Consider the following 55500-nt stretch of genomic DNA (forward strand, 5'->3'; position numbering starts at 1 on the left):
AGCATATCCATCAGCCACGGGTCCTGGGTGTTAATCACCAAACGGTGCCAGCCGTCTTTGCCATAGGTATGGCGGGCAGACTCCACGCGGGTCTTCGGCTTGGCAAGCCTCGCGCCAACCTCATCAAGCTTGGTCTCCGCCGTGCCACACAAAGTCACGCGGGCGGCGTTGGGATCGGCGCAGCGCGCAGCAAGCACCTCAATCCGGGCAAGCACACGCAGGGAATGGCCGGCAGCGCGGGCGGCCTTGCGGGCCTCGGCAATGCCTTTAGGCTTAGTGCGCCAATAAACAGCGGCCAAAGGGGAGATGAACTTCGCGTCAGCGAGTGTTAGGCCGCGGTCGCGGAGCTCAGCCACGGTAAGGCCAGCAGCTTCCTTGAGAGAATCGACGCCGAGAGCAAGAGCATCGAAGATCGAGACGGTCATGCCACGGAGATTAAGGAGGCATCGGAAAGCCTGCAACCGATTGCCCAATGCATTTGTCGAACAGGGGTATTCGAACAGGGGTAGACCTAGAGTTGGGCGATGGAGGTGCAGAGCGCATCGACGTCCTCGTCGCGCGTGGACCAGGACGTGCAGAAACGCACGGCGCGTAGGCCGTCGTGTTCCTCGAAGAACTGGCAGACGTAGTCCTCGGACAGCGCGGCCTCCTGATCGGGCGTGAGGAGTGCGAATTGTTGGTTGGTGGGCGAGTCGAAGAGCATCCGAATGCCGGCGGAGGCGAAGGCGGCGGCGATGCGGGCGGCCTGCTCGTTGGCGTGAGCCGTGATCGACTCGTAGAGACCGTCGGTGAAGAGCGCCTCGAACTGCGCGCCGAGCAGCCAGCCCTTGGCGAGCAGCCCGGAGTTCTGCTTCATCGCGTTGCGGAAGTACGGGTGCGGGGTGGCGAAGACGATGGCCTCGCCGAAGGCGGCGCCGCACTTGGTGCCGCCGATGGTAAACACGTGAGCGAGACGCGCGAGGTCCGGCAGCGTGACGTCCGAGGCGGCGAGCCCGTAGCCCAGGCGCGCCCCGTCGACGAAGAGCGTGAGCCCGAACTCATCGCACACGGAGCGCACCGCGGCGAGCTCAGAACGTGAGTACACGGTGCCGTATTCGGTGGGTTGCGAGATATAGACCATCGCGGGCTCGACGGCGTGCTCGAGGACGCCGGAGCCGCGGTACTCCTCGACGAGCGCAGCGACCTGTGCGGCCGTGATCTTGCCCAGCGCGGAGGGCAGCGCCAGGATCTTGTGGCCCGCGTGCTCGACGGAACCGGTCTCGTGGGTATTGATGTGGCCGGTATCGGCGGAGATAACGCCCTGCCAGGGGCGCAGGAGCGAGGCGATGGCCGTGGTGTTGACCTGCGTGCCGCCCACCATGAAGTGCACGTCTGCGGCGGGCGCGGCACACGCGTTACGGATGAGCGACGCGGCGCGGGAGGAGTGCGCGTCGAGGCCGTAGCCCACATGTGATCCGGGCACCGCGAGCGCAGAGAGGACGGCGGGATGGGCAGTTTCGTTGTAGTCGTTGCCGAAATGAATCATGCAGCCAGGCTACTCGTAGCGCAGCGCCTCAATCGGGTCGAGTTTTGCCGCCTTGCCGGCGGGATAGTAGCCGAAGAAGAGCCCGATGGCGAGCGCGAAGAGCAGCGAGAGCACAATCGCGCCGAGCGGCGGGAACACGAAGTAGCCCATGAGTGACGAGCCGATCATGCCCGCCACAGAGCCGAGCACCACGCCGATGAGCCCGCCGATGAGACACACGATAATGGCCTCCGTCACGAACTGCAGGCGGATGTCACGCCGCCGCGCGCCGAGCGCCTTGCGCACGCCAATCTCGCGCGTGCGCTCCGTGACGGTAATCAGCATGATGTTCATAACGCCGATGCCGCCGACGAGCAGCGAGATCCCGCCGATAGCCGCAATCGCCGCGGACAACGCCGTGAGCAGCTGGTTGAGGCTCGCCAGGTCCTTGCTAAAGTCGGTGACCTCGACGCGGTAGTCCTCGTTGTCGGCGTACATCGAGTCGAAGGCCGCTTGGAGCCGTGCGCCGAGCGCGGCCTTGTCTGTGCCGGCCGCCGCGCGGATGGACACGGAGGAAAAGGCCTCGCCGGCTAAGGGGGCATCGGAAAGCTGGGCAGCGAGGGGATAGGGCACGAGCGCGTGTTCGGGCCCGCCGCCACCGATGAGCGCGCCGGTGGCGGGGCTGTCGTAGACGCCGATGACCGTGAGTTCCAGATCCGTGCCGTCGAGCGGGGCAAAACTCAGCGTCTGGCCCACCGGGTCGGCGTCGCCGAAGAGCTCGGTGGCGGTTGCGGCGGAGAGCATGGTCACGGCGCGGTCGGCCGCGATGTCGTCGTCTGTGAGTGCGCGGCCGGTGCGGACGGTGAACTGCGAGGCCGTCACGTAGTCCGGGTTGGTGGGTTGCACCATCACCGCTGAGCTTTCCGATGCCCCCTCCACCGCCAGGTCGCCCGGATACGTGTCGTATTCGCCGATGATGACGCCCTCGACGTCGGGCGCGAGTGCCGTGCGCACCTGCTCGAGCTGTTCGGGGGTGAGCAGGGAGTCGGGGTCGTCGACGGAGGACTCGACGTAATAGTCGGTCTCGCCTTCGTCGGTGCGTTCCTTGACCTGGACCTGGAAGTTATTGGCGCCGACCTTGTCGAGGTCAGAGGTGAACTGGCCCTTGAGCGCGGAGCCGAGGGTGAGGATCGCGATGACGGCGGCGATGCCGATGATGACGCCCAGCAGCGTGAGCAGCGAGCGCATCTTGTTGGTGCGCAGCGAGGTGAGCGCCATGCGCAGGGATTCGGTGAGATTCATGCGAGCACCCCGTCCGTCATGGTTACGGGGCGCGAGCACTCGGCGGCAAGCTCCTGGTTGTGGGTGATAAAGACGATGGAGGTGGAGCGCTCGCGGTTGAGCTCGTGGAAGAGATCCATGACGAGGCGGCCGGTCTGGGAGTCAAGGGCACCGGTGGGCTCGTCGGCGAGGATGACCTCCGGGTTGTTGGCGAGCGCGCGGGCAATCGCGACGCGTTGCTTCTGGCCGCCGGAGAGTTCGTTGGGCAGGTGACTGGCGCGCTCGGACATGCCGACGAGGTCGAGGAGCTCGGCAGCGCGGCGGGCGCGCTCGCGGCGGGGCACGCCGGCGTAGACCATGGGCATCTCCACGTTCGCGAGCGCGGTGATGCGGCCGATGAGGTTGAAGTTCTGGAAGACGAAGCCGAGCTTGTCGGCGCGCAGGCGGGCGAGCGCATCATCGTTGTAGGCGGAAACGTCCTCGCCGTCGAGGAAGTACTCGCCTGCGGTGGGGCGGTCGAGCAGCCCAATGATATTCATGAGCGTGGATTTGCCGGAGCCGGACTGGCCGATGACGGCGACGAACTCGCCGGGCTCCATCTGAAAATCGCAGCCGGGCAGGACGGTGATTTCGGCATCGGTGCCTTCGTTAAAGCGCTTGACGATGCCCCGCATGTCGATGAGGCTCATTTCGTTTCGCTCGCTGCCTCGGGCAGGTATGCCTGTTGGCCCACGTGTCCTTCGTGGGCCGCGCCCTGGGTAAGCACGCGGTCGCCGCGGCGCAGGCCTTCGGTCACGGCGACCTCGAAATCGGTGCGGGTGCCCAATTTCACGTCGCGGCGCTCGATGGTGCCGGAGTCGGAAACGACGAGCACGGCTTTGTCGCCGTCGATGAGCGCGCTGAGCGGCACCGTGAGCGCGCCTTTGTCCTCGTGCGTGACGACCTTGACCTTCGCGGTGGAGCCCAAGCGTAGGCCCTCGCGGTTGCCGTCCACGCGGACCTCGATGGGGAACTCGGCTTTCGCAGAGCCGGAGCCGGAGCCGGCGGCTGCGGCGCCGGAGGAGGCGGCATCGGCAGGTGCTGCGGGGGCGGCGGCGACGGGCGAGATGAAGGTGACTGTGCCCGCAAAGTCCTTGTGCGGCTGGCTGGGGGAGGTAAACGTCACGTGGTCGCCGACCTTGATGTCTGCGATGTCGGCCTCCTTGACCGTGGCCTTGACGAGCAACATCGAGTCGTCCGCGACGGTGAGCAGCGGCCCCTCGGCGGGGCGGCCCTGCTGCGCGCTGACCGTGGTGACGACGCCGTTCATTGGCGAGAGGAGCTGGGCACCGGAGATGTCGAACTCGAGCTTCGCGTTGGCTTCCTCGGCGGCGACGCGGGCGCCCGCGGCGGACTTCAGGGCGTGGTCGACGGCCTGGGACTGCGCGTCGACTTGCTGTTGGGCGCCGAGCTCGGCGGCGCGCTGGGCGAGCTGGGCATCGGAAAGCTGGGCGTAGGCGGCGTTGGCGGCGCGCTGTTTGGCACCGACCTCGCGGTCGACGGCCTCGAGCGCGCGGGCGTAGGACTCCTCGGCGTGGTCGAGCTGGGTCTGCGCGTCGCTCACCGCGTGGTCGGCCTCGGTCCACTGGACGAGTGCGGTGGCCATGGTCGTGCCGGGGACCTCGCCCTCGTTCGTCGCGCCGAGCGAGGCGAGCGCGGCCTGGAGCGATGCGTTATTCGCGGTGCGCAGCCCGGCGCGGGCCGTGTCTACCGCGGCGGCGGCTTCGGCGACGGAAGGATCTGCGGCGGCGCGGGACTCGGCGACGGCCTGCTGCGCGTCGTCGAAGCTGTGCTGCGCGGTGTCCACGGACGCACGGGCGGCGTTGACCTCGCCGTTGAGGCCTTGCCCCAGCGCGTCCTGGAGCTGGGTGAGCTGGAGCTGCGCGGCCTCGACCTGATTGAACGCGCCGATTTCTTCCGCGGCCTGAGCGGCACGCTGACTGTGGAGCTCGCGTTCGGCGGCGGACGTGTCGAAGGAGGCGAGGAGCTGGTTGGCCGTGACGCGCTGGCCGACCTTCGCGTCGAGCGTGACGATGGGCCCGGACTGCGTCGTGGCGAGCGAGACCTCGCGGGCGGGTGCGATCGAGCCCGTGGCGGGCACGGACTGCGTGATGTCCTTCGCCGCGACGGTCGTGACATCGGCGGCGGTGAGCACCACGCCGTCGGGGCTGGAGGTGAGGTAGTAGGCACCGCCACCGCCCGCAGCGAGGACGGCGAGGGCGGTGGCGGTGAGTGCGATAGTCTTCTTTTTCATTACTCGTGGATAGTTGTAGTGCCAATTCCGTTGTCGATAATCACAGTCAACATAGCACCCGCGTCTTCGCGCGGCGTGCAATTGCTCGTGCCAAGTCCGGTATCACACTCAAGGGCGATGGGCGTATTCTCCGGAAGGTAGACATCGATACTGCCCACGCCGTTATCGATGGTGAGCGTGCGGGGCTTATCGAGCGTGAGCTCGCGCAGGTCGACGGTCATGGATCCCACGCCGTTGGAGTAGGTGTCCGGCAGGTCCGCGGCGTCGCGCACGGTATAGGCGACCGAGCCCGCGTGGTTCTTCGTGTTGTCTTCGGACGCGGCCATTGTCAATATAAATGAGATGCCCACGACGAAAGCGGCGCTCACGGCGACCGTCGCGATGAGACCCTCGTGGGATTTCTTCTTGGGTGCGGGCGCGGGCGCGGGGTCCGGCAGGTCCCAGGCCTCGGGCACGGTGCCGAGCGGGTCCCACGCCGGCGGGGTCTGGCGGTCAGGCGGGAAGGGGTAGCCCTCGACCGGCGTAAAGACCGACATGTCAGGGCCCGGCGCGGTCTCCCGCGCGGTGGCGAGCAGACCCGCTGGCGGGACGGGCTGATGGCGGTGCAGGCCGTACCACGCGGCGGCCGCGAGGGCGACAATGACCAGGGTGGACACCGCCTGCCGGTCGCCAAAGAAGGGGCCGATGCCAGCAGTGATGAAGAACAGGATGAGCAGTGAAATTCCCAGGCCGGACTCGGACTTGGGGCCATCCTGTTTACCAAAGAGGTCCTGGATAGGCGCGGTGGACTTGCCGTAGAGCGGCATGCACGCCCACGCCAGCGCGTAGAGGGCGAGACCGCCGCCGAGGATGAGCGCGGTGACGACGAAGGCCACGCGCACGAGGGTGGGGTCTACTTGGTAGCGCACGCCGATGCCTTCGCAGACGCCGGCGATCTTGGCATTGCCGCCCTGAGAGCTCGGGATGCGGGGCGGGCGCGTTGCCCACATCTCGTTGAGAGTCGCGGTGTTCATGCCTTTAGCGTCGCCCACGGTCTGTGAAAGAGCTATCGGGGAACGCCCTGATTTTTCAAGTTCAGGGTGTACCCCGATCCGCGCCAGGGAGGTGCGTGCGAAGATAAAACGCATGACTTCTCCCTATGCGCCGCGCGAGGTCCAGCCCGCCTACCCGCGCCTGTTCCGCCCGCAGGACGGCCGCGTCGTGGCGGGCGTGGCTGCGGGGCTCGCGGGGCACCTCGGCGTCGATGTGCTCTTTGTGCGCCTGGTGTTTACTGCGCTGTGCGCCCTGGGTGGACTGGGCGCGTTCCTCTACGCCGGCGTCTGGGTAGCCACCAAGCCTGCCGATGCCCCCGTTCCCACCTCGCGCTTTGACTTCCGCGCCAATTGGCTGCTGGTCCTTGCCGCCGTCGTGGCCGCCGGGCTCGGCATGAGCGCGGGAGGCCTGCTCATTCCGCTGGTCATCGTCGGTGCCGGCGCGCTGATTACCTGGCAGGCCTACGACCGCGGCCTAGGCTCCGTGACGAATAAGGTCAGCGTGGGGGCGGGCGGCGTGCTCGTGCTGGCCGGCGTGGTCATTACCGTCGTGCGGTGGAACGGCGGGACGGACTTTGGGCTAGCGTTGGCCGCGGTGCTGCTCACGGTGGTGGGCTTCGGTGCGCTCGTCGTGCCGCTCGTGCTTAAGCTGTGGCGGCAGGTGGCGGACGAGGGCGCGGAGAAGGCGGCATCGGAAGCACGGGCGGACATGGCGGCGCAGCTGCATGACTCGGTGTTGCAGACCTTGGCGCTCATTCAAAAACGGGCGGAGGATCCGGAGGAGGTCGCGCGCTTGGCGCGCGGGCAGGAGCGCGAGCTGCGCGCGTGGCTCTTTGACTCGCCGTCGGCGGAGCCGGCGACCGTCTTCGGCGCGCTCGCCGTGGCGTGCGGCGAGGTCGAGGACCTCTTCCCGGTGCGGATTGCGCCGGTGACGGTCGGCGAGGACGTGGAGCTCACCGAGGCGACGAAGCTTGCGGTACAGGCCGCGCGCGAGGCGATGGTCAACGCGGGCAAGCACGCGGGGGTGGACACTGTGGACGTGTATGCAGAAAATCTGGCTGGTGAGCTCGCGATTTTTGTGCGCGACCGCGGCGTGGGCTTCGACATGGACGCGGTAGCGGAGGACCGGCATGGGATTCGGGATTCCGTCTGCGCGCGCATGGAGGCCGCTGGTGGCACCGCGCGGGTGCACTCGCGTCCGGGAGAGGGCACAGAGGTGGAGCTCACGGTAGCTTTGTAGTTATGGTTGCTGTTTTCCTCGTCGATGATCATTCTGTCTTCCGCGCCGGTGTGCGTGCGGAGTTGGCCGCCGTGGGGGATATCGAGGTTGTGGGCGAGGCGGGCACGGTCGCCGAGGCGGTCGCGGGGATTGAGTCGGCGCACCCGGACGTGGTGCTGCTCGACGTGCATATGCCGGATGGCGGCGGGTTGGCCGTGCTGCGTGGTGCTTCGGGCCCGGTGTACCTGGCGCTGAGTGTCTCGGACGCGGCGGAGGACGTCATCGCGCTCATCCGTGCTGGCGCTCGGGGCTACGTGACGAAGAATATTTCAGGCCCGGAGCTGGCCGCGGCCGTGCGCCGGGTGCATGAGGGGGATGCGTATTTCTCGCCGCGGCTGGCGGGGTTCGTGCTCGATGCGTTCGCCTCGGGTGCGCCTGCCGAGTCGAAGCCCGGCGCGCCGGACGAATCCGTGGACCCGGCGGTCGATGCACTAACGCGGCGCGAGCTCGAGGTGCTACGGCTGCTCGCGCGCGGCTACACGTATCGCGAAATCGGCGAGCGTCTCTTTATCTCGGTAAAGACGGTGGAGACGCACGCGTCGAATATTTTGCGCAAGACGCAGCAGTCGAACCGCTATCAGCTCACGCGCTGGGCCGCGGACCGCGACTTGGCCTAGCGGATGTGCACGGTGCGCAGGTCGAGCGTGATGCCGCCGACGTCCATGACCCACGAGCAGGAGGATCGTGAGCGAGGCGTCCTCAAAGATGCTTGCGAGGGGGCCGGGCTCACCACGAGGATGAACGCGATGCCCAGGCCGTGCTAGAAGCCGGTGCCGCGGCCGCCGCCATGAAGCACACGCGCGCCACGGTGGGATCGAGATCGTAGCGCAGCGCGATGCCTGCGATTTTTGCGTTACGCCTGGGGAGCCCTCAGCGTTCGGTATGCGCGACGGGCGGGTGGCTCACATCCGGCTGAGCGTGGAGGTGTTCATATACCTCCTGCTCAGGCGGGATAAAAGGGAATGAGATGTGAGGTGTGCGCTTAACGGAAGCGCGCGGGCAGCTCCGCCGTGCCAAGGGTGAGCATGAGGCGGTTGGCCCAGTTGAAGAAGGACGCGGCGTTGACGACGTCGAGGATGGCGATATCGTTGAGGCCGGCGGCGCGCAGGGCGTCGACGTGTGACTGTCCGAAGGCAAGAGGCGTCGCGGTGAGCGCGAGGGCGGCGCGGCGGATGGCGTCCCAGAGCTCGGAGCCGAGGTCGGCCTCGATGCCCTCGAAGAGGAGGCGGTCGACGGCGGCGCGGTCGCCGCCTTCCTCGACGGTGCGGCCCTGGTGGACCGAGGCGCAGTACTCGCAGCCGTTGAAGCGCGAGACGACGGTGGCGGCGAGCTCGCGCTCGGCCCGGGGGAGGCCGCCTTCGACGTTGTAGAAGATGTCGAAGTCGGTGAGTGTGCGGGCCTTGAGCGCGGCGGCGTCGCGGGCGAGCAGGCGGAAGTAGGCGGACTTGGCGCGCTCGGGCTTGATGAGCGCGTCGCGCTGCTCTGCGGTGAGCTCGTCCTCGTCGAGCGCGGCGATCCAGGGGACCCAGCCGAGGGCGTGGTTGACGAAGCTGTGTGGGCGCACGACGTCCTCGGCCGTGTTGATGCCCGCGACGGGCTGCCAGTCCGGGGCGGACGTGGGGCGCGGGTTCGGTGCGGCGGGTGCGGCCGGCGCTAGGCCGGCGAGGACCGCGGCGCCGTGGGCGACGCGCAGCTGGAAGGCTTCGAAGGCGACGAGCTGGGACAGCGAGACGACGGTGTCGGCGTCCCAGCCCGCGGCGTAGAGATGGCCGAGCGCGGCGGGTGAGGCGTCCTTGGGATGGAAGGTGAGCAGGTGCGCGTAGTCGAACGCGGCGGTAAGGCGCGTGCCGAGCGCAGCGGCGTTGTGAAGTGCGAAAGCGGGCGCGGCGGGGCCGGCGATATAGGGGCCTTGCGTGCGGCCGGCGGCGATGGCGGCCTCGACGGGGGCGACGAGCTCTTCGGACTCGTCGGCCAGCAGATCGAGGTAGAAGCTGCCGCCGGCTTGCGTGAGGCCCGCGACGAAGGCGGCGACGGCGTAGCGCTCGGCATAGGTGAACGCGCCGGGCTCGGCGGGCTCGAGGAGGGCCTCGAAGCTGGCCTGGGCGTTGGCGACGGCGTCGGGGCGCGCGGCGCGGGCGGTCGTGATAGCGGCGGCAGCGCCGGTCGCGGTGTCGGACTCGGATTCGAGACCGGCGAGGAGGTTGATGATATCTGACATGTCTGGTCCTTTCTTAGAGCCCCAAATTGAGGTCGCCGGCGCGGTAGCGCTGGCCCGGGATGGCGTCGATGAGCTCGCGGGTAAACGGGCTGGTCGGGTGGGCGAAGACGTCGCGGGTGGTGCCGGACTCGAGTTGCTCGCCGTGGCGCAGGACGGAGACGGTGTCCGAAATCTGCGAGACGACGGCAAGGTCGTGCGAGATGAAAATATACGTGAGGTCGAGCTCGCGTTGCAGGCGGTCGAGCAGGCGCAGGATCTGGGCCTGGACTGTGACGTCGAGGGCGGAGACGGCCTCGTCGAGGATGACGAGTTCCGGCTCGACGATCATGGCGCGGGCGATGGCGACGCGCTGGCGCTGGCCGCCGGAGAGCTCACGGGGACGGCGCTCGGCGAACTGCGGGTCGAGGGCGACGAGGTCGAGGAACTCGCGGGCCTTCGCGCGGGCGGCGGATTTCGAGGCTCCTGTGAAGTTACGCAGCGGCTCGGCAATGATATCGCCGATGGACATGCGCGGGTTCAGTGAGGAGTACGGATTCTGGTAGACGAGCTGGATACCACGGCGCAGCTCCTTGAGCTCGGCCTTCGAGTGCTTCGCCGTGACCTCGTGGCCGCCGACGGTCACGGTGCCGGAGCTGGCGTGCTCGAACATGGAGATGATGCGGCCGGTGGTTGTCTTGCCGGAGCCGGATTCGCCCACGATGGCGTGGGTCGTGCCGCGGGCGACGTCGAAGCTCACGTGGTCGACGGCCGTGAAGTCGCCGAAGGCGCGGGTGAGGTCGCGGACCTGCACCAAGCTTTCCGATGCCGCCATCTTGCGCGGCGACGTAAAGGACTCGGGGTGGCGGTCGACGTCGGCGACGGTGAGGGAGGGGGCATCGGCAAGCAGGCGGCGCGAGTAGGGGTGCTGCGGGTCGGCGAAGACGCGCGCGGCTAGGCCTTCTTCGCGGACCTCGCCCTTTTCCATGACGACGATGCGGTTGGCGCGGTCGCCGGCCACGGACAGGTCGTGCGTGATGAAGAGGATGCCCAGGCCGAGCTCGCGGCGCATGTCGTCGAGGAGATCGAGGATGGTCTTTTGGACCGTGACGTCAAGGGCAGAGGTGGGCTCGTCAGCGACGATGAGGTCGGGCTCAAGGGCGAGCGCGGCGGCGATGAGCACGCGCTGCTTCATGCCGCCGGAGAGCTCGTGCGGGTAGTGGCCGTAGCGGCGCTCGGGATCGTCGATGCCGACGCGGGCGAGCCAGTCGAGGGCGGTGGCGCGCAGGTTCTGCGTGCGGCCGTGAATGCGCAGGCCTTCCTCGATGGAGTGGCCGATGGTCTTGAGCGGATTGAGTGAGTTGTTGGGATCCTGGGGGATGAGCCCGACGCGGGCGCCGCGCAGGGCGCGCCACTGCTTGTGCGTGAAGTGCGTGACGTCCTGGCCGTCGAAGGTGATGCGGCCGGAGTCGATGCGTGCGTTGGCCGAGTTGAGGCCGAGCGCGGACATGGCGGTGGTGGTCTTGCCGGAGCCGGACTCGCCGACGATGGCGGTCATCTCGCCGGGTTCGACGTGCAGGCTAATGCCCTGGACGGCGGGTTTATCGCCGTAGGAGACCGAGAGGTCTTCGATATTGAGCAGCGTCATGCGCGGGCTCCTTCGCGGTTCTGGAGGCGTTGGGACAGGTAGTTGGCGCTCATCACGACGGCAACGATGGCCAGGCCGGGGAGGATGATGAGCCACCAGGAGGTGGCCATGAAGTCGCGTCCCTCGGCGATGATGAGGCCCCACTCCGGCGTGGGCGGCGGGGCGCCGTAGCCGAGGAAGCCCAAGATGGACAGCTGGAGGATGGCGGTGCCGAACTGCAGGGTGGCCAGGGCCAGGACGGGCGTGAGCGAGTTGGGCAGCACGTGGCGGGCGAGCACCTGCGCGGTGGTGGCGCCGGAGCCGTAGGCGGCCTCGACGAACTCGGAGTTGGCGACCGTCATGACCTGCGAACGCGCGAGGCGGGCGAAGGCGGCGACGGTGGTCATACCGACGGCGAAGGCGGCCTGCAGTGAGCCGAAGCCGAGCAGGATGATGATTGACAGCGACAGCAGGATGCCGGGGATGGACAGCAGGACGTCGACGACGCGCATGAGCACGGTGTCGACCCAGCCGCGCAGCGTGCCGGCGAGAAGGCCGAGCAGCGTGCCGAGGACGAGGCCCACGGCGACGGCGATGAGCGCGCCGAGGAGCGACTGGCGGGCGCCGAAGATAACACGGGCGAGCACGTCGCGGCCCACGGCGTCCGTGCCGAACCAGTGCGCGGAGTTCGGGGCCTGGAGGGCGACATCTGTGCCGGAGTACGGATCCGCGGAGGTGAACACGCCGGGGAAGAGCGCCCAGGCGAAGGCGACCACGAGGATGATCGCGGAGAGGACCACGGGGACAGTGGTGGTAAAGCGACGCATTAGGCGGTCCTTTCAAGCTGGGCGGAGGTGGAGGGGGCATCGGAAAGCGGGCGCTCGCGCAGGCGGACGTCGAGGACGGGGTAAAGCAAGTCGACGACGAGGTTGATGAGCACGTAGGCCGTGGCGGCGATGATGACGATGGCGAGCAGGACCGGAGTGTCGCGGTTGGAGACCGCCTGGACGGTGAGGTAGCCCAGACCGGGGCGGCCGAAGACGGTCTCGGTGACGACGGCACCGCCCACGAGCTCACCGAAGAGGAGGCCCACCATGGTGAGCGCGGGGAGGAGCGAGTTGCGCAGGATATTGCGCCAGAAGACCCAGGACTCGGAGGCGCCGCGGGCGCGGACGACCTGGACGAAGGGCATGGCGCGGGTGTCGTCGATGGACCGGATGAGCACCTGGGTAAGGGGTGCGGCCATGGGCACGGCGAGGGTGAGCGTGGGCAGGATGAGGCCCTCGAAGGGGCTCGGGTCGATGACGCGGACCCAGCCGAGCTTGAAGGAGAAGAATTGCAGCAGGAGGATGGCGATCCAGAAGCCCGGCAGGGAGACCATAAACGACGGCAGGGCGCGGAAGAAGCCGCCCACGGCGGGGACCGTCGTGGCGAGGAACGCGAAGGCGAGTGCGACGACGATGGCCAGGGCGATAGAGCTCGCGGCGAGCGCGAGCGTGTGCGGCAGCGCGGTGGCGACCATGGAGCTCACGGCGGTGCCGGTCTGCGTGGAGATGCCGAAGTTGCCCGTGACGAAGCCGGCGAGCGAGGTGAGGTACTGCGTGAGCAGGGGCTTGTCGATGCCCATTTCCTCGCGGATGCCGTCAATCTCGGCCTGGGAGAGGCCCAGGGCCGGATCGCCGAAGCGGGCCATGACGCCGTCAGAGGGCAGGGCCGAGAGCAGGAGGAAAGCGACGGTGAAGGTGATGAACAGGACGAGGACGGCCTGTCCGATGCGGCGTGCGATGTGGGCCATTACTGGGCCTCCTTGGCGGCGTGGTCGATGTAGGCCTCGTAGAACCAGGGACGCGCGACGGCCTCGGGGCTAAAGCCCTTGAGGTAGGGCGCGACGGCGTAGACGACGGGTTCTTCGAAGAGCGGCAGGGAGTAGGACTGCTCGGTGATGTAGTCCTGGACGTCCTCGGTGGCCTGTTGACGCTCGGCGTCGGAGGGCGAGGAGATGACCGTGGTGAGCAAGTCCTCGAGGTGCTGGTCGATGGGGTTGCCGTCGGCGTCCTGGTTGAGGAAGGCGTCGCGGTTGGTGACCGAGTACAGCGAGTGGATGGCGTCGTAATCCGCCCGGCCGACCATGGAGTGATAGACCTGGATTTTGTCGATGTCCTTGGCGTCCGCGTTCTGCGTGGCTTGGTCGCCGGCGTTGATGAGCCATTCGATGCCGAGCTCGCGCATGTCTTCCTGGACCATGGTCTGGACCTCCTTGGAGCGCGGTTGCGGCAGGGCGGTGTTGACGCGCAGGGTGAGGCGTTGGCCGTCCTTGACGCGGATGCCGTCTTCGCCGGGGACCCAACCGGCCTCGTCGAGGAGCGCCTTGGCGCGTTCGGGGTCGTAGGAGTAGGCGGCGGACTGGTCCTTGTAGCCCAGGCCGGTCGCGGCGACGGTGGACGTGGCCAGCGGGTAGGTGGGCGAGAAGAGGATGCGCATGATCTCTTCGCGGTTGATGCCATTCATGATCGCGTCGCGCACCCGCTTGTCCTTGAGGATGGGGTGGTTGAAGCGGAAGGCGAGCTGGTTATTCATCGAGTTCGTGCCGCGGGCGATGATGTTGATGCCCTGGGCCTCGAGCTGCTTTTCCACGGGTGCGGAGACCTGGCGGGCGATCTGTGCCTGGTCGGAGACGAGCGCGCCGGCGCGGGTGGATTCCTCTGCGGCGAGGCGGTAGTGGATGCCATCGAGACGAGCGGGGCCCTGGTGGCGGGCGGCGGGCGGGGCCCAGTTGTAATCGTCGCGCGCGGTGAGGTCGAGGGCGGTGTTGAGCGTCTCGCCCGTGATGACGAAGGGACCGGAGCCGATGACGGCCTCGGCGTTGCCGGGGGCAAAACCCTCGTTGTCGAGCTGCAGCGTGGAGTCGGCGACGAGGCCCGCGTTGTAACCGGCGGTGGCCTGGGCGAAGCCGGGCGAGGGCGCCGAGAAGTAGAACTTCACGGTGTCGTCATCGACGACCTCGCCGTGGTCGTAGTTCGTAATCTGCTCCGAGGAGCTGAGCGTGCGCGACTTATCGCCCTTGCCATAGAGGTCGAAGTTCGCGACGACGTTCTCGGCCGTGAGCGGCGTGCCGTCAGAGTACGTAACATCGGTGCGGATGTCGAAGGTGTACTCCGTGGCGTCCGCGTTGACCTTAGGCAGGTCGGTGGCGATCCATGGGGAGAGCTGGAGCGTTTCCGGATCTTGGTAGAGCAGGCGGTCGGTGATCTGGTTGACCACGCCGCCGTTGGGGTAAAAGCCTGCGGCCGGCGGATAAAGCGTCCTAAACATTTGGGGCTCGAGGTAGGTAATCCAATCGTCGTCTGGCGACGACGAGGATGCAGACGAGGAGGATGGAGACGCGCAGCTCGTCACCGCCCCGGCGAGGGCGAGAGCCAGCGCGGCGGCGAGCGTCGCACGGAAGGGAGATTTCACAGTTTTCCTTTAGCGTTGAAGTTTAACGAGAGTGAACAGTACACCACAGTGGACGAATTTGTCTCATCTTTACATACTGATCTGTCTAGTAGTACTGTCAACGAGGTGATTGATAATAAAATTCCTTCCGCCGCTCCGGCGATTGCGATCGTGGGCGCGGGTCCCCGCGGCGTCTCGCTCGTCGAGCGCCTGGGTGCTTACCTGCGCGAGCCCGCCTTCGCGGGACGCGCGGTGGTGCTCCACATCATCGATGACGCTCAGGTCGGCTCCGGCCGCATCTGGAACACGGAACAGACCCGTACGCTGTGCATGAATACGCTGGCTGGCGCCGTGACGCTGTTTACCGAGCCGGGCTCCACGGTGGGCGCGCCGGTGCTTGAAGGCCCTACGATGTTCGAGTGGATTCAGGCGCTGCGCGGCGAAGAAATTCCGGCCGCGAAGGCCGCGCTCGTGGAGCGTTACCCCGCGCACGTACCGGATGAATTTAAAGCCGAGATGGATGCCACTGTGCCGGAGTCGAACCCGTCGCGCGCGCTCTACGGCGAGTACATCGCGTGGGTCTTCGAGGTCGCGCTGGGCGAGCTGCCGGAGACGGCGACAGTGGAGCGCCACGCGGCCCGCGCGGTGCGCCTGACTGAAAGCGACGGCGTGGACGTCATCGAGCTCTCCGACGGCACGCGCATTGAAGCCGCGACAACCGTCTTGGCCTCGGGCTGGACGACGCCTGCGCTCAACGCGGAGGAGCGCGCGCTCGCGGCTGCGGAGATTGAGTGGGTCGCGCCGGCCAACCCGGTGGAGCAGGACCTGAGTGCCGTGCCTGCGGGCGAGGATGTGCTCGTGCGTGGCTTGGGCATGGGCTTCTTCGACGTCATGGCGCGCCTCACCATAGACCGCGGCGGCCGCTTCATTGAGGACGAATCGGCGCGCTCCGGGCTGCGCTACATCGCATCCGGCCGTGAGCCGCGCCTTATCGTCTCCTCGGGCCGCGGCTACCCGTACTTGCCGAAGAGCGAGTATCACTCGCTGCCGCCCAAGGCGAACCTTGAGCGCCTGCGTACGACCATCGCGGATAACCAGGTGGAGGCGGGCTCCAACTCGCTCAACTTTGGCCGAGTGCTGTGGCCGGCGCTCGTGCGCGATGCGTTTGCGGAGTACTACCGCACGCTCGCCGAGGTACGCCCCGAGGCGCTCACCGTCCCGCTCGCCGAGATTCTCGCGACCATTGACGAGGACCTGCCCGTCGACCAGTTCGACGCGACGGTAACCCCGGCCGCGCTCGAGACCAAGCTTGGCCGTGCCACCTCCGAGCCCTTTGTTCTTACCGACTGGTTCTACCCGCTCGCCGGCACCGAAGGCATGACGCGCGAGGAGCTCACCGCACATATTGCAACGGGCATGGAACGCGACATCGCGGAGGCCGTCGCCGCGCGTCGCTCGCCGCTCAAGGCGGGCCTGTGGGCGATCTCTGCGGGCCGCAAGCCCTCGTCCATCGCAGGCTCGAATGGACGGTTCTGCTGGGACTCGCGCTCGGGATCCTTCAACCAGTTCATGGCGCTAGGGCAGATGGTGGGCTCGGGCCCGCCGCTGTTCCGTACGCGTGAGCTCCTCGCGCTCGTCGATGCCGGGCTGGTCACGTTTCTCGGCGCACGCCCAGCCTTGGCGCTCGCCGACGGTGAGGTGACGCTCACGGCGGGTACGAGGGCGGCATCGGCAAGCGTGCTTATTGATGCGTGGATGCACAGCCCGGACGTGCGGCACCGCGCGGACCCGCTCACGCTGTCGCTGGGGGAGCGCGTGCGACCGTTCGTGGATGACGGGCAGGAGACCGGTTCGCCGGAGACGACGCACGAGCGCCGGACCGTGCACGCGGACGGCGCGGTGGACGAGCGCCTGCATGTCGTGGGCATTCCGACGTACGCGCAGTGGCCGGATACGACGATTTCGCCAATGCCGGGCACGGACCCGCTCATGCTGCAGGAAACCGACCGCACCGCGGCGGACCTGCTCGCGCTTATTTAGTCGCGGCCGAGGGCGGCGCGCTGCGCGAGCTCGAGGCGCGGGCGGACCTGGACCTCGGTGAGTTGGGTCGTGGGGCCGGCGTCGACGACGGCGCGGATGGCGCGGGCGACCTCGACCGGCGCGATGACGTGTTCCGGGTTGTAATCCTGCAGGCCCTGCAACATGGGTGTGTCCGTGGGGCCGGGCGCCACGGTGGAGACGCGAATATCGGGCTCGGCGAGGCGCAGGCCGTCCGCGAGGGCGTAGAGCGCGTGCTTCGTTGCGGCATAGATGACGTTGTCCGCATAGGAGTGACGGCCCGCGCCCGAGTTGATGAAGACTACGGTACCGCCCGCGGCGCGCAGGGCAGGCAGGAGCAGGCGGGTGATCTCGGCAGGTGCGTGAACGTTGAGATCCATCTGCGCGCGCCAGTCCGCGGGGCGGGCCGAGTCGACCGAGAAGTGCTCGGCGCGGGCGGCGGCGTGGACGAGGACGTCGACGCGCTCGAGCTCCGGCAGCGGGAGGTCCTCGATATCGGCGACCACGTCGATGGCGACGGGCGTGATGTTGTCGAGCCCCTCGAGCGCCTCCGCGCGGCGGCCCAGCGCGTAGACGTGGTGGGTGCGCGCTAGGTCTGCAATGATTTCGCGGCCCATGCCGCCGGTGGCTCCGGTTACTACTGCGATTTTATCCATGTGTACAACCCTAGCGGCGCGCGACCGCCGCAGCACCATGTTCGAGCAACTGGCCAGACAGCTCCAGCAGCCTGGGCAGAGGCATCGCCTTGCCTGTAGTGACCCAGTGCCGGACGTCGACCCGCCGCGCGGCTGGCACCGCCAAACAAGTCGCCTACTTTGGGGAGCAGATGGCGGACTTCTGGCAGGTCAGCGATATCAACTATCTGCTCGCTGCCAATTGCTTCGGCGATTACTACACGCGCGTCGGACTTTCCGATGCCGCCCGCGAGTTCGCCACCTTCTTCTACCTCGTCGCACAGGGCGGGGTGGACGGGCCCGCCACCGCGCACGCGGCGGCGAATATGAACCTGGGTGCCACGCGCGAGTTCTTGGAGCGGTGCGTGCTCGTCATGGTGCCGCTCGTGGGCTATCCGCGCTCGCTGGCCGCGCTGGCCGCCATCAAGAACGCGGCCGAGTCGCGGAATTCTTAAATCCACACCCCTATATACGTCAACGCTGCATGAAAGAGATTTGATATGAAATACGCATCCCGTACCGAATTTGAAACTGCTGACCGCTTCGGCATCGGAGCTCCCAACGACGCTTACGCCCAGTACTTCGTGGGGCAGTCCTACTTAAAGCCGCTCGAGTCCGACTGCCGCAATAACTGGCATATCCATCACAAGGCGGGCCAGACGATTATCTGCACCGCCGGCGAGGGCTGGGCGCAGATCGAGGGCGAGGAACCCGTGCGTCTCACGGCTGGCACGACCCTGTACTTCCCGCCGGAGGTCAAGCACTGGCACGGCGCTGCGAAGGACTCGTGGTTCAGCCATATTGCGTTTCCCGATCCGGCCGAGGGCGCGACCAACGAATGGCTCGAACCGGTCACGGATGCGGAGTACGACGCGCTCTAAAACCGCATGCGAAAGGCGCGCTTCCCATTGCCGGAAGCGCGCCTTTTGCGTGTGTGGACTAGGCCTTGCGGTTAGCGGCGGCCTTGTCGAAGACGGGGAAGAAGCCGTCCTCGCCGTAGTCCTCGAGCGGTGGCAGGTTGTTGAGGGTTTCCATGTCGGCGTCCGAAATCTCGAACTCGACGTCGGCGTTGGAGTCGATGTGCTCGTTGGTCGCGGACTTGGGCAGGGCGATAAGCCCCAGCTGTAGGGTGTAGCGGATGCACAGCTGCGGCACAGTGACGCCGTAGCGCTCTGCTATCTCCTTGAGCTCCGGGATATTCAGCGCCGCGCCGTGGGCGATGGGGGAGTAGGCCTCTGTCGTGATGTGGTGGGACTTGGCGAAGTCGATGAGATCCGTGGGGATATTGGTGACGTGCGCGAGCACCTAGTTGACCGCCGGCGGCGCGGAACCGTGGTCGAGGATGTTGTGCAGGTCGGACTTTAAGAAGTTGGAGACGCCGATGGAGCGAACGCGGCCCACCGCCTGGGCTTGCTCGAGTGCGCGCCAGACCTCGAGGTTCTCCTTATCAAAGTTGGAGTCCGCGCGGAACTCGGCCCATGACTGCGGGGAGTGGATGATGACGAGGTCGAGGTAGTCGAGACCCAGCTTATTCAGGGGCTCGGTAATCGACGCGAGGGCGGCGCTGTGGTCTTTGATCTCGCCCTGGATCTTGGTGGTGACAAAAAGTTCTTCGCGCGGGCGATGCCGCGGCCTACGCCTGCCTCGTTGCCGTACGCCTGTGCGGTGTCGGTGTGGCGGTAACCGCATGGCGCTGAGCATGCTTTTCGAACAGCAGTTTGCACATGTCGGGTGGGTGAATAGACTGTGTTGCGTGACTGGATCAGGTGTTCGAAAGCTCGGCGGGGACAAAGCCTCCCGCGTCGCGGCTTTGCGTGCCCAGGTTGCGGCCGTGGAGTCTGGATCGGCGCTGGCGGGGAGCGGTGCGGCGGCCCGCGTGCTGCGCGCCGCGCCCGACGCGGAACCGCCGGTTGAGGGCGCTGACATGCTGGAAGTGGGCGGCGATTTGGCGCGCCTGTTGCCGGGTGGCGGGCTGGAGCGCCGTGCGGTCACGGAGTTGAACGACTGTCCGGCGCTTGCCGTGGAGCTGCTGGCGCGGGTTACGCGGGCGGGTGGGTTCGCTGCTGTTGTGGGGTGGCCCGAACTCTCTCTCGCACAGGTGATCGACGAGGGGGAAGCGGCGCGGATCATCGCGGTGCCGGACCCGGGTGCGCAGCCGTGGGAGGCCACGAGCGTGCTCGTTGAGGGGCTCGATCTTGTCATCCATCACGGCGCGGCCGCGGAGCTCAGTCCTACGCGGGCGCGCCCCATCTTAGCGAAGCTGCGTGCGGGGCATGCGGCGCTCGTCACGGTAGGCCCGCACCTGCCGGGCGCGCGGTTGGCGTTGCGCGGTGAGGTGACGACCTACCGGGGCATCGGCCGCGGGGCGGGACGCATTCGCGGTGTGGACCTTGCGGTGACGGCGCGGACGAAGCGGGGCGAGCAGCGCGGCACCGTAACCGCCGGGCAGCGGCGCCGTTTGGAGCTCGTATGAGCGCGCCAGCAGCGCGCAGAAAGCGGCATGGCTCGCGCGCGGCGGGCATGCGTGTTGCGGCGCTGTGGTTTCCGGATTGGCCGGTGCAGGCCGCGGACTTGGACGAGGAGCTGGCGCCGGGCGTGGTTGCGGGGCCGGTGGCGGTGGCGGCGAACCATCACGTCGAGGTGTGCAACGGACCGGCGCGCGGGGCCGGCGTGCGGCGCGGCATGCGCGTGCGCCAGGCACAGGCGGTGTGCCCGGAGCTGGTCGTCCTCGACGCGAACCCGGAGCGTGACGGCGCGGTCTTTGGGGCGATTGCGGACTCGCTCGATGACGTGGCGTCCTCGGTGGAGATCCTGCGGCCGGGGCTGGTGATCGTGGACCTCGCGGCGGCGGGTGCGTTCCATGGTGGGGAAGACCGCGCGTTGGAGATGCTCATCGACGCCACCGCACGCGTGGGCGTGGATTGTCTTGTGGGCGCGGCGGACGAGATTGCCACGGCGCTCATCGCGGCTCGGCATGCCGGGCGCGGCGCGGTTGTCGCGGCGGGCGAGTCGCAGGAGTTTCTCGCGGGTGAGCCGGTGGGCGTGCTCATCGCGGAAGCAGCGCTGGGCGTGGATGCGCGGCTCGTGGAACAACTGGGCAAGCTTGGTGTGCGGCGCTTGGGCGAGCTCGCCGGGCTGCCGCGCGGGCAGGTTGTCACGCGCTTTGGACAGGCGGGCGCGAGGGCCCAGTCTATCGCGCAGGCAACGCCCGACCGCCGTGTCGCGCCGGAGCTGGCGGTCACGGAGCTGCGCGTGGGGCTTACCCCGGAAGACCCCATCGAGCGTGTCGATGCCGCCGCGTTCGCCGCGCGCCAACTCGCCAGCTTGTTGCATGGCAAGCTCGACGCGGCGGGACTCGTCTGCGTGCGCCTCGAGGTCGTCGCGGAGCTCACGAGTGGCCAGCGCCTGGAACGCGTGTGGCGCACGCGCGAGGCTTTGGATGAGGAAGCGACGGCCAACCGAGTGCGCTGGCAGCTTGATGGGTGGCTGAGCACGGCGCGGGCGGCGGAGGCTGGGGGCATCGGAAGGCTGGAGCTCGTGCCGGTGGAAGTAGCGCCGCCGGAGGCGGGTGAGCTCTTTGGCTCGCGGACGAGTGATGAACAGGTGCGGCGCGCGGTGGCGCGCGTACAGTCGCAGCTGGGCGTGGATAAAGTGCTGGTCCCGCGGCCAGCGGGCGGGCGCGGTGTGGCCGAGCGCGTGGAATTCGTGCCCTATGGCGAGGCACGCGACCCGGCGCCACGGGGCACGTGGCCGGGCCGGATTCCGGGGCCGCTGCCGGCGCGGCTGGGTGGCGGCATGAACCATCCTGCTTCGCGTTTTTACCTGGTGAGCGCGGAAGGCGAGCCGGTTATCGTTACGGCGGAGGCGGAGCTCAACGCCGAGCCCTATGCCGCGAAGTGGGGCGCGTACGTCTACCGCGTGGCGGGCTGGGCAGGGCCCTGGCCCGTGGATGCACAATGGTGGACGGCGGAGCCGGGAAGCCGCGTGGCGCGGCTGCAGCTCGTGGGCCAAGCCGACGGCGAGGAGGTACAGCGGGCGTGGCTGCTGTACTTCGCGCGCGGGGCTTGGCGTGTGGAGGCGGCCTATTTTTAGGACAGAATGTCGATGACCAGGCGCGTGGGTTCTTCGAGGACCTGCACGGCGTAGGCGTGCTGGCCCTTGAGTCCGATGAAGAATTGGGAGCGGCCCTCAAAAGTGCCGACGGGGACGACTTGGGTGACAAAACCGCCGTGGCCGTCCGTGGCCTTCAGGCCGGGGTCGTTGTGGCCTACCTCGAAGGGGAGGACGGTGCCGTCGATGTTGACGTTGAGGGCGGCGTCGCCGTCGACCTTGACGGTGTTGCCGGAGCCTTGCTGCGTGGGGCGGTCCGTAAAGTCGATGAACCAGCCCGGCGTGCCGGTGCCTTCGAGGTCAAAGACGACGCGCTCGAAGCCCTCGTGCTTGCCCGTGCGGATATTGGTGACGAGCAGCTGACTAGGCGCGCCAGGGCGCTCCGTCTTGAGGGCGGTGTTGGCGTCTCCCACGGGAGTAAGTCCGGCGCCGGTATTCCCTGACTGGGCGGACGCGGCCATCGTCTTCAGTGTGGTGCTGGCAGACGAGGCATCGTGTGCGGCCTGAGTGCTGGTGGGAGCAGCAGAGCATGCGGTGAGAGCCAGGGCGCAGGCGGCGCCGAGAGCACACGCGAGTGCGGCGGACGGAGTGGCCTGAGAGGGATGCATTCCTCCACCGTAAAGGTTCACTGGAGAAAGCGAAAATTACTATCGTGAAAAAGAAAATTTCTTAACCGGATTGTTGTCAAAGCTATGCTGGGGGACATGACTTCCACGCACAACTTGTGCTCCGACGCGTACCTGCACGGCGATCCGGAGCCACTGCCCGGCACCGCGAAGCAAGAGTCCGTCTATGTCCTCTTTGAACAGCCAGGCCGGTGGTCGCACGATATTATGGACGGCCACACGTTTGGCGAGGAGCTTACGGCGCAACTCAAGGCGAAGATGAAGGGCCAGGCCGGCCTGCAGCTCATTCGCCTGCCAGGTCGTGAGGGGCGTGACGTGGGTAAGCTGAACCGTTGCTACCTCGTGTGGGCGAAGGAGCAGGTGATGGAGCTGCTCTTGCTGGACAAGCCGGAAGACATGCTCGACTTGGATCTCACCGGTCCGGGCCGCAATGGCGGCGAGCCTGTCGATACCCCCTTGGTGCTGGTATGCACGCACGCCAAGCGCGACCAGTGCTGCGCGATCAAGGGCCGTCCGCTCGCCGCGGCGCTCAACGAGGAATTCCCCGGCAAGATGGTCTGGGAAGCCTCGCACATGAAGGGTCACCGTTTCGCGCCGACGCTGCTGCTTATGCCGTGGGCGTACTCTTTTGGCCGGCTCAATGAGGAGGCGGCGCGCCAGATGACGCGTGCGGCGCTGCGCGGCGAGATGTTTGTTCCTGCCAATCGCGGCTCCGGCCTGCTGCCCCCGCGCGGACAGGTGGCGGAGCTGGCTGTCGCGGCCATGCTCACGGGGCTGCACTACGGCGAACTCGAGGTGGTAGACCCCGGCGAGGGTGCCGTCACCGTGCGCCACCCGGATGGGCGTGCGTGGCGTGTGACGCTTACCCAGCGCGAGGTGCACGGGATTGTCTCCTCGTGTGGGGACGAGCCGAAGACGTCGCAGGCGTGGGTCGCGGATTCCGTAGAGACGCTCTAGAACGAAGCGCGGCCCCGTCCTCGTGTGAGGGCAGGGCCGTGTGTCTGCGCGGGGACTTAGCGGCGCATGATCTTGGCGGAAAGCCAGTTGCCGAAGAACTGGGCTGCTTGGACCATGACGATGATGATGAGCGTCGCGACGACGGTGACTTCCCAGTCGAAGGAGCGGTAACCGTAGACGATGGCGAAGTCACCCAGGCCGCCGCCGCCCACGTAACCGGCCATCGCGGACATGTCGATGATGCCGATGAAGAGGAAGGCGTAGCCGAGGACCAGCGGGCCGAGGGCCTCGGGGACGATGACGGAAGTGATGATCTTCCAGGGGCTCGCCCCCATGGCGCGGGCGGCCTCAATAACGCCCGGGTCAATAGCCATGAGGTTTTGCTCGACGATGCGTGCCACGGCGAAGGTCGCAGCGATGACCATGACGAAGGTTGCGGGGTTACGGCCGATAGACCCGCCCATGACGGCAACGGTGAGCGGCTGGACGAAGGCCAGCAAAATGATGAACGGGATAGGGCGGACGAAGTTCACCGCGACGTTGATGAGGAAGTAGATGAACTTGTTCTGCAGGATCCCGCCGGGGCGGGTGGTATAGAGCAGGACGCCCAACGCCAGGCCCAGGATGCCCGCCACGAGAAGCGTGACGGAGACCATGATGAGCGTGTCGACGATGGCGGTGACGAGGGTATCGCCTAGGCGATCCCAGTCTGCGGCGAGAGTGGTGACGGTCATCGCTGAATCTCCTCAATGTCGGTGGTGCGGGCAAGCGTGGCGTAGAACTCCTCGATGGCGGCGTCGGGGCCGGTGAGGCGGACCGTCACCTTGCCAAAGGAATGACGCTGCAGCGTCGTGATGCCGCCGTGGACGATGGCGATGGCCACGCCGGCTTCGGCGAGCTTCGCCGCGGCGGTAAAGAATCCGGAGTGCTCGGTGAGGTTGATGGTAAACAGGCGTCCCTCGTGGGCGAGTAGGTCATCGGCCTCGACGAGGTCCGGGGTATTGCGCAGCGAGGTCGCCACGAACTTCGCGGCGGTGTCCGTCTGCGGGTGCGAGAAAACCTCGTAGACCGAGCCGTTTTCGACGACGCGGCCGTTTTCCATGACCACGACGTGGTCAGCGATGGAACGCACGACCTCCATCTCGTGAGTGATGACGACGATGGTGATGCCCAGTTCCTTGTTGACGCGGCGCAGGAGTTCGAGGACCTCGTGCGTCGTGGTGGGGTCGAGGGCGCTCGTCGCCTCGTCTGCGAGCAGCAGGGAGGGGTTGACCGCAAGCGCACGAGCGATGCCCACGCGCTGCTTCTGGCCGCCGGAGAGCTGCTCCGGGTAGTTGCCGCCTTTATCGGCTAGGCCGACGAACTCGAGAAGTTCCTTGACGCGCTTGGTGCGCTCGGCCTTGGGCATGCCCGCCAGCTGCAGCGGGTATTCGATATTGCCTGCCGCGGTGCGGGAGGTCAGCAGGTTGAACTGCTGAAAGATCATGCCGATGTCGCGGCGGATGGTGCGCAGCTTCTTCTCCGGCAGTCCCACGATGGACTGGCCGTCAAGCAGCACGTCGCCGGAGGTGGGCGTATCGAGCGCGTTGATCATGCGCACGAGCGTGGATTTGCCGGCACCGGAGTAGCCGATGATGCCAACGATCTGTCCAGGCTCGATGGCAAAGCTGACGTCCTGCAACGCGGCGGTTTCGGTCTTCTTGTTCTTGAAAACCTTGCTCAAGTTGCGAAACTCGACGCGCGTGCCGTGGCGTTGCGACGAAGGTGTGGTCACGAGTGGGGTCCTTTATGGGTTCAAACTATGGGTGTTCTTATCGGGCTTTGAGTGTGCCCGACGCGGCCGACAATGTCGACTGCAGCGTCACTACAGCGTTTGCTGCAAGGGCGCCTGCGGCCGCGGTGCGAAGGCAGCCGATTACTGCTCGGCGCGCTCTTCCTCTTCGAGACGGTCCAGAATTTCCTGGAGCTTGTCCTGCGGAGTGTCGACGAAGATGGTGGTGCCGCCCGTGGTCTTCTGGACGGCGGCCTTGACTTCCTCGGAGTGATAGAGCTCGGCTAGGCGCTGGACCTTCGCATTGTCCTTGTCCTCGGCGCGCACAGCCCACACGTTGATGTATGGGTCGAAGGTGAGCTCCGGGTCCGCGTCCGGGTCGTCGGAGAGGATGGACGTGGTTGGGTCGATATTCGCGCGCTCGAAGAAGGAGTTCGTGATAATCGCCGGCTGGCCCTCGCCGTAGGCGGACGGGGTCTGCGAGGCGTCGACGGCGACGACCTTCACCTTGGACGCGCCCTCGTCGATGTCTGCGAGGTCCGGCGTCGTCTTCTCGGCCGTGAGCTTGATGAGGCCCTTGGACGCGAGCAGGTTCAGCGCGCGGCCTTGGTTCGTCGCGTCATTGGGGATGGCAATTTCCTGGCCCTCGATACCGTCGAGCGAGTCGTGGTCTTTCCAGAACAGCGGCATGGGGTAGACCTGCGTCGCCGCGACGGGGACGAGGTCCGTGCCGTTGCCCACGTTGTAGTCCGCGAGGAACTTGAGATGCTGGAACTTATTGGTGACGGTCTGGCCCTCGTTGAGCGCCTGGTTGGGCGTGTTGTACTCAGCGAAGTTGACCATCTCGACGTCAATGCCTTCCTTGGCGGCGAGGTCTGTGAGCACGCCCCACTCCGGCAGAGAGGCGTCCGTCGTGCCGACGGTAATCGTGTCGCTGTCGCTGCTCGAGCCAGAGGAGCAGGCGGTGAGTGAGGCGGCGGCAGCAACGGTTGCTACCGCAGCAGTGAGAATGCGAGTAATGCGCATGGGGGACAATGTTCCTTAATTAACAAGCAGGCGGTGGTGAAAAGGGGCGCGACCCCCGGTGCGTGCGCAGGGAGCCGGGGGTGCGGGAGTGAAAGGGGAAGGGGAGAGGGGGCGGGACTAGAGCTGCTCGGTGAGGCGGTCGACGATGGCCTTGAGCTCCTCCGGGGTGCGCTCGACCTCGACCGAGGTGCCCTTGGAGTCTTCGGAGACGGCGGCCTGGACGGCATCGGAGTGCCAGACCTCGGCGAGCTTCGTGATGTTTTCGTTGGTGGCGTCCTCGGCGCGAACGACGAAGGCGTTGATGTAGGGCTCGGCCTCTTCGGAGTTCGGGTCATCCTGGAAGACGGAGGTCGTCGGGTCGATGCCGGCGCGGTCGAGGAACGAGTTATTGATGATGGCCGGGGTGCCCTCGCCGTAGGCGGCCGGGGTCTGGGCGGCATCGACGGCGGTGACCTTCACCTTGGAGGCGCCCTCGTCGATGTCGGCGATGGCCGGGGTAATGAGGCCTTCCTTCTTCAGCTTGACCAGGTCAGCCTGGACGAGCACGTTGATGGCGCGGCCCTGGTTGGTGGAGTCGTTCGGGATAACGATTTCCTGGCCCTCGATGCCGTCGAGGGAGTCGTGGTCCTTCCAGAACAGGGCGAGCGGAACGATCTCGGTGGCGACGATCGGCACGAGGTCGGTGCCGTTGGCCTTGTTGTACTCGGAGAGGAACTTGAGGTGCTGGAAGTTGTTGGTATCCAGGGCGCCCTGGTCGAGAGCCTGGTTCGGGGTGGTGTAATCCGAGAAGTTCTGGATTTCGACCTTGAAGCCTTCCTTCTCGGCTTCGTCTTCGAAGGCGGCCCAGGCCTTCTTGGAGGCGTCCGTCGTGCCGACTTTGATGGTGGGGTTATCGCCGGAGGCGGAATCTGAAGAATCGGAGGAGGAGCACGCGGCGAGGCCGGTGGCGGAGAGGGCCACGGCGGCGGTGGTGGCGAGAACGCGACGGAGGAACATGATGGAGACTTTCTTTACTTGGGGTAATTCGCTGTTGCTCAACGTAGCAACGAACGAACCGCTTTGTCTATCCCGGGGCGAATGAGCGGAAAGTTTTGATTGGAACGAGTTTTCGAAATATCATGTGGCGCATGAGGTTCAATGGAGGCGAGGCACTGCCGTGGTCGCGCGTGGAGCGCATCCTGTCCGGTCGCCCTGGGCCTACGCCCGTGCCTGCTGATGTCCCCTCGTCTGTCGAGGTGGCCATCGCTGAGGCTTCCGATGCCGCCGCGCGGGGGCGCGCGCAGGGTCCCGCGTTCGCGGAGCTCCATGCCACCTCGTCCTATTCTTTCCTGGATGGTGCTTCGGAGCCGGAGGATATGGTTGCTCGTGCGCTGGAGCTGGGGCTCTCGGGGCTCGCGATCCTGGATAGGGACGGTTTTTATGGGCTGATGAAGTTCGTGGAAGCCGCGGCGGAGGCAGGCTTGCCTGCGGTCTACGGTGTGGAGCTGTCGGTCGAGCGGGTGCCTGGCGACACGGCGCGCGGCACGCGGCCGGTGGGGATTGTGGCGGCGGAAGGCCGGCGGCTCACGGTGCTCGCGCGCACGTCGGAAGGCTACCGGCGGCTGAGTCGGTTGGTGGCCCGCGCGCACATGGATGCGCACGCAAAAGGCGAGGTCGCCTACCCGCCGCTCGAGGCGATTCTGGACGAGCTGGGGGAGGAATGTCTCTATCTTCTGGGCTACGAGTGGATCGACTCTTTCGATATCTTTAGCGAAAGAATAAAAATAGACAGCTTGGTTTTGGAGTATGTCTGCGAGCAGCTGCCGGAGGACGCGGACCGCCACGCGGCGCTCGACGAACTGCGCGACCGTCGGCCCGGGCTGCGCGCCATCGCCTCGGCGCGGCCTGCGGCGGCGACCCGCGATCGCGCGCGGCTGGCCGGTGCCAAGCGGGCGCTTGCGCGCCGTAACTCCGTGGGCGAGGCCGAGCCTAACGCTCATCCTATGGGGGCGGGCTGGATGCGCAGCGGAGCGCAGATGGCGAAACTGCTGCCGGAGCGCCCGGAGCTGCTCGCGGAAACGCTGCGCGTCGTGGAGGAGTGCTCGTTTACATGGACCTCGCTCGCCCCGCGCCTACCGGACTATGACGTGCCGGAGGGGCACACGGAGATGTCCTGGCTCAAGCACCTCACGTGGGAACGTGCCGAAGTCCGCTACGCCTCGCGCGAGGCTGAGATTAAGGAGAGGGCGTGGACGCAGATCGAGTATGAGCTGGGGGTCATCGGCAAGCTCGGCTTCCCGGGCTACTTCCTCATCGTCTGTGACCTCGTGGACTTCTGTAAGAAGACCAACATCCTGTGCCAGGGGCGCGGCTCGGCGGCGAATTCCGCAGTGTGCTTCGCGCTGGGCATTACCAACGCCGAGCCGATTTCCGCGGGCCTGCTCTTCGAGCGCTTTCTCTCGCCGGACCGCGACGGCCCGCCGGATATCGATATCGACATCGAGTCAGGGCGGCGCGAAGAAGTCATTCAGTATGTCTACGAGTCACACGGGCGCGAGCGCGCGGCGCAGGTCGCCAACGTCATTACGTACCGGCGCAAGGGCGCCATGCGTGACGCGGCCCGCGCGCTGGGCTACCCGCAGGGTACTGCGGACGCATGGGCCAAGGGCAAGGGCGAGCCGCCGGAGAACGTGCGGCAGCTTGCAGAACAATTTAAGGGGCAGCCGCGGCACCTGGGCATTCACTCCGGCGGCATGGTGCTGTGCGACCGGCCGATTTCGGACGTCGTGCCCATGGAGTGGGCGCGCATGGAAGCTCGCTCGGTTCTGCAATGGGACAAGGACGACTGCGCGGCGGCGGGGCTCGTGAAATTCGACCTGCTGGGCTTGGGCATGCTGGAAGCTCTGCATCACATGCTCGATCTGGTGGAGGAAACGACCGGACGCGTGGTCAACCTCTGGGAGCTGGACCTCGCGGACGGGGAAGTCTACGACATGCTCTGCCGCGCGGACGCGGTGGGCGTGTTCCAGGTCGAGTCGCGCGCGCAGCTGTCCACGCTGCCGCGCCTGAAACCGCGGCGCTTCTTTGACCTCGTGGTGGAGGTCGCGCTCATTCGCCCGGGACCCATCCAGGGCGGTTCGGTGCACCCGTACCTACGCCGCCGCGACGGGATTGAGCCGGTGACCTATGAGCACCCGGTGCTCGAGAAGTCGCTGGGCAAGACGCTGGGCATTCCGCTTTTTCAGGAGCAGCTCATGCAGATTGCTGTCGACGCTGCGGGATTTTCCGGTGCGGAGGCCGACAGCCTGCGCCGCGCGATGGGCTCCAAGCGCTCACCGGCGAAGATGGCGGCGCTACGCGACCGCTTCTACTCCGGCCTGCGCGAGACCAACGGCATCACGGGGCAGACCGCGGACACGCTGTGGAACAAGATTGTGGCGTTTGCGGCTTATGGCTTCCCGGAGTCGCACTCGCAGTCTTTCGCCTCGCTCGTCTATTTCTCGGCGTGGTTTAAGCGTTACTATCCGGCGCAGTTCTGCGTTGGCCTGCTGCGTGCGCAGCCCATGGGCTTCTACTCGCCGCAATCGCTGATCCAAGACGCGCGACGGCACGGGATCTCGATCCTGCCGGTGGACGTCAACGCGTCAGGCAAGGAAGCCCGCGTCGTGCCGGTCGAAGGCTCTGCCGGCGGCTTCGGCATCCGCGTGGGCCTCAACCTGGTCAAAGGCTTGGGTGAGAAAGCTGCGGAGCGGGTAGAGGCGGCATCGGCAAGCGCGGCGTTTGTGGATATCTCGGACCTTGCGCGCCGAGCGGACCTTAATGTCGAGCAGGTCGAGGCGCTTGCGACGGCAGGCGCGCTGGATTGCTTCGGCGTGGACCGGCGCCAAGCGCTGTGGCAGGCGGGCGTGGCTGCGACGGAGCGCGCCGGGATGCTGCCGGGGCTCTCCGCGATTGAGGCGCCGTCGCTGCCGGGGATGAGCGCGTTCGAGCTCATGGCCACGGACATTGCGGCGACCGGGGTGACGGCTGACCATCAGCCCATGGATTTCGTGCGCGCGAACCTAGAACTGCGCGGCGTGCTCACGGCGCGCGACCTCAAGCGTGTGGAGGATGGCTCGCGCGTGCGGATCGCCGGCATTGTCACGCACCGCCAGCGGCCGCAGACCGCGTCCGGCGTGACCTTCTTTGGACTAGAAGACGAGACGGGGTTGCTCAACGTCATGGTGACGCCGGGGTTGTGGGCGCGGCATAAGACGCTCGCGCGCACGGCGCGGGCGCTCGTCGTGCGCGGCATCGTGCAGAACGCCTCCGGCGCGGTGACCGTCGCCGCGGACAAACTCGAGCCACTCGAGCTGTCCGAGTGGCTCTCAAGGGGGTCGCGGGACTTTAGATAGCGGCGGGTGTAGAGTCGGCGCGCTCGTCTGCGCTCATGCCCAGCGAGATGGTGCCGAGCTGGGTTAGCGAGACTCCAAACATAAGCACGCCAGCGAGCATGCCCGCGGAGCGGAGTACTTCTGGCCACGGGATGTCTGAACCAGTGAGATTGAGGAGCGGGAGGAATAGCAGCGCCACCATGAGTCCGCCCAGAGCGAAGAGAGCGAAGCTCAACGAATGGGTGCGTGCGCGATCGATACGTGCACGCTGGTATTCGTCAGCGAAACCGGGATCCACATTGTCTTTGCCAATAGTCTTGTGGAGACCTCCAATCGCCACTGACATGAGGATTATGCCAAAGGCCCAGAGATATACGGCCCACTCCATCTCGGGGGAATAGAGCGCGACTGCAATAAGTAGCGGGACGAGGGAAACAAGTGCAAGGTGAAAGAAGTTCTGACGTGACATGGTCGTTTCCTTTGAACTAGGCGGGATGAGGTTATTCGGAGGAGATGAGCTCGTCGCGGTTGATTTTTCCGGCGAGGGAGCGGGCGACGGTGAAGGGGACAAAGGCGAGCTGAGCGCAGATGAGCTTGAAGTAGATTTGCGCGACGAAGATGCCGTCCATGAAGTCGGTGAGGCGGGCGCTGACCGCGATGAGGCCGGTAACGATGAGGAGTCCGATGCTCGTCATGAGTGCAGCTTGGAGACCATCGTTGCGGGCCTCGGCGAGGCGCTGGAGCTCGTAGTCGTCGAGTGCCTCGGGGCGCGAGCCACAGGGACGGGCATTCGGGGTAGAGAAAATGTGTCTGTATGTAGGGCAACTGCAGCGCTTGGGTGTGTGCGCTGCAGATTTTCGTTAGCCTGGATAGGCAAGGAATTAGTAGACCAAACATGGAAAAGCTTTCACGCAATGAATAGAGACAGCAGTAAGAAAAATTCTGACGGCGTCTCGGGGGTCTCGAATTCCTCCGGCGACCAAGCCGATGACCGCGCGTCGAACTTTGAACGCAGCGCGCACGCCAGCCCGCAGGCTGATGCCCACGGGCTGAAACCAGCGACCACGGTGGAGCCCACCGTGGCGGACCGCAGCCGCACGCGCGCCGCCAAGCGGATTCTCAAAGACATCATTTATCCGCACAATATCCACCCGGCGCTGGTGCCTGGCGTGTCCATCGACTCGCAGAAGGTGCGCTACGGCGTGGATAAACCCATCCTCTTTGTCGTGGGTGGCCTCATCATCGCCTTCGTCGTCTGGGGTGTGACCAAGCCGCAACAGGTCTTCGACATCTCGTCTACGGCTCTGACCTGGGTCATGCACAACTTCGGGTGGATCTTCACCACGCTCGCCGCCGGAATCTTGTTCTTCCTGCTCTACCTCGCGGTGTCGAAGTACGGGCGCATCCCGCTTGGCGTCGACGGCGAGGAGGTCGAATACTCGACGGTGAGCTGGGCGGCGATGCTCTTCGGTGCCGGGATCGGCATCGGCATCATCTTCTTCGGTCCGTTCGAGCCGCTCACGTAGTACCTCTCGCCGCGGCCGGGCGCTTATGAGGCGGCATCGGAAGAAGCAATCATGGGTTCGCTCGCCCAAGCTGCCATGCACTGGGGCATCAATGCGTGGGCTATCTACGCCGTGGTCGGCCTCGCCGTCGCGTACGTGTCCTATCGGCGCGGGCGTGTGCCGCTGATGAGCTCCATCCTCATACCGCTGTTCGGTGCGAAATCCACAGACTCGTGGCAGGGCCGCATCATCGATGGTCTGGCTATTATCGCCACGCTCTTCGGCACCGCGGCCTCCCTGGGTATCGGCGCCATGCAGATCTCCCAGGGCGTTACAGTCGTCTCTGGGTGGTCACCGACGGGCAACGCGCTCGCCATCGGCATCATCGTTGTCTTGTCCATTGGCACGATTATCTCCGCCGTGTCCGGCGTGGCTCGCGGCGTGCGCTGGTTGTCTAATATCAACCTGGCACTCGCACTCGTCCTCGCTCTGTTCTTCTTTATTGTCGGCCCTACCGCGTTCCTCGCCAACGTGCTGCCCGCGACGATCATCGAGTACATCTCCAAGTCTCCGGAAATGCTCACCGCGAATATGGGCCAGGGCGAGGACATGCAGGAGTTCCTGTCGAGCTGGACCACCTTCTACTGGGCCTGGTGGGTGTCCTGGTCGCCCTTCGTGGGCGTGTTCGTAGCGAAGATTTCGCGCGGGCGCACCATCCGTCAGTACGTCTTCGGCGTGCTGTTTATCCCGTCGTTTATCATCGTTGCGGCGTTTACCATCCTGGGCGGTACGACCGTGTGGATGCAGCGCACGCAGGGCACCATCGCACCGGATGGCACGGCGGACTCCATGCCGGCTGCACCGGAGATCTTCTTTATCGTGCTCGACCACCTGCCGGGCGCGCAGTTCATCGCACCGGTGGTCGTCGTCATGCTCGCCGTCTTCTTTATTACGACGGCGGACTCCGCGTCCCTGGTGAACTCCCAGCTTTCGCAGCGGGGCAACCCACATCCCAAGAAATGGGTGACCATCTTCTGGGTGGCGTGTATGGCAGGCATCGCCGTCGTTATCCTCGTCGCCGGTGGCCAGCAGGCGCTGCAGGGACTGCAGAACTTCATCACCGTCACGGCGTTGCCGTTCGCGTTCATCATCGTGCTCATGGTCGTCGCCCTCATTCGCGAGCTGCGCTTTGATCCAGCCGTCATTCGCCAGTCTTACGAGGAACACGCACTTGCCAACGCCGTGGTTCAAGGAGTGCGCGAGCACGGCGACGACTTCGCGCTCGCCGTCGAGCCCACCGAGCCCGACTCGGAGTACGCGGCCGGCGCCGATTTCGACTCCACTTCGGAAGAAGCCACCGAGTGGTACGTGCGCACGGACGAAGAAGGCACGCCCATCCCGTACGACTACGAGGAGGGTGAGTACATCTCCGAAGAAGAGGCACGCGAGCGCGGGCACGCGGATATCCAGGACGTTGTGGGTGCGATGGGAGAGGACACCGCCGCGACTGACAACGTCGCGGAGGACGACCCTGGCAACCAGAAGTAGCGCGAAGACAACACTGGCCTTTTGCTAGTGTGACCATCATGAACCCTGTTGTCCCGCCGAATATGAATGCGGTCTCGCCTGCCTTGGTGAAGGTGCGCTACATCGTCAACCTCACGTGGACTGTCCTCTGTGCGGTGGCGTGCGTGGTAGCGGCGTACTTCTGGGGAAAGTGGTGGCATATCGGCACGGCTTTCTTTGCAGTGCTCTTTGTATGGCTGCTGTGGCTCATCCCGGCGCAGGTGCGCAACATGGGATGGCTGGAGACCGAGAATGAGCTGCTCATTACGAAGGGAAAGCTGTGGCATACGTTCACGGTCGTGCCTTATGGCCGCATCCAGTTCGTGGATGTGACCGCGGGGCCCGTGGCGCGGGCCTATGGAATGAAGACGGTGAAGCTGCACACGGCATCGGCAGGCACGGATGCGACAATTAAGGGATTGCCGGCAGAAGAAGCCGACGCCTTGCGCGAGCGGCTGGCAGTCCAAGCACGCGAGAGGATGAGCGGGCTGTGAGCCGTCACGCGCGTGGCCGCATGCCGGTCGACGAGGAGGGTTTCCGCCGCGTCCATCGCCTCACGCCGTTGCTGCGGTTCTGGTCGCTTATCCTGGCCATCGTCGCGATCTTTATCCTCAACTTCAACCTAGAGATGGTCGCGGACTTCGTGACCTACCTGCGCGAAGGCCACTGGCGGGACATGGGGCGCGACTCGCTACTCACCCTCGCAGGCTTTGTCGTGGTGTGCGTCGTCATCTGGTTCGTGAGTGAGCTGTGGTGGCGCAAGCTGGGCTTCAAAATCGACGAGGAAGAGGTATCGCTGCGCCACGGCGTGCTGTCTAAATCCTTCCGTTCGGCGCGCTATGACCGCATCCAGGCCGTCGACGTCGTGGAATCTGTCATTGCCCGCATCTTCGGACTGGCGCAGGTGCGCGTGGAAACAGCGGGCGGCACCGCGTCGGTCATCCAGATTGGGTACCTGCCCAAGCCCGAGGCGGAGGAGGTGCGCCGCGAGGTCTTGTCCCACGTGCATGCGCGCCCCATGGCGGACGGCGGTGCGGTGGCAGAGCCGGAGGACGCGGAGCACTCGGCGGTCCTGCCGGACATTCCCATTGGCCGCACGCTTCTCGCAGAGGCCCTGCGACCCGGCACCCTCGTGATGGTCGCCGTGACTTTCGGCCTGCTCGCGTTACCGGTGGCGAATGCCTCGGTTATCCCCATCATCATTGGTTTCGTACCGTCTGTGTGGAACCTCGTCGACACCTCGTGGCGTTTTAGTGCGCGCCTCGACGCGGACCGTGGCGTCCTCAACGTGAACTATGGTCTAGCGGATAGGCGCCGGCAGGCCATTCGACTTTCTCGCATCCATGGCGTGCGCGTGTCCCAGCCGTGGACGTGGCGGCCTTTTGGCTGGTACGAGGTGCACGTCTCCGTTGCCGGCTATGGCACGGCAGGTGGCAAACAGTCGGGCTCCACGCGCATCGTCCCGGTGGGCACGCGCGAGCAGGCGCTCGCGATGTTCGCGGTGGTCTCGGATCTCTCGCCTGCGGAGATCGACGCCGTAGCCCTGCCAGAAGGCCATACCCAGCCCACGTTTACCTCGCCGCGCCGGGCCTGGTGGGCCTCGCCCATGGACCGTGCGCGCCAGTCGGTGACCCTGCATGAGGGCGTGGCCATCGTCCACCGCGGGTGGCTCACGCGACGCGTCATGGCCGTCGCGTTGCCGCACATCCAGGAGGTCACCTACCAGGCGGGGCCGCTCGCGCAGCTGCTCACGGTGGGCACGGTGCGTTTCGAGCTCGTTAACGGTCCCGTCAAGATGGCCGCCGAAGAGCTCGAGCCTGCCGATGCCGCCCTTCTTATGGAGCGCCTGCGCGCCCGGCGTCTGCCGGAGCTCGCCGCCTTGCCGGAGGCCGGGGACGGGGAGCCAGAAGCCTAAGACGGTGAGCTTTACTCCGGCGTGGATTCGGGCTTGTGCTTGAGGGTGTCCTCCCACGCGCTGATCTTGCGCAGTGACTGGCGGTTCTTCAGCTGCGAGCGGCCGAGGCGGCGAGACACGCGGTCAAGAATGCGAATGGCCTCCGTGATATTCGGTCCTTTGTTGAGCATGACGCACTCGGCGCGCAGCGCGTAGCCCACGTCAGTCATTTCGGCGCGAGAGGGGAGGCCCTTCTTCGCGAGGTTCTCGAGCACCTGGGTAGCGAGGATGACGGGGATATGCGCGGCCTCGGACATCTGCATCATCAAACGTGGGATGTCTACCATGCGCTCGAAGCCGAGCTCCACTGCGAGGTCGCCGCGCGCAATCATGATGCCAAACTTGCGGTGGCGCATACCTGCGAGCAACACGGCAGCTAATTGGTGATAGGCAGGTACGGTCTCGATCTTGAGGACGACGCCGAGATTCTTGGCGTGCGCCGCGGCGTCTTTATCGCCTTCTTTGTCGGCGCGTGCGGCGATGTCTGCGAGCTGGTCGAGAACATGGACGACGTCGCCTGCCGTACGGATGAAGGACACGTTGACGATGTCGGCGTTGCGGGCGACGAACTCGAGTGCCGTGAGGTCTTCCTCGGTGAGGCTGGGAAGCGGAATGAAGGTATCGGGCAGGTTGATGCCTTTGTGCGCCTTGAGATTCGTGCCACCGATTCCTGCGCGGGTCACTTCGAGCACCGCTTCGGTGTCGGTGGAGCCGTCGCCGCAGGGGACTTCGCGGACCTCCTTGACCGTCGCGTCGATAGCGCCGTCATCAAAGAGAACCTGGTGGCCGGGCTCGAGGGCTTCGATGGCCTCGGGCGCGTCGCAGCCGAGGGTCGTGGTCACGCCTTCGGCGCGCTCGTGGACCACGGCAGGGGCAGGATTGGTGGTGAGGATGAGCGTGTCTCCCGCCACTACCTTGATCTTCTGTTCCTGGTGCGCGATACCGCTCACGGTGGTGACCTCACCTTCGTGCAGCAGCAGCGTGGACGCGGCGATGAAGGCACTCTTCTTTCCATGCGCAATAGCCAGCCCATCGGAGCGAATGTGCTCCACGCGGTAGGAGCGGTGCTTGCCGCGATTGTCTTCGAGCGTAATGGTGGAGCCGACGGCGAGTCCCTTGAGCCAGGCGGGGTCGACTTGCAGTGGTGCACCCTCTCGGCCGGGTGTTGTGGGAAGCTCAGGTTGGGGTGTATCGCGTGCGTAGAGGTACAACTTGGCGGGTTCGACGGTCTTTCCGGCTGCATCGCGCGTCACGCGGGCACGGATGACGGCGGGGCCTGGCTCGATATCGCCGGTACGCACCTTGGGACCGGCGAGATCCATGGAGACCAGAATGTCGTGGCCTACCGCATCAGCTGCGGCGTGGACGTTGTCGATCATCTTGGCCCAGGCTTCTTCACCGTCGTGGGCACAGTTGATGCGCGCAAGATCCATTCCGGCCTCAGCAAACTTGAGGACAAGGTCCGGATCATCCGCTGCCTCCGAGGGAAGCGTCACCATGATGCGCGCGTGAGTGTTCTCCTGTGTGGGGCCAAGGAGCTCCGTTGCGTGGTCGTCGAGGATGTCGTCTGCCTTCGCGAAGGCTTCACTGATGGGTTCGAGCGGATACGTAGGACTATCGCCGTTGAAGACGTCGAGTACGTTGTGCGCGGCCTGGAGACGCGCGATGACGTCGGGCTCTGCCGTGGACAGGCGTGTTGCGCCCAGGGATGAAAGGCCAGCTTGGAGATGTGCGACATCGTGGTTGCGCAACTGCGCATAGCGCAACAGGTTCTTTGCTCCTGCTTGGTGGGTGGGGTGCACCTTGGCGATGTCGTCTGCGTATTCCTCCACGGTCTCTTCGAGGGAATCCATGAGGTGAGCGAGGTAGGGACGCAGCTGGGAACGGAGTTCGGACATCGAGTCACTCATGGACAAGCACCACTTTCATTGACGACACAGGACAAAAGAAACCACAACCATCTATTGTGCCTGGAATGGTGCGAGTGCGCAGTGCACGTCGAGGTGGGGCTAGACAGCGCCCTCAAAGCCCAGCTGGCGCCACGCCTCGAAGACGGCGGTCGAGGCGGCGTTCGATAGGTTCATCGAGCGACGCGCGGGCATCATCGGAATGCGGACCTGTTCGGTGATGCGCGGGTGCTCGAGATGTTCCTTGGGCAGGCCGGTGGGCTCGGTGCCAAAGAGGAGCACGTCGCCGTCGCGGTACTCGACATCGGTGAACCACGTGGTGGTGTGCGTGGTAAAGGCAAAGACGCGCGCGCCGGGGAGGGCATCCATGCAGGACTGGAAGTCCTTGTGGATCTGCAGATCTGCCAGGTCGTGGTAGTCGAGGCCAGCGCGTTTTAAGTGCTTGTCATCGAAGTTGAAGCCCAGCGGCTCAATGAGGTGGAGCGTGGCACCGGTGACGGCGGCGGTGCGAATGGCATTGCCCGTATTAGTAGGAATGACGGGGTTATCAAAGACGATGTGCAGCTGGCTCATAGTGCTCAGTCTAGGATGGTGGGCATGAGCGCTACCAAACTAGACGGCACCCTGTACCGCGACGAGATTTTTGCAGACCTGGCCACTCGCGTGGCGAAGCTCAAGGAGCAGGGGGTGACCCCGGGCCTGGCGACGGTCCTCGTGGGCGACAACCCGGGCTCGCATTCCTACGTGAAGATGAAGCACCGTGACTGCGAGCAGCTGGGCATCAACTCTATCCGCAAGGATCTGCCGGAGGAAACCACACAGGAAGAACTCGAAGCTGTCATCGACGAGCTCAACGCGGATCCGAACTGCACGGGCTACATCGTGCAGCTGCCGTTGCCCAAGCACCTTGACGAAAACAAAATCCTCGAGCGCATCGATCCGGCCAAGGATGCCGATGGTCTCCACCCGGTGAACCTGGGCAAGCTGGTTCTCAATGAGCCGGCCCCGCTGCCGTGCACCCCGAACGGCTGCATCCACCTGCTGCGCCGCTACGGCGTGGAGCTTGATGGCGCCAAAGTCGTCGTCATCGGCCGTGGCGTCACGGTCGGCCGCCCGATCGGCCTCATGCTCACCCGCCGCAGTGAGAATTCCACCGTCACGCTGTGCCACACCGGCACGAAGGACCTTGCCGCGGAGACCCGCGAGGCGGACGTCATCATCGCTGCCGCCGGCAAGGCACACATGCTCACCGCGGACATGGTCAAGGAAGGCGCGGCCGTGCTCGACGTCGGAGTCTCCCGCGTCGACGGCAAGCTCGCTGGTGACGTGGCCGAGGACGTCTGGGAGAAGGCCGGTTTCGTCTCCCCGAACCCGGGGGGCGTGGGCCCGCTCACGCGCGCGTTCCTCGTCTACAACATCGTCGAGCGTGCCGAGCAGCTTGCTGCCCAAGCCTAAGAGCGTGCACGGCATGGAGCCACAGCGCGACCAGCACGACCCGCGCCGCTCGGTTGCTCGTTCTGCGTCTGCGCAGACGACTCCGGAGGGGCTGTCCCTGGCTAATCCGCACGACATCGGTCTCAAGGCCTCGCGGCTGCCGAACAGCGTGCAATGGGTGATGATTGGGATCTTCGTCGTGTTGGTGGCGGCATCGGCAGGCTTTGCTGCGTTTGAACACTGGCGGCGTGCGTCCTTTGCGCTGGGTACTGGGCTGCTGTGGCTCACCGTCGTGCGCCTGACCTGCGACTCGGAGCGCGTGGGAATTCTCGCGGTGCGTTCGCGCCGCTTTGACGCCGTCTTTACCGCAGTTTTGGGCGCGGCGATGCTTTTCCTGTCGACGTCGGTGGACGCGCTGGGGAGCTAGTCGTGCTGGGAACGCGCCGTGGTGGCTATCGATAGCAAGTGGGGCCAGATTCAGCCTCAGGTGCGCGAGACGCTCGCGCGTTTCGGCGTGAAGTTCCAGGATCGCGGCAGCGCACGCCGCAGGAAGTGTGAGTGCGGCGTCGGCGATTAGATGTAGTATTCGTCGCCGACGTAGGCCGGGCCGAAGTTCAGACCATCCGGCGCGGAGAGCGTGAGGAAGTTGCGCAGGATGCGGTCCATCTGGCGTGACTCGGTGAGGAAGGCGTCGTGACCGACGGGGGAGACGACCTTCGCCATGGCGAGGAGATTGCCGAGGTTGCGGGAGAGGTGCTCCTGCTGGTGGTAGGGGTACAGAATATCTGTGTCCACGCCGACGACCATCGTGGGGACTTCGCTTTGGGCGAGCGCTTTGATCAGTCCGCCGCGGCCGCGGCCGATGTCGTGGCGGTTGAGGGATTCCGTGAGCGCAACGTAGCTGCCGGCATCGAAGCGATCGATGAGACGAGCGGCCTGGTAGTCCAAGTAGGAGTTCACGGCGAAGCGTTGGTCGTCGCTGCGGTAGGGGCCCAGAGGATTTTCGCCGCGCTGGGGCTGGGCGCCGAAACGCTCGTCGATTTCCTGCTCACCGCGATAGGTCAGGTGCGCGATCCGGCGGGCGGCGGCGAGGCCGTCGCCGGGGACTTTGCCGGTGGAGTAGTAATCGCCGCCGGCCCAATCCGGGTCGCGCACGATGGCGGAAATCTGTGCGGTTTGAATGCCGATCTGCCAGCCGGAGGCACGCGCGGACACGGCGATGACGCAGGCGGCGTCCATCTTTTCGGGATAGAGCAGCGTCCACTCCAGCGTGCGGGCGCCGCCCATGGAGCCGCCGATGACGGCGTGGACGCGGTGAATGCCGAGCGCGTCGAGGAATTGCTTTTCCGCCTGGACTTGATCGCGAATGGAGACTGCCGGGAAGCGTGAGCCCCAGGCGCCGCCGTCTGGGTGTTCGCTGGCGGGGCCGGTAGAGCCCTTGCAGCCGCCGATGACGTTGGTGCATACAACGCACCAGCGCGTGGTGTCGAGCGCCTTGCCAGGTCCAATGAGATCGCCCCACCAGTCCGCCGCGTCGGAGTCGCCAGTGAGCGCGTGCTCGACGAGGAGGACGTTATTGGCGCCATCAGGGTCGCCGGCGAAAGCACCCCAGTGCTGATAGGCAATGGTCGCCGCAGGGATTTCGGCGCCCGCCTCAGTCCGCAGGGTTCCGATATCGGTGAAGGCGAGCTCGCCTTCGAGCGCGAACTTGGGGTACGACATCTAGCGGCGATCCTTTCTGCGGTGGGGCGAATCGATTTCATGGCGAAACCCGGAACGAGTGTCCGGGTGTCTGGTTCAGAGTGTAGATGAACCGCTTGGTCTGTTTTGGTATTAGATTCATGTGCGGTAGCAGCGGCGTGCTGTCGCAACGGAGCGGCGAACGTTGGCGATAACTGGAGCGGATGCTTTTCCTCCCCGGTACTGTCATCACTCTCGTGCCCGCAGGAACGTGCACGCAGGAAGTAGGACGCTTGTGTGAGCGAGAAGGAGTCCTTGCCACGCAATTACTTGCGATTGCAATTGTTGCGTATGCAAGTATACGGTGAGGGTGTGTTCGAAACATATCTGTACCGCCTGGCGCACCATGAGGCGTGGTTGTGGAACCACGTGGATGAGGTGCTGCGTTCAGGCCCTGTGCGCTTGGGAAGCTATATGACGCTGGGGCTTCTTATCGAAGGGGAATGGTCCGTTACCGAGGTGGCGCGGCGCATGGCGACGAGTGTGAGCTCCATGAGCCGGCTGACCGAGAAGCTTGTCGCCGCTGGGCTGGTGGAGCGCCGCGTGGCCGAAAATAACCGGCGCGAACATCGGCTTCGGATCACGGATGCCGGGCGTGAAATCTATGCGCAGGCGCATGCCCTTGTGGAAGCACGGCTCGCGCAGTTGTTAGCTGGGACGACGGTAGACATGGCGGAGCTTTCCAGTGCCCTCGCGCAGGTCCAACATGATGTCGAAGCAGCCGCCCAGTGACCGGATGCGCGTACCCTCGAACGCACACGTTCGTGTTCCCGCTGCGCCAGCGCCCGCTGGTCCCTCATTACACCTGCACTCAAGAAAGGCACCTTCTCCCATGATTGAATGGCGCTCAGTGACCAAAAGGTATGCAGGGGCAGCGTCCGTGGCGGTGGATAATTTCAGCTATACCGTCGCAACCGGAAGTTTCACGGTGCTGTTGGGGTCTTCGGGCTCCGGAAAGTCGACGCTGCTGTCCATGATCAATCGCATGGTCGAGCCAACGCAGGGCACGGTGCTCATCGACGGCGTCGATGTGGCAGGGGAGAACCCCGTGGCGTTGCGACGCCGTATCGGGACGGTGCTGCAAAACGGCGGACTTTTCCCGCACCGGCGCGTCATCGATAATGTCGCGACGGCGGCGCGGCTCAATGGTGCGTCGAAGGCGCAGGCGCGGGCCGCAGCCGCGGAGAAGATGGAACTCGTAGGGCTCGATGCAAGCCTTGCTCAGCGCTATCCAGCGCAGCTGTCCGGTGGTCAAGCACAGCGCGTCGGCGTGGCCCGTGCGCTCTCCGGTGGCGCGGATATTTTGCTCATGGATGAGCCCTTCGGCGCCGTCGACCCCATTCAGCGGCGCGCGCTGCAACACGAGATTGTGGACCTGCACGACCGGCTGGGCACGACAATTGTCTTCGTCACCCACGACGTGGACGAGGCCTTGCTGCTTGCCGATGACATCATCGTTCTCGAGGAGCACGCGCGCATCGCACAGGCCGGCAGCCCGGCGGAGCTTCTCGAGCGTCCCGCGAACGATTTCGTTCGGGACTTCCTCGGTAAGCACCGCGGGCTGCGTCTCGAGGGCGGCCGCGTCGTGGACGCGGATGGGCGTGTGCTGGGAGTTATGGAATAATGCTGTCCACCCTCGCTCCTCATTTGTCTGAGCAGCTTGCCGCGCACTTGAGCTACACGCTGGCTGCGGTGGTGCTCAGCATCGTCGTAGCCCTGCCGCTGGGCTACCTTGGCGCCCGTGCCAAACTGGGCGGCCCGGCTTTGCTCATCCTCGTTGGGCTGCTCTACGCCATCCCGTCGTTGCCGATGTTTATCGTCGTCCCTGCGGTGTTTGGCACAGGCCTGCGCAGCGCGGCGACGATGATCATCGTGCTGAGTATCTACGGCGTCGCCGTGCTCACACGTTTTGCTGCAGACGGCTTTACCAGCGTTGATCCGCTCGTGCGCCGCAGCGCGCGTACCCAAGGAATGACCGCATGGCAGAGCTTTTGGTGCGTGGAACTTCCGCTCGCCATTCCCGTCATTGTCGCGGGCGTGCGTGTCATGGTGGTGAGCACCGTGGGGCTGGTGACTATCGGCACCCTCGTGGGCATCCAGAACCTGGGCATGCTCTTCACGGATGGCTTCCAGCGCGGCATCGCGGCGGAGATCGGACTCGGCATCGCGCTGAGCGTGGCCTTGGCCCTCGTGCTTGATGCGGTAGTGGTGGGCATCGGCAAGCTAGCAACTCCGTGGAGGCGCGCATGAGTCTCTTCGCTGACACCATGGAGTGGTTTTCCTCCGGCGCGCCGATTGCACGGCGGCTCCTTGAGCACCTGGGGCTGAGCACACTGGTCTTGCTCATTGCGGCTATCATCGCCGTGCCCATAGGCCTGTGGGTCGGACACGCGCGCCGTGGCGAGGCCGCCGTTGCCGCCGTGGGAAACCTGGGCCGTTCATTGCCCACGCTGGGCCTTGTCACCCTCCTGGGCTTGGGCCTGGGCATTGGACTGAAGGCGCCGGTGGTCGCGCTGGTCATTGTGGCTATACCGCCGCTGCTTGCTGGCAGCTACTCGGCGATCTCTTCTGTCGATCCCCTCGTGGTCCGCTCTGCGTATTCGCAAGGCATGACCACGCGGCAGGTGCTGAGTCTGGTTGAGATTCCTCTCGGCTGGCCCGTTTTCTTTGGCGCGCTGCGCACCGCCGTCATCCAGGTCGTGGCGACAGCAACGCTCGCGGCCTACGTTGCGGACGTGGGCCTTGGCCGCTTTATCCTCCATGGGCTGAAAGCCAGCGATTATGGGGAGATGATTGGCGGTTCGCTCGTGGTCATCGCGCTAGCGCTCATCCTCGAAGTATTTTTTGAAATCTCTGCAGTTTTTACAGGAAGAAAGAAATAATGAAGAAATCGCTTATCGCTTTGCTTACCGCCTCTGCGGTCACGCTCGCGGGCTGCGGCAGCTCGGAGAACCTGGAAGGTTCCGGCGACTCTGACGCCATCGTGGTCGGCTCGCAGGATTACTACTCCAACGAGATCGTCGCCGCGGCCTACGCACAGGCGCTCGAGGATGCTGGCTACACGGTCGACCGCCAGTTCCGTATTGGCCAGCGCGAGGTCTACATGTCCGAGGTCGAGTCCGGCAACGTCGACGTCTTCCCCGAGTACACCGGCCCGCTGCTCCAGTACTGGGTCAAGGACGCCCCGCAGCGCTCCAGCGAGGATGTCTACGCCGCGCTTTCCGATGCCGCCCCTGAGGGCCTGAAGATTCTCGACCAGGCCGGCGCCACGGACCAGGACGCTTACGCCGTGACGAAGGAGTTCGCGGAGAAGTACAACCTCACCACCGGCGAGGATCTCAAGAACGTCACCGAGCCGCTCACCCTCGGCGCGAACTCTGAAGCGGAGAACCGCCCGAATGGGCCGAAGGGCCTGAAGAAAGCGTACGACGTCGACGCGGGCTTTACCCCGATTGAAGACAGCGGCGGACCGCTGACGGTCAAGGCGCTCAAGGATGGCCAGATTAATATTGCGATCGTCTACACCGCAGATCCTTCGATCGAGGCCAACGGACTGAAGGTAGTGGAAGACAACAAGGAGCTCTTCCTGGCCTCGCACCTTGTACCGGTGGCGAATAAGGATCTGGACGAGGGCGCCCAGGACGTCATCAACAAGGTGAGCGATGCGCTCACCATGGGCGCGTTGCTCGAGATGAATGCGCGCAGTGTCAATGACCACGTCCCCGCCGAGACTATCGCGAAGGAGTGGGTCGAGACTCTCGATCTGTAAGCAACCATTTCGCAGAAATCCCGCCGCTCGCGTTTCCCAGGACGCGAGGGCGGGATTTTTTGTGGCACGCGCGGCCTCCAGGAGGAGTGGCCGCGGAAGAAAGCGGGGCCAGCATGAGCCGGTCGATGCTAGCGTTTGCCGACCGTTGGCCGGTGAGGGGCGGTTAGGCGATGGCCGCGAAGCCCAACTCGAGGTCGGCGAGGATGTCCTTGATGTCCTCGATGCCGACGGACAGGCGAATGGTGGCCTGGTTGATGCCGGCGACGCGCAGGCCCTCTGCGTCCGACTGGGAGTGTGTGGTGGTGGCCGGGTGGACGACAAGCGAGTGGGTGTCGCCGATGTTGGCCAGGTCAGAGTGCAGCTTCAGGGCGTCGATGAAAGCCCATGCGACCTCCTTGGCGTCGCGCTCGCCCGGGTCGATGTCGAAGGAAAGGACGGAGCCGGTGTAGGCGGCACCGATCTTTTCCTTGACCGCCTTGTACGGGGAGTCCGCGAGGCCCGCGTAGTTGACCTTGGCGACCTTGTCGTGGCCAGCGAGGTACTCGGCGACGGCCTGAGCGTTCTCGTTGTGCTTGCGCACGCGCAGGGAGAGGGTCTCCAGGCCGGTGAGGGTGAGCCAGGCGTTGAATGGGGAGGCGGCCGCGCCGGTGTCGCGTAGCAGACCCGCACGAGCCTTGAGGGCGAAGGCCGGGGCGCCGAGCTCGGCGTACTTGAGGCCGTGGTAAGCCTCATCCGGTTCCACGAAGTAGGGGAAGACCGGCTTGCCGTCGCGCTCGACGGTCCAGTCGAACTTACCGCCGTCGACGAGGATGCCTCCCACGGCGGAACCGGAGCCGGAGTAGAACTTCGTGGTGGAGGCGACGACGACGTCGGCGCCGAGCTCCAGCGGGCGAACGAGCGCCGCGGTGGCGATCGTGTTGTCGACGATGAGCGGAACCTGGTGCTTGTGAGCGACCTCGGCGACGGCCGGAATATCGAGGACGTCAGCGATGGGGTTGCCGAAGGTCTCACCGTAGAAAGCCTTGGTATTCGGCTGGACGGCCTTCTCCCACTCGGCCGGGTCATCCGGGTTCTCGAGGAGGGTGACGTCGATGCCTAGGCGCTTCAAGGTGACGGCGAACAGGGTGGTGGTGCCACCGTAGAGGCGCGCGGAGGAGACGATGTGGTCGCCGGCGGAAGCGACGTTGAGGATGGCGGCGGTCTCAGCGGCCTGGCCGGACGCGAAAGCCACGGCGGCGACGCCGCCTTCCAGGGCTGCGATGCGGCGCTCGAGGGCGTCCACCGTCGGGTTGGTCAGGCGGGTGTAAATCGGGCCTGCATCCGAGAGGCTAAAGCGAGCGGCAGCGTGCTCGGCGCTGTCGAAGACGTAGGATGTCGTCTGGTAAATCGGAATATTGCGCGAGTTCGTCGAGCCATCCAGATCCTGCCCTACGTGGAGGGCACGGGTTTCGATGGACCAGTCGGCGAAGTTGGTGTTGTCATATTTCGTAGTCATGCCAGAAACACTAGACCAAGCTGTCCAAACTTGGCCAAGGATTTCAGGAGAACCGCGCATTTCACCCGGTGGAGGTGTGAATAAAATTAGACCGAGCGGTAAATAGATGCGTTCGATCTAGGGCTTCGCAGGGGGCGGGGTGAAGGTATGTTGACAGGGTGGAGCCGCATGGAGGTGCGGCCGGCGTGGGCCGTGGTCTAGCGACCTGAGTGGCCTAAGTGGCCTTACTTAGCGGTGGAGTTTTTCTTACGGTTCTGGATGAGGTACCAGACGCCCAGGATGGCACCGAAGAGGATGAGCGCCGAGGCGACGAAGACGACGGCGACGAGCATGGTCTCGTGCGGGTCGTTGAGGAAGATCATGGACACGATGGCTGCGAAGAAAATGGCGGCAAAGAGGGTGATAACCCAGTTGCGCTTGGTGTGCTCTGCGAAGTTCATGTTCTAAATAATACGGGTTTTTCGGTTTAATTCAATATTGCGGTAGTACGGTATGAAAAGTTCCCCACACGGCCAAGAGTGCTTAAAATCACGTAATGAAGTCTATTGCTTCAATAGTGAAGTCAAATGATCCGGGAATTGTCGTAAAAATTGCAGCGAGTGAGAGTGGTACGACTGCGCCTTTCGTGGATTTAATGGTCAATCCGGCCGTACGGTAAGGTGCGGTCTACTCATTTCGGTTGACTTCATTTGTGGCGCACGGGGGTCCGCCCTCTATTTAAAACTGGTTTTCCCGTTCATAATCAATCGTGGTGGACCTCGTCCTTGGGGCCCATGAATATCTCTCATGCACCGCACTCTCGCTTGTTTCGTGTACATCCGTTTGAGTACGACACTTTGAGCACAACGCTCTGAGTACAACGCTCTGAGTACACCTCTGTATCTCAACTGTGTGCACGGCGGCGTGATAGCGGTGTTCACTATCTGAATCGACAGGAAGATACATGTCAATCACCACTAGCAGCGAAGACCGGTCTAAGCCGGTACTGAAGCTGAGTAGCGTGTGGGTGCAGGGTGTCGCTCTCGTCATGATCTTTGGCTTCTTGGTCATGGGTTTCTTGGCGTATCGCACCTACAACGCCTCAATGCCCCTGCCCGACAAAATCGTGTCGCAGTCGACCGGCGAGACCATCCTGACTAAGGAAGAGATCCTCAACGGCCAGGCTCTGTACCAGGCTCGTGGTCTGCAGCAGTATGGCTCTGTCATGGGCCACGGCGCGTACCTCGGCCCCGACTACACTGCAGAGTACCTGCGCATGGCGGCCGACAAGGCACGCGAACTCAATGATCAGAACGGCTACCCGGACTTCATTGATGAGAATGCAACGCCGGAACAGGCCGTCATCGACGAGTTCCGTACCAACCGTTACAACGAGGACACCAAGGTTCTCGAGTGGACGGACAACCAGATTGCTGCCTTTGAGTCCAACAAGGCCTATTACGCCAAGTACTTCGGCGAGGATTCCCATGAAAAGGGCCTTCCTTCCGAGTTCATCACCGATGACAAGCAGATCAACAACCTGGTCGGTTTCTTTGGCTGGACCGCGTGGGCCTCGGCCGCTGAGCGTCCGGGCCACGATTACTCCTACACCAACAACTGGCCTGCTGAGCCGCGTGTGGATAACGGCCCGACCGCTGACCTCGTCGTGTGGTCTGTGCTCTCGCTCATCGCGCTCATCGGCGGCACCGGCCTCATCTTCGCCATCTACGGCCGCTGGTCCAAGTCCATCGGCTGGCACGCAGAAGAGGCTCCGAACCTTGACTTCACTCAGCCGAGCGAGGTGGGTCTGACCAAGTCCCAGAAGGTTGTCGCCTGGTTCGTCCTCGTCATCGTCTTACTCTTCCTCATCCAAGCCCTCCTAGGCGCGGCCTCGCAGCATTACCGAACCGAGCTCACTGGCTTCTTCGGCATCCCGTTGCAGGAGATCCTCCCGTACAACGTGTCGCGTACCTGGCACCTGCAGCTGTCCCTGCTGTGGACCGCAGGTGGTTTGCTTGCCGCCGGTATCTTCATTGCATCCTTCGTGGGCAAGAAGGAACCGAAGGGCCAGCACTGGCTCGTGTGGTTCCTGCTCGGCGCGATCGCCTTTGTTGTCTTCGGCTCGATGGCCTTCGAGTGGCTGTCCACCATGGGCTACATCAAGGAAGGCACGCTGTTTTCTCAGCAGTGGGAGTTCCTTGACCTGCCTCGCTTCTTCCAGGTGCTCCTCACCGTGGGCATGTTCGTGTGGATCTTCATCCTCTTCCGCCAGCTGCGTGGCCGTTTGAAGACTGAGAACAAATCCAACATGCCGTGGATGTTCTTCTACGCCGGCATTGCCATCCCGGCGTTCTACGCCGTGGGTAACTTGGCTGGCTCGGAGACGCACATCTCCGTCGCCGAGTTCTGGCGCTTCTGGGTCGTCCACCTCTGGGTGGAGGACTTCCTTGAGCTGTTCACCACCGTGATGGTGGCCTACGTCTTCGTCCTCCTGGGCGTCATTCGCGAAAAGATCGCCCTGGGCATTATCTTCCTCGACATCATCCTGTACTCCACGGGTGGCGTCCTGGGTACCATGCACCACCTGTACTTCTCCGGTACGCCGGTCGAACACATGGCTCTCGGTGCCTTCTTCTCCGCAGCCGAGGTCGTCCCGCTGACCTTGCTTACCGTAGAGGCCTGGACCTTCATGCAGCTCGGTTCCCGTCAGCGTGCCTCAGGCGAGCGTCCGTTCCCGCACCGCTGGGCCGTCATGTTCCTGGTTGCCGTGGGCTTCTGGAACTTCCTGGGCGCCGGTATCTTCGGCTTCCTGGTCAACCTGCCTATCGTCTCCTACTACGAAATCGGTACGGCGCTTACCGCCAACCACGCGCACGGCGCCATGATGGGTGTCTATGGCTTCCTGGCCCTCGGCCTGTCTGCCTTCGCCCTGCGCTACCTCATCCCCAAGGACAAGTGGTCAGATAAGGCCATGGCATGGTCCTTCTGGCTCACCAACCTGGGTCTGCTGTGGATGGTTGTCATTTCCCTTCTGCCGCTCGGCATCATGCAGCTCTACGAGTCTGTTGCTTCCGGGTATGTCGAGGCACGCTCCCTGGGCTACATCACGGAGCCGGGCAACTTCATCATGGAGTGGCTGCGTATGCCGGGTGACGTCATGTTCCTTGCCGGTATCTTCCCGTTCCTGTGGATGGCGCTCAAGGGCGTGCTCTACAACAAGGAGATCCCCACCATCGAGGAGCACCCGACCGATCCGCTCTTTAGCATCATCGCTCCGGATGACGATGACCACGCCGGTGAGATTCCGGTCGGCTCCTCCGTGGGCCTGGTCTCTGGTGGCAAGGGCCGTGTCGACGATCGTCGCCGCGTGGCTGGCCGGAAGTACGGCTACATCGACGAGCGCGGTGCGTTCGTTGAGGAAGTCGATCCGGATTCCGGTCGCGGCGACTCGGCGGCCTCCGGTCCGCAGGATCCGAAGTTCGATTCCCGCACGAAGTGGGGCGGCACCTACGGGTCCGACAAGCGTAACGGTGCTGACGGCACCGACGCTGATAAGAAGTAAAAGAAAGGCAAGCGAACATTCGTTATGGACGCACCTGGAATCTTTACCGTCCTCGCGGCGGCCTATGGTCTCTTTCTCGTCGCGGTGGCGTGGGGCTTCGACCTTATGGCGAAGCAGACCGCGAACCGCACGATGAGTAATCAGGCGGGCACGTTCCGTTATCTCGAGGAACACGATGCCTGGCAGTGCCCCGAGGATCAGTGGCTGTGGCCATCGAGCTTCGATCCGGAAAACCGCGTCATGCGCTACCGCGCAAACCCGACGGTGTGTAATACCTGCCCCGTCAAGGACGCCTGCACGGTCTCGCACCATGGCCGCGAGGTCACCCGTCAGCTCGATCCGTGGCCGCACTCGGATTCCGGGCGTTTCCATCGCGGTATCGCTCTGGGAGTCGCTGCGATGGCATACCTGTTGCCGCTGTGCTCGATGATCACCAACCACTCGCTCTCGGAGATTCTCATCTCCGTCGGCACCCTCATCGTCATCACGGGCCTCGGCGTGTACCCGTTGGCTCGCCATCTGTGGAATACGCCGTCGAACGCACCGAAGATTGTGGTGCCGGAGATGAGTAACCGCGAAGCCGAGCTGTCTGCGCAGATTGACCGCTTCAGCTCGAAGTACGGAAATAGTACGCGGACGCGTTATGGCTCGGATCGCCGCAAGGAAAAGGAAGCAAGTTAAATGTCAGCATTCGTCTTTTGGCCGATCGTGATCGGCATTATTATCGCGCTCATTATCGTGTTCTTGATGTATTCCCTGAAGGTCATCAAGCAATACGAGCGCGGTGTGGCGTTCCGCTTTGGCCATTTGCGTCCGCTCCTGCAGCCGGGCTTGCACTTCATGTGGCCGGGAATCGACAAGCTTGAGCGCGTTGATCAGCGTGTGGTGACGCTGACCATCCCGCCGCAGGAAATCATCACCAAGGACAACGTCTCCGTGCGCGTCAACGCCGTGGTCATGTTCGAGGTGACGGACGCTGAAAAGGCCGTCCTGCAGGTCGAAAACTACGCCGTCGCGACCTCCCAGATCGCCCAAACCACCCTGCGTACCCTGCTGGGTCGTGCGGACCTCGATGATCTCCTTGCTCACCGCGAGGAACTCAATGAGGACCTGGCCACTATCATTAACGGCCAGACCGAACGTTGGGGCGTTATCACCCGCATCGTGGAGATCAAGGACGTGGAAATTCCTGAGATGATGCAGCGCGCCCTGGCCCGCGAGGCGGAGGCCGAGCGTGAGCGTCGCGCAAAGGTCATTTCCGCGCACGGCGAACTTCAGTCCTCGCGTGAGCTGCGTGAGGCCGCTGAGGAGCTGGGCAAGGCTCCGGCCGCGCTGCAGCTGCGCTACCTCCAGACCGTCCTCGACCTGGGCGCAGACCAGAACTCGACCATCGTGTTCCCGCTGCCCATCGACATCATGGGCGGCTTCATGGAAAACCTGGGCACCTTCTCCAAGGGCTTCCAGGACTTCAACAAGAACATGTCGCAGCTCTCCGGCAAGACCGAGACTGCACAGTCTGAGAAAGAGTCTTAGAACGCACCTGAGAAGGAGCTACGCGGTGTAACTCCGCAGACACCAACGCCGGCCCGTCCCATCACATGATGGGGCGGGCCGGCGTCGTGTATGAGTGCCTAGAACTCGACGGTCTCACCGGTCTCGACACGCTGGTATCCGGGCACGCCCACCTTGCCCAGCATGCCGTCAGTAATCGCCTTGCCGCCGGGGGAGAGCACCGCGTCGTGGATGGGGATGGTCACGCGTGCGCCAACCTTGACTGCGTAGTCTGCGGCCTCGGACCCCTTGACCCACGGCGCCGCAATCGGCAGGAGGAGTACCTCAACGGGCAAAGGACACTCGACGTATTCGTCGCCCGGATGGAGCAAGCCATCCATGTAATATCCCAGGTTCTCTGGCCGTGGCAGTGACGGGTGGATCTCTGCGTGCTGGCCACCAAAGACGCGAATGTGCTGGCCCAAAATGTCGAACTCCGAGTCACGCTGCACCACCGTGTCTTCCGCGCGGTCACCCAAAGCCGCGATAGCTTCGGCCGTGCCCCACACCGGCAGGCCGGAGTCGCGCACCGCGTCGACGTTGAGGTGGTCCGGGTGCGCGTGCGTGAGTAGCACCGCGTCCGCGGACTTCAGGCACGCCGGGTCGGTGAGTGAACCCGGGTCGATAACGATGGTGCCCTCAGGCGCGTCGATGGCGATGGCGGAGTGGCCGAGCATGGTGAGCTTCATGCGTCCCAGCCTAGCTGCGCCACACGACGCGCCGTTGAGGTTTATCCGAACGTGAACGAAAACAGCTCCACGCCCGGGGTCACCGCCAGATGGAGCGTGCCCTCTCGGGCCGCGTCCCCGCGCAGGAGGTCAATCGTCCCGTCCTCGGTAACCGGAATCTCCTGAGTCGTGTCGCCATCGGACACTGTGATGGTCCCGCGCCCTGCAACGACCACCTGGACCCACGCCGCGTGGTAGGCCAGATCCACCGTCGCGTCGCGGCCCGCGGTAATCGGCTGACCCGCCAGCGTCCACTCGCCACCCAGCGCGTAGCTCCCCTGCCGCGGCGTCACCGCCGTGAAGGAATGCGTGCCATCGACATACTCGGCCGCCGGGTTGTCGAAATACCGCGCGCGGTCGGTGCCCAGGTACGTTTCCGGATTGCGGTCGGCTGCACCCACGGCGGCCTCAGTGCTCTCGACCGGCGTGGGTAGGCGTACCTGCGGGTCGCGTTCCTGCAATAAAGAACGAATCTGGTGCTCTGTCTCCGCGTAGTCGCCCTCGCCCGCGTGGCTGCCGCGCAGTTGCCCTTGCGCGTCGACGAGGTAATGCGCCGGCCAGTATTGGTTGCCGAAGGCACGCCACGTCGCGAAGTCATTGTCCTGCGCGACGGGGTAGGCAATGTTTTGCTCCGCGGCCGCGCGGCGCACGTTGGCGGCCTCGCGCTCAAACGGGTATTCCGGCGCGTGGATGCCCACGACCTCAAAGCCGTAGTCCTTGTACGTGTCGTAGAGCTTCGCGATATGGACGTTGTTGCGCTGGCAATTGATGCAGGCATACGCCCAAAAATCGATGAGCGTCACCTTGCCATTCGTGCGCGGGTCCACGGGTGTATCCGTGTTGAACCAGCCGGTGAGCCCGACAAATTCCGGGACCGGACCTGAGCTTGCCGATGCCGCCTGTACCCCGGGTTGGCTGAGACTTGGCAGCGTGTGCTGGAGCCAGGCCGGCGCGCCCGTGGCGATCGCACCCGCCATGGCGATGACGAGGAAGCCCGAGGTGAGGCGCACGCCGCGCTGATGTGACTGGAAGAAGCTCACGCGCCGGCCGATCTGCTCACCGCCGAGTGCAAAGACGAGCAGCGGCACGGCCACACCTACGGCAAAGGACAAACACAGCACGAGGATATGGGCGTCGACGTGGCCCGTGGCGCCCGCCACGCTGATGGCGGCGAGGACCGGCCCGGCGCAAGGAACAAAGACGACGCCGAGCGCGAGCCCCACGAGGAACCCGCCCTTGTCGCGAACCTTGGCCTGCAACCCGCCGGCCTTCGGCAGCTTGAGAAACGGCCACTCGAGGAGTTCCTGGACCTTGGGGAAGATCATGCCCAGTCCCACGAGTACGAGGAGCCCCAGGCCCACCTTCCATACGAGGTCACCGGGCAGATGCAGGGCGTTGAGCGCCGTCGTGGCAAAGAGCGTGACGGCGGTAAAGCTCGTGACGAGGCCTGCGATGATGAGCCACGGCCGCGCTCGTGAGCGCTCCTCGCCAGGCGCGCCGCTCACGGCCAGCACGAGCGGGAGAATAGGCAGGATACAGGGGGAGATGCCGGTGATGAGCCCTCCGGCAAGCCCCACTGCAAGGGTGGTGAGCGTAGTCGAGACCATGATGGTTCCCTTCTCTCAGACGGTTCTTTCGTGCGGTCTGCCCTTTATTCGGCGCCGACCCCCATTGCGGATGGCACGAAAAAAGCTTTCGTCAATTCCAATCCGCCCCAGCCGCGTGCTCCGAATGAGTTCACGTAAGGCCGCGCACCCCGCACGGCAGAACCCGTTACCTCTAAAGGAGAACACTCATGAAGATCAAACTCGTCGCCGCCGCTGCCACGCTCGCGCTCACTGCCACTGGCTTGGCTGCCTGCAATGACACGAAGAACGCTCCGGCGACGGAGACTCCCTCGATGGTTCCGTCCGATGCCATGATGTCGGACTCCATGCAGCCGTCGGATTCGATGATGTCTGATGAGATGAAGCCGTCAGACGCTATGATGACCGACGAGATGATGACCGAAGCGCCTATGTCCGGCTCGATGTCACACTAAAATGTCCGCTCCCGTCCTCGAGGGGAAGGTAAGATCAACGTCCGTGTCGATAATGTCTCCCGATAAGCTAGCTCGGCTCAACGGCTTGCTCGTTGCGTCTGCGTCGGGGGATACGCATGCCTTTTCCGAGTTCTACGACGCACTGGCACCGCTCGTCTATGGCGTGACGCTCCACGTTCTGCGCAATCCGGCTCTTGCTGAGGAAGTCGCCCAAGACGTCTTCGTCGAGGTGTGGTCTCAGGCCGCACACTTCGATCCGGCGCGGGGTTCGGCACGCACCTGGGTGGGGCGCATCGCCCATGGCCGCGCGGTGGATCGGCTGCGCTCGCATATCGCGAGCGTCGAACGGGATGACCGCGAGGCCACGCTCCGCGCGGCGCTGCGGGGTGATGACGTGGAAACAGACGCGCTTGACCGGGTGGAGTCGCAGCGTCTGCGCGCCGCCGTCGCCGCTATTGGTGAACCCCACAGCACGGCGGTGGAGCTGGCCTTCTTCGGTGGCCTCACCCACGCCGAGCTGGCAGAATCAACGGGAGTACCGCTGGGCACCGCAAAGACGCGCGTGCGCGATGGCGTCCGCAAGCTTAAGGCACTGATGGCGAGGGAGGAACGATGAGTAATACGCGTGAATTCGACGACGCGAGCTTTGAGGACTTCCTCGACTCCGTGCCCGAGGTCGAGCCACCGGCCCGGCTGAAAGACGCCGTCTTCGAGCGCCTCGAGCGCACACCACAGGAGCCGACCACTGTGGTTGCCGGGGGCGGTAACGACAGTGGCAGCGGTGACGGCAGTGGTGAGGGCGGCGTTATCGACCTCGACGCGCGGCGCCGGCGTCCCTGGTTCGCGGTGGTCGCCGCGGCGCTCGTTCTCGTCATCGGTGGCGTGACCGTCGCGCAGTTCCTTCCGGCTGGCGAGGACACGCAGCTGGCCCAAGACGCACCGGCCCCGGAAAGCCCTGGCGAGAAGGAAATGCACGCCATCATGAGCGCGGAGGATCTGCGCAGCGCCGATGCCGAAGCCGAAGGCGCACGCCTCCAGATTGTGTCTTCCGAGGACATGGGCAAAGCCGGCGCGATGGTCGACGGCGAGCCGGACCTAGACGTTGGCATGGGCGCGCAGGTGTGGGCCGTGTCGAGCACTGGCGAGATGAGCTCCGCCGGCGTCATCGGGCAGGACCCGCACGACGGCGTGTGGATGCCTTTCGACGGTGACGTCACCAAGGTGCTCGTCACTGAAGAGCCCATGGCTGGCAGCGAGGAGCCCTCTGGACGCACGCTCGCGTCGGTGACGCTCAACGCTTAAGCCGCGCGCGGGGCAGCTGGTATGTCGCACTGTGCCTAAAGCCGCGCTGCCGTCGCGATGACGCGCAGCGCGGCTTCGAGCTCGCTATCGGCTAAGTGACCGAAGCCGAGAACCACGCCGCCGGGTGCGTCCTCGCCGCCCCAGTATTCCGCGAGCGCGGTGAGTCCCACGCCCAGACGCCCTGCCGCCGCGACAACCTCATCGGTGGGTTTCTCGCAGAGCAGCACCGCGTGCAGACCGCCTCGGATGGGGAGCAGTTGCGTGCCCGGGAGGCCGCCGAGGTAAGAATCCACGAGGTCGCGGCGGCGGCGATAGGCGCGGCGCACGGAGCCAGTGTGGCGACGCAGCGCGCCGCTAGCGAGGTAGCTGGCCAGTGCGGATTGCGTGATGAGGCTGACCGGTTGGCCGGTCAGTTCGCGTTCCGCGCGTAGCCGCGGCACGAGCGAGGATGGTGCGACGAGATAGCCGCAGGCCACGCCGGGGGAGATGACCGAGGAGAAGGTTCCCAGCAACGCCGTGCGCGCGGGCTCCAAAGCCGTGAGCGCTGGCAGTGGCTGGCCCGCGTAGCGCAGCTCCGAGTCGAAGTCGTCCTCGACGAGCAGGGCGTCCGTTCGCCGTGCCCACGTGACGAGCTCCGTGCGGCGTGCGGCCGACAGTGATTCGCCATATGGGTACTGGTGGCTGGGCGTCACGATGAGCGCGTCGAGCGGCGTGGCGGGGACGCGCACGCCCTCGGAGTCCGTGGGGAT

52 protein-coding genes and 2 pseudogenes (1 of these 54 only partly in view) are annotated in these 55500 nt (G+C 65.1%); 26 read left to right on the top strand and 28 right to left on the bottom strand.

The window, feature by feature from the left end; translation table 11 throughout:
• From ABJ196_RS05855 to ABJ196_RS05880, 6 genes are all read right to left on the bottom strand, one after another.
• The coding region (locus ABJ196_RS05855; RefSeq protein ID WP_347305620.1) for a hypothetical protein at positions 1–425 on the bottom strand (425 nt) is incomplete at its 3' end.
• 86 nt (positions 426–511) lie between these two features.
• Complete coding sequence (locus tag ABJ196_RS05860; RefSeq protein ID WP_347305621.1) at positions 512–1525, bottom strand: beta-eliminating lyase-related protein; 1014 nt, start codon at positions 1523–1525, stop codon at positions 512–514.
• Positions 1526–1534: 9 nt separating this feature from the next.
• Positions 1535–2806 carry an ABC transporter permease gene (locus ABJ196_RS05865; protein WP_347305622.1) on the bottom strand — a complete coding sequence of 424 codons (1272 nt, stop codon included), beginning with the start codon at positions 2804–2806 and terminating at the stop codon, positions 1535–1537.
• On the bottom strand, positions 2803–3474 hold the full coding sequence (locus ABJ196_RS05870) for an ABC transporter ATP-binding protein (protein ID WP_347305623.1): 672 nt from the start codon (positions 3472–3474) through the stop codon (positions 2803–2805). The genes ABJ196_RS05865 and ABJ196_RS05870 overlap by 4 nt, the downstream gene beginning before the upstream one ends.
• Positions 3471–5078, bottom strand: coding sequence for an HlyD family efflux transporter periplasmic adaptor subunit (locus ABJ196_RS05875; protein WP_347305624.1), 1608 nt, complete (start codon positions 5076–5078; stop codon positions 3471–3473). Before ABJ196_RS05875 ends, ABJ196_RS05870 begins: the two co-directional genes overlap by 4 nt.
• Positions 5078–6091 carry a PspC domain-containing protein gene (locus tag ABJ196_RS05880; protein WP_347305625.1) on the bottom strand — a complete coding sequence of 338 codons (1014 nt, stop codon included), beginning with the start codon at positions 6089–6091 and terminating at the stop codon, positions 5078–5080. Before ABJ196_RS05880 ends, ABJ196_RS05875 begins: the two co-directional genes overlap by 1 nt.
• Before the next feature lie 112 nt (positions 6092–6203).
• On the opposite strand from ABJ196_RS05880, the gene ABJ196_RS05885 reads away from it, so the two are divergent.
• On the top strand, positions 6204–7349 hold the full coding sequence (locus ABJ196_RS05885) for a PspC domain-containing protein (protein ID WP_347305626.1): 1146 nt from the start codon (positions 6204–6206) through the stop codon (positions 7347–7349).
• A gap of 2 nt (positions 7350–7351) precedes the next feature.
• Positions 7352–8005 (top strand): response regulator transcription factor, encoded by a 654-nt coding sequence (locus ABJ196_RS05890; RefSeq protein ID WP_257035838.1) that lies wholly within the window; start codon positions 7352–7354, stop codon positions 8003–8005.
• A gap of 365 nt (positions 8006–8370) precedes the next feature.
• On the opposite strand, the gene ABJ196_RS05895 is transcribed toward ABJ196_RS05890, so the two are convergent.
• From ABJ196_RS05895 to ABJ196_RS05915, 5 genes are read right to left on the bottom strand one after another with little or no spacing between them, the layout of a single operon-like run.
• Positions 8371–9606, bottom strand: coding sequence for an alkylhydroperoxidase domain protein (locus tag ABJ196_RS05895; protein ID WP_347305627.1), 1236 nt, complete (start codon positions 9604–9606; stop codon positions 8371–8373).
• 13 nt (positions 9607–9619) lie between these two features.
• The gene (locus tag ABJ196_RS05900; RefSeq protein WP_347305628.1) at positions 9620–11230 is read right to left on the bottom strand and encodes an ABC transporter ATP-binding protein; all 1611 of its coding nucleotides are present in this window, start codon (positions 11228–11230) and stop codon (positions 9620–9622) included.
• Positions 11227–12036 (bottom strand): ABC transporter permease, encoded by an 810-nt coding sequence (locus ABJ196_RS05905; RefSeq protein WP_347305629.1) that lies wholly within the window; start codon positions 12034–12036, stop codon positions 11227–11229. Before ABJ196_RS05905 ends, ABJ196_RS05900 begins: the two co-directional genes overlap by 4 nt.
• On the bottom strand, positions 12036–13004 hold the full coding sequence (locus ABJ196_RS05910) for an ABC transporter permease (protein ID WP_257035833.1): 969 nt from the start codon (positions 13002–13004) through the stop codon (positions 12036–12038). Before ABJ196_RS05910 ends, ABJ196_RS05905 begins: the two co-directional genes overlap by 1 nt.
• Positions 13004–14605, bottom strand: coding sequence for a TIGR04028 family ABC transporter substrate-binding protein (locus ABJ196_RS05915; protein ID WP_347305686.1), 1602 nt, complete (start codon positions 14603–14605; stop codon positions 13004–13006). The genes ABJ196_RS05910 and ABJ196_RS05915 overlap by 1 nt, the downstream gene beginning before the upstream one ends.
• A 165-nt stretch (positions 14606–14770) precedes the next feature.
• Here ABJ196_RS05915 and ABJ196_RS05920 point away from each other — a divergent pair, with 165 nt between their 5' ends.
• Positions 14771–16684, top strand: coding sequence for an FAD/NAD(P)-binding protein (locus ABJ196_RS05920; protein WP_347305630.1), 1914 nt, complete (start codon positions 14771–14773; stop codon positions 16682–16684).
• Here the strand turns inward: ABJ196_RS05920 and ABJ196_RS05925 are convergent.
• The gene (locus tag ABJ196_RS05925; protein ID WP_347305631.1) at positions 16681–17358 is read right to left on the bottom strand and encodes an SDR family oxidoreductase; all 678 of its coding nucleotides are present in this window, start codon (positions 17356–17358) and stop codon (positions 16681–16683) included. The two genes, ABJ196_RS05920 and ABJ196_RS05925, sit on opposite strands and share 4 nt — an antisense overlap.
• A gap of 98 nt (positions 17359–17456) precedes the next feature.
• Between ABJ196_RS05925 and ABJ196_RS05930 the strand changes: the two genes are divergently transcribed.
• Positions 17457–17831 (top strand): carboxymuconolactone decarboxylase family protein, encoded by a 375-nt coding sequence (locus ABJ196_RS05930; protein ID WP_347305632.1) that lies wholly within the window; start codon positions 17457–17459, stop codon positions 17829–17831.
• Between the two features lie 45 nt (positions 17832–17876).
• Entirely contained in the window at positions 17877–18257 is a 381-nt protein-coding gene (locus ABJ196_RS05935; protein ID WP_347305633.1) for a cupin domain-containing protein, read from the top strand.
• A 58-nt stretch (positions 18258–18315) separates the two neighbouring features.
• Here the strand turns inward: ABJ196_RS05935 and ABJ196_RS05940 are convergent.
• Positions 18316–19506 (bottom strand): annotated as a pseudogene (locus tag ABJ196_RS05940) (aldo/keto reductase).
• Between ABJ196_RS05940 and ABJ196_RS05945 the strand changes: the two are divergent.
• Both ABJ196_RS05945 and ABJ196_RS05950 read left to right on the top strand, forming a co-directional pair.
• Entirely contained in the window at positions 19445–19849 is a 405-nt protein-coding gene (locus tag ABJ196_RS05945) for a hypothetical protein (protein WP_347305693.1), read from the top strand. The pseudogene ABJ196_RS05940 and the gene ABJ196_RS05945 overlap by 62 nt on opposite strands.
• Positions 19850–19896: 47 nt before the next feature.
• On the top strand, positions 19897–21468 hold the full coding sequence (locus tag ABJ196_RS05950; RefSeq protein ID WP_347305687.1) for a DNA polymerase Y family protein: 1572 nt from the start codon (positions 19897–19899) through the stop codon (positions 21466–21468).
• On the opposite strand, the gene ABJ196_RS05955 is transcribed toward ABJ196_RS05950, so the two are convergent.
• Positions 21465–22094 (bottom strand): hypothetical protein, encoded by a 630-nt coding sequence (locus ABJ196_RS05955; RefSeq protein ID WP_347305634.1) that lies wholly within the window; start codon positions 22092–22094, stop codon positions 21465–21467. The two genes, ABJ196_RS05950 and ABJ196_RS05955, sit on opposite strands and share 4 nt — an antisense overlap.
• 96 nt (positions 22095–22190) lie before the next feature.
• On the opposite strand from ABJ196_RS05955, the gene ABJ196_RS05960 reads away from it, so the two are divergent.
• Positions 22191–23069, top strand: coding sequence for a sucrase ferredoxin (locus ABJ196_RS05960; protein WP_347305635.1), 879 nt, complete (start codon positions 22191–22193; stop codon positions 23067–23069).
• Positions 23070–23125: 56 nt separating this feature from the next.
• Here ABJ196_RS05960 and ABJ196_RS05965 read toward each other — a convergent pair whose 3' ends face one another.
• The 4 genes from ABJ196_RS05965 to ABJ196_RS05980 all read right to left on the bottom strand — a co-directional run bounded on the left by ABJ196_RS05965 (position 23126) and on the right by ABJ196_RS05980 (position 26862).
• Positions 23126–23803: a methionine ABC transporter permease gene (locus ABJ196_RS05965; protein WP_066484832.1), complete on the bottom strand. Its 678-nt coding sequence runs from the start codon at positions 23801–23803 to the stop codon at positions 23126–23128.
• Positions 23800–24843 (bottom strand): methionine ABC transporter ATP-binding protein, encoded by a 1044-nt coding sequence (locus tag ABJ196_RS05970; RefSeq protein WP_347305636.1) that lies wholly within the window; start codon positions 24841–24843, stop codon positions 23800–23802. The genes ABJ196_RS05965 and ABJ196_RS05970 overlap by 4 nt, the downstream gene beginning before the upstream one ends.
• Before the next feature lie 141 nt (positions 24844–24984).
• On the bottom strand, positions 24985–25866 hold the full coding sequence (locus ABJ196_RS05975; protein WP_257071906.1) for a MetQ/NlpA family ABC transporter substrate-binding protein: 882 nt from the start codon (positions 25864–25866) through the stop codon (positions 24985–24987).
• A 117-nt stretch (positions 25867–25983) separates the two neighbouring features.
• Positions 25984–26862, bottom strand: a complete 879-nt coding sequence (locus ABJ196_RS05980) for a MetQ/NlpA family ABC transporter substrate-binding protein (RefSeq protein ID WP_347305637.1) — start codon at positions 26860–26862, stop codon at positions 25984–25986.
• Between the two features lie 131 nt (positions 26863–26993).
• Here ABJ196_RS05980 and ABJ196_RS05985 point away from each other — a divergent pair, with 131 nt between their 5' ends.
• The gene (locus ABJ196_RS05985) at positions 26994–30239 is read left to right on the top strand and encodes an error-prone DNA polymerase (RefSeq protein WP_347305638.1); all 3246 of its coding nucleotides are present in this window, start codon (positions 26994–26996) and stop codon (positions 30237–30239) included.
• On the opposite strand, the gene ABJ196_RS05990 is transcribed toward ABJ196_RS05985, so the two are convergent.
• Together ABJ196_RS05990 and ABJ196_RS05995 are read right to left on the bottom strand one after the other, a co-directional pair.
• Positions 30232–30687 (bottom strand): hypothetical protein, encoded by a 456-nt coding sequence (locus ABJ196_RS05990; protein WP_257053262.1) that lies wholly within the window; start codon positions 30685–30687, stop codon positions 30232–30234. The genes ABJ196_RS05985 and ABJ196_RS05990 overlap by 8 nt on opposite strands.
• Before the next feature lie 31 nt (positions 30688–30718).
• Positions 30719–30913, bottom strand: a complete 195-nt coding sequence (locus ABJ196_RS05995; protein WP_347305639.1) for a hypothetical protein — start codon at positions 30911–30913, stop codon at positions 30719–30721.
• A gap of 384 nt (positions 30914–31297) precedes the next feature.
• On the opposite strand from ABJ196_RS05995, the pseudogene ABJ196_RS06000 reads away from it, so the two are divergent.
• The 3 genes and pseudogenes from ABJ196_RS06000 (at position 31298) to ABJ196_RS06010 (ending at position 35204) form a co-directional block, all read left to right on the top strand.
• A pseudogene (locus ABJ196_RS06000) lies at positions 31298–33271 on the top strand (BCCT family transporter).
• Positions 33272–33333: 62 nt separating this feature from the next.
• A complete protein-coding gene (locus ABJ196_RS06005) occupies positions 33334–33783 on the top strand; it encodes a PH domain-containing protein (protein ID WP_257053422.1) in 450 nt (149 codons plus the stop codon).
• Positions 33780–35204, top strand: a complete 1425-nt coding sequence (locus ABJ196_RS06010; RefSeq protein WP_347305640.1) for a PH domain-containing protein — start codon at positions 33780–33782, stop codon at positions 35202–35204. Before ABJ196_RS06005 ends, ABJ196_RS06010 begins: the two co-directional genes overlap by 4 nt.
• Positions 35205–35215: 11 nt before the next feature.
• Here ABJ196_RS06010 and ABJ196_RS06015 read toward each other — a convergent pair whose 3' ends face one another.
• Both ABJ196_RS06015 and ABJ196_RS06020 read right to left on the bottom strand, forming a co-directional pair.
• Positions 35216–37153 (bottom strand): pyruvate kinase, encoded by a 1938-nt coding sequence (locus tag ABJ196_RS06015; protein ID WP_347305641.1) that lies wholly within the window; start codon positions 37151–37153, stop codon positions 35216–35218.
• 99 nt (positions 37154–37252) lie between these two features.
• Positions 37253–37723 carry a tRNA (cytidine(34)-2'-O)-methyltransferase gene (locus tag ABJ196_RS06020; protein ID WP_257071894.1) on the bottom strand — a complete coding sequence of 157 codons (471 nt, stop codon included), beginning with the start codon at positions 37721–37723 and terminating at the stop codon, positions 37253–37255.
• 24 nt (positions 37724–37747) lie between these two features.
• Here ABJ196_RS06020 and ABJ196_RS06025 point away from each other — a divergent pair, with 24 nt between their 5' ends.
• Positions 37748–38605, top strand: coding sequence for a bifunctional methylenetetrahydrofolate dehydrogenase/methenyltetrahydrofolate cyclohydrolase (locus ABJ196_RS06025; RefSeq protein WP_257068967.1), 858 nt, complete (start codon positions 37748–37750; stop codon positions 38603–38605).
• 91 nt (positions 38606–38696) lie between these two features.
• Entirely contained in the window at positions 38697–39011 is a 315-nt protein-coding gene (locus ABJ196_RS06030) for a DUF3017 domain-containing protein (protein WP_257069051.1), read from the top strand.
• 146 nt (positions 39012–39157) lie between these two features.
• Here ABJ196_RS06030 and ABJ196_RS06035 read toward each other — a convergent pair whose 3' ends face one another.
• Complete coding sequence (locus ABJ196_RS06035; RefSeq protein ID WP_347305642.1) at positions 39158–40306, bottom strand: homoserine O-acetyltransferase; 1149 nt, start codon at positions 40304–40306, stop codon at positions 39158–39160.
• Between the two features lie 255 nt (positions 40307–40561).
• Here ABJ196_RS06035 and ABJ196_RS06040 point away from each other — a divergent pair, with 255 nt between their 5' ends.
• The 5 genes from ABJ196_RS06040 (at position 40562) to ABJ196_RS06060 (ending at position 44093) form a co-directional block, all read left to right on the top strand.
• Positions 40562–41056: a MarR family transcriptional regulator gene (locus ABJ196_RS06040; protein WP_347305643.1), complete on the top strand. Its 495-nt coding sequence runs from the start codon at positions 40562–40564 to the stop codon at positions 41054–41056.
• Between the two features lie 154 nt (positions 41057–41210).
• Positions 41211–41948 (top strand): ATP-binding cassette domain-containing protein, encoded by a 738-nt coding sequence (locus tag ABJ196_RS06045; protein ID WP_347305644.1) that lies wholly within the window; start codon positions 41211–41213, stop codon positions 41946–41948.
• Complete coding sequence (locus tag ABJ196_RS06050; protein WP_347305645.1) at positions 41948–42574, top strand: ABC transporter permease subunit; 627 nt, start codon at positions 41948–41950, stop codon at positions 42572–42574. The genes ABJ196_RS06045 and ABJ196_RS06050 overlap by 1 nt, the downstream gene beginning before the upstream one ends.
• Entirely contained in the window at positions 42571–43206 is a 636-nt protein-coding gene (locus ABJ196_RS06055) for an ABC transporter permease subunit (protein WP_347305646.1), read from the top strand. The genes ABJ196_RS06050 and ABJ196_RS06055 overlap by 4 nt, the downstream gene beginning before the upstream one ends.
• Positions 43206–44093: an ABC transporter substrate-binding protein gene (locus ABJ196_RS06060; protein WP_347305647.1), complete on the top strand. Its 888-nt coding sequence runs from the start codon at positions 43206–43208 to the stop codon at positions 44091–44093. Before ABJ196_RS06055 ends, ABJ196_RS06060 begins: the two co-directional genes overlap by 1 nt.
• Before the next feature lie 163 nt (positions 44094–44256).
• Here ABJ196_RS06060 and ABJ196_RS06065 read toward each other — a convergent pair whose 3' ends face one another.
• Positions 44257–45588, bottom strand: a complete 1332-nt coding sequence (locus ABJ196_RS06065) for an O-acetylhomoserine/O-acetylserine sulfhydrylase (protein WP_347305648.1) — start codon at positions 45586–45588, stop codon at positions 44257–44259.
• 224 nt (positions 45589–45812) lie between these two features.
• The gene (locus ABJ196_RS06070) at positions 45813–46028 is read right to left on the bottom strand and encodes a hypothetical protein (protein WP_257045595.1); all 216 of its coding nucleotides are present in this window, start codon (positions 46026–46028) and stop codon (positions 45813–45815) included.
• 95 nt (positions 46029–46123) lie between these two features.
• Here ABJ196_RS06070 and ABJ196_RS06075 point away from each other — a divergent pair, with 95 nt between their 5' ends.
• The 4 genes from ABJ196_RS06075 (at position 46124) to ABJ196_RS06090 (ending at position 50662) form a co-directional block, all read left to right on the top strand.
• Positions 46124–46246 carry a hypothetical protein gene (locus ABJ196_RS06075; protein ID WP_347305649.1) on the top strand — a complete coding sequence of 41 codons (123 nt, stop codon included), beginning with the start codon at positions 46124–46126 and terminating at the stop codon, positions 46244–46246.
• Between the two features lie 285 nt (positions 46247–46531).
• A complete protein-coding gene (locus ABJ196_RS06080) occupies positions 46532–49129 on the top strand; it encodes a nitric-oxide reductase large subunit (protein WP_347305650.1) in 2598 nt (865 codons plus the stop codon).
• A gap of 24 nt (positions 49130–49153) precedes the next feature.
• Positions 49154–49810: a hypothetical protein gene (locus tag ABJ196_RS06085; RefSeq protein ID WP_066510784.1), complete on the top strand. Its 657-nt coding sequence runs from the start codon at positions 49154–49156 to the stop codon at positions 49808–49810.
• Entirely contained in the window at positions 49811–50662 is an 852-nt protein-coding gene (locus ABJ196_RS06090) for an SPFH domain-containing protein (RefSeq protein WP_066484875.1), read from the top strand. It abuts the gene before it with no gap.
• Between the two features lie 98 nt (positions 50663–50760).
• On the opposite strand, the gene ABJ196_RS06095 is transcribed toward ABJ196_RS06090, so the two are convergent.
• Together ABJ196_RS06095 and ABJ196_RS06100 are read right to left on the bottom strand one after the other, a co-directional pair.
• Positions 50761–51369: an MBL fold metallo-hydrolase gene (locus ABJ196_RS06095; protein ID WP_066510792.1), complete on the bottom strand. Its 609-nt coding sequence runs from the start codon at positions 51367–51369 to the stop codon at positions 50761–50763.
• 41 nt (positions 51370–51410) lie between these two features.
• On the bottom strand, positions 51411–53015 hold the full coding sequence (locus ABJ196_RS06100; RefSeq protein WP_347305651.1) for a cytochrome c biogenesis protein CcdA: 1605 nt from the start codon (positions 53013–53015) through the stop codon (positions 51411–51413).
• 188 nt (positions 53016–53203) lie between these two features.
• On the opposite strand from ABJ196_RS06100, the gene ABJ196_RS06105 reads away from it, so the two are divergent.
• From ABJ196_RS06105 to ABJ196_RS06115, 3 genes are read left to right on the top strand one after another with little or no spacing between them, the layout of a single operon-like run.
• Positions 53204–53449, top strand: a complete 246-nt coding sequence (locus ABJ196_RS06105; RefSeq protein ID WP_347305652.1) for a hypothetical protein — start codon at positions 53204–53206, stop codon at positions 53447–53449.
• A gap of 52 nt (positions 53450–53501) precedes the next feature.
• Positions 53502–54065 carry a sigma-70 family RNA polymerase sigma factor gene (locus ABJ196_RS06110; protein WP_347305688.1) on the top strand — a complete coding sequence of 188 codons (564 nt, stop codon included), beginning with the start codon at positions 53502–53504 and terminating at the stop codon, positions 54063–54065.
• The gene (locus ABJ196_RS06115; RefSeq protein ID WP_347305653.1) at positions 54062–54751 is read left to right on the top strand and encodes an anti-sigma factor; all 690 of its coding nucleotides are present in this window, start codon (positions 54062–54064) and stop codon (positions 54749–54751) included. Before ABJ196_RS06110 ends, ABJ196_RS06115 begins: the two co-directional genes overlap by 4 nt.
• A gap of 35 nt (positions 54752–54786) precedes the next feature.
• Here ABJ196_RS06115 and ABJ196_RS06120 read toward each other — a convergent pair whose 3' ends face one another.
• Positions 54787–55500, bottom strand: partial view of a PLP-dependent aminotransferase family protein gene (locus ABJ196_RS06120; RefSeq protein WP_347305654.1) — the 3' portion only. It continues 636 nt past the right edge of the window; 714 of the gene's 1350 nt are visible here — the last part of the coding sequence; its start codon lies off the right edge, out of view; its stop codon occupies positions 54787–54789.

The sequence above is a fragment of the Corynebacterium sp. SA-MJD20WY100 genome (assembly GCF_039822565.1).
In the GTDB taxonomy this organism is placed as follows: domain Bacteria; phylum Actinomycetota; class Actinomycetes; order Mycobacteriales; family Mycobacteriaceae; genus Corynebacterium; species Corynebacterium phoceense_A.

Coding starts and splice junctions, on each gene's coding strand:
- ABJ196_RS05860 (WP_347305621.1), bottom strand. CDS start 1,525: ATGATTCATTTCGGCAACGACTACAACGAAACTGCCCATCCCGCCGTC.
- ABJ196_RS05865 (WP_347305622.1), bottom strand. CDS start 2,806: ATGAATCTCACCGAATCCCTGCGCATGGCGCTCACCTCGCTGCGCACC.
- ABJ196_RS05870 (WP_347305623.1), bottom strand. CDS start 3,474: ATGAGCCTCATCGACATGCGGGGCATCGTCAAGCGCTTTAACGAAGGC.
- ABJ196_RS05875 (WP_347305624.1), bottom strand. CDS start 5,078: ATGAAAAAGAAGACTATCGCACTCACCGCCACCGCCCTCGCCGTCCTC.
- ABJ196_RS05880 (WP_347305625.1), bottom strand. CDS start 6,091: ATGAACACCGCGACTCTCAACGAGATGTGGGCAACGCGCCCGCCCCGC.
- ABJ196_RS05885 (WP_347305626.1), top strand. CDS start 6,204: ATGACTTCTCCCTATGCGCCGCGCGAGGTCCAGCCCGCCTACCCGCGC.
- ABJ196_RS05890 (WP_257035838.1), top strand. CDS start 7,352: ATGGTTGCTGTTTTCCTCGTCGATGATCATTCTGTCTTCCGCGCCGGT.
- ABJ196_RS05895 (WP_347305627.1), bottom strand. CDS start 9,606: ATGTCAGATATCATCAACCTCCTCGCCGGTCTCGAATCCGAGTCCGAC.
- ABJ196_RS05900 (WP_347305628.1), bottom strand. CDS start 11,230: ATGACGCTGCTCAATATCGAAGACCTCTCGGTCTCCTACGGCGATAAA.
- ABJ196_RS05905 (WP_347305629.1), bottom strand. CDS start 12,036: ATGCGTCGCTTTACCACCACTGTCCCCGTGGTCCTCTCCGCGATCATC.
- ABJ196_RS05910 (WP_257035833.1), bottom strand. CDS start 13,004: ATGGCCCACATCGCACGCCGCATCGGACAGGCCGTCCTCGTCCTGTTC.
- ABJ196_RS05925 (WP_347305631.1), bottom strand. CDS start 17,358: ATGGATAAAATCGCAGTAGTAACCGGAGCCACCGGCGGCATGGGCCGC.
- ABJ196_RS05935 (WP_347305633.1), top strand. CDS start 17,877: ATGAAATACGCATCCCGTACCGAATTTGAAACTGCTGACCGCTTCGGC.
- ABJ196_RS05950 (WP_347305687.1), top strand. CDS start 19,897: ATGCGTGTTGCGGCGCTGTGGTTTCCGGATTGGCCGGTGCAGGCCGCG.
- ABJ196_RS05955 (WP_347305634.1), bottom strand. CDS start 22,094: ATGCATCCCTCTCAGGCCACTCCGTCCGCCGCACTCGCGTGTGCTCTC.
- ABJ196_RS05960 (WP_347305635.1), top strand. CDS start 22,191: ATGACTTCCACGCACAACTTGTGCTCCGACGCGTACCTGCACGGCGAT.
- ABJ196_RS05965 (WP_066484832.1), bottom strand. CDS start 23,803: ATGACCGTCACCACTCTCGCCGCAGACTGGGATCGCCTAGGCGATACC.
- ABJ196_RS05975 (WP_257071906.1), bottom strand. CDS start 25,866: ATGCGCATTACTCGCATTCTCACTGCTGCGGTAGCAACCGTTGCTGCC.
- ABJ196_RS05980 (WP_347305637.1), bottom strand. CDS start 26,862: ATGTTCCTCCGTCGCGTTCTCGCCACCACCGCCGCCGTGGCCCTCTCC.
- ABJ196_RS05985 (WP_347305638.1), top strand. CDS start 26,994: ATGAGGTTCAATGGAGGCGAGGCACTGCCGTGGTCGCGCGTGGAGCGC.
- ABJ196_RS05990 (WP_257053262.1), bottom strand. CDS start 30,687: ATGTCACGTCAGAACTTCTTTCACCTTGCACTTGTTTCCCTCGTCCCG.
- ABJ196_RS05995 (WP_347305639.1), bottom strand. CDS start 30,913: ATGACGAGCATCGGACTCCTCATCGTTACCGGCCTCATCGCGGTCAGC.
- ABJ196_RS06005 (WP_257053422.1), top strand. CDS start 33,334: ATGAATGCGGTCTCGCCTGCCTTGGTGAAGGTGCGCTACATCGTCAAC.
- ABJ196_RS06015 (WP_347305641.1), bottom strand. CDS start 37,153: ATGAGTGACTCGATGTCCGAACTCCGTTCCCAGCTGCGTCCCTACCTC.
- ABJ196_RS06020 (WP_257071894.1), bottom strand. CDS start 37,723: ATGAGCCAGCTGCACATCGTCTTTGATAACCCCGTCATTCCTACTAAT.
- ABJ196_RS06025 (WP_257068967.1), top strand. CDS start 37,748: ATGAGCGCTACCAAACTAGACGGCACCCTGTACCGCGACGAGATTTTT.
- ABJ196_RS06035 (WP_347305642.1), bottom strand. CDS start 40,306: ATGTCGTACCCCAAGTTCGCGCTCGAAGGCGAGCTCGCCTTCACCGAT.
- ABJ196_RS06050 (WP_347305645.1), top strand. CDS start 41,948: ATGCTGTCCACCCTCGCTCCTCATTTGTCTGAGCAGCTTGCCGCGCAC.
- ABJ196_RS06055 (WP_347305646.1), top strand. CDS start 42,571: ATGAGTCTCTTCGCTGACACCATGGAGTGGTTTTCCTCCGGCGCGCCG.
- ABJ196_RS06060 (WP_347305647.1), top strand. CDS start 43,206: ATGAAGAAATCGCTTATCGCTTTGCTTACCGCCTCTGCGGTCACGCTC.
- ABJ196_RS06065 (WP_347305648.1), bottom strand. CDS start 45,588: ATGACTACGAAATATGACAACACCAACTTCGCCGACTGGTCCATCGAA.
- ABJ196_RS06070 (WP_257045595.1), bottom strand. CDS start 46,028: ATGAACTTCGCAGAGCACACCAAGCGCAACTGGGTTATCACCCTCTTT.
- ABJ196_RS06075 (WP_347305649.1), top strand. CDS start 46,124: ATGAAGTCTATTGCTTCAATAGTGAAGTCAAATGATCCGGGAATTGTC.
- ABJ196_RS06080 (WP_347305650.1), top strand. CDS start 46,532: ATGTCAATCACCACTAGCAGCGAAGACCGGTCTAAGCCGGTACTGAAG.
- ABJ196_RS06085 (WP_066510784.1), top strand. CDS start 49,154: ATGGACGCACCTGGAATCTTTACCGTCCTCGCGGCGGCCTATGGTCTC.
- ABJ196_RS06090 (WP_066484875.1), top strand. CDS start 49,811: ATGTCAGCATTCGTCTTTTGGCCGATCGTGATCGGCATTATTATCGCG.
- ABJ196_RS06095 (WP_066510792.1), bottom strand. CDS start 51,369: ATGAAGCTCACCATGCTCGGCCACTCCGCCATCGCCATCGACGCGCCT.
- ABJ196_RS06100 (WP_347305651.1), bottom strand. CDS start 53,015: ATGGTCTCGACTACGCTCACCACCCTTGCAGTGGGGCTTGCCGGAGGG.
- ABJ196_RS06105 (WP_347305652.1), top strand. CDS start 53,204: ATGAAGATCAAACTCGTCGCCGCCGCTGCCACGCTCGCGCTCACTGCC.
- ABJ196_RS06110 (WP_347305688.1), top strand. CDS start 53,502: ATGTCTCCCGATAAGCTAGCTCGGCTCAACGGCTTGCTCGTTGCGTCT.
- ABJ196_RS06115 (WP_347305653.1), top strand. CDS start 54,062: ATGAGTAATACGCGTGAATTCGACGACGCGAGCTTTGAGGACTTCCTC.